The sequence below is a fragment of the Paraburkholderia sp. EB58 genome, assembly GCF_050436665.1.
GTDB lineage: Bacteria > Pseudomonadota > Gammaproteobacteria > Burkholderiales > Burkholderiaceae > Paraburkholderia.
This window is the reverse complement of record NZ_JBNDMQ010000003.1, coordinates 400,299-442,260: the sequence shown is the minus strand read 5'-3', so window position 1 is coordinate 442,260 and position 41,962 is coordinate 400,299. Positions and strand designations below refer to the sequence as shown.

Below are 41,962 nucleotides of genomic sequence, written 5' to 3'. Positions count from 1 at the left end.
GAAGCGCAGTAATGCGTTAAGCTAACTGATACTAATTGCCCGTAAGGCTTGATCCTATAACAGGTGTGTTTTGCGATGCTCGTTAGTGCTTCAGCGCTTACGAGAATCCCACCCCCGAAGGGGGTAGCACACGGTTGAGATCAGTGTTGTGCCTCGAACAACACAACCCGCATCAAACGAGAGGCATCCTCTCAGCTACTTCTTCCCGATTGGTTGTATTGCTCCACGAGCAGTACGGCAACAAGTCATGCCTGATGACCATAGCGTGTCGGTACCACCCCTTCCCATCCCGAACAGGACCGTGAAACGACTCCACGCCGATGATAGTGCGGATTACCCGTGTGAAAGTAGGTAATCGTCAGGCTCCCCAGCAGCAAACAGAAACCCCACCCCGCAAAAGGTGGGGTTTCTGCGTTTACGCGTCCGGAAACAGAACGCGTGCAAGCCCGCTCAGTCAACTCACACGACCCGCTATCATCGCAAGCCACAGACGCCCCCATCAGGCAGCTGCGCTACACAACTGCCTCCACCAACGAACTGTCAGAGCACCCCAGCCTTCCCCGACCGCATTTCTACAAACTACGCCTGCGCGAGGAATTTCTGCGCGAGCTTCACCCAATAAGTCGATCCGACGGGCAAAAGCTCATCGTTGAAGTCGTAACTCGCGTTATGCAGCATGCAAGGGCCGGCCCCATGGCCAGCATCGCGATGGCCGCCCATGCCGTTCCCGAGAAAGGCATAACATCCCGGCTTGGCTAGCAACATGAACGAAAAATCTTCGGCGCCCATCGTCGGCTCGACAGCGTCGTCCACATTTTCCGCGCCCACAACCTCCTTCATAACCGAAGCGGCAAAGCGGGTCTCCTCGCTGCTATTTATCGTTGGCGGATAGTTGCGATGGAAGACAATATTTACTGAGCAGTCGTATGCCGCCGCGGTGTTTTCGGCAATCTTGCGCATGCGCGTTTCGATCAGATCCAGCGTCTCAGTCGTAAATGTGCGCACCGTGCCTGCAATCCATGCCTTATCGGGGACTACGTTTACCGCGTCGCCCGCATGAATCTGCGTGATCGACAGTACGCCGGTGTCGAGAGGCTTCTTGTTGCGCGTGATGATGCCCTGCAGGCCATTGGCGATCTGCACGGCCGTGAAGACTGGGTCGCGCCCATTGTGCGGCATTGCTGCGTGCGCACCGACGCCCGTGATTTCGATTCGGAATTCATTGCTCGATGCCATGATCGGGCCCTCGGTCACACCGAAATGCCCCGCTGCCATGCCCGGCCAGTTGTGAATCCCGAACACCGCATCAACGGGAAACTTCGTGAAAAGACCGTCATCGATCATCGCCTGTGCGCCCGCACCGCCTTCTTCAGCCGGCTGAAAGATGAACACGATCGTGCCGTCAAACTCGCCGTGTTTGGCCAGGTGTCGAGCCGCGCCCAATAGCATGGCTGTATGCCCATCGTGTCCACAAGCGTGCATCTTTCCTTGGTGGCGGGAGCGATGTTCGAAGCTGTTGAGTTCTTGAATAGGAAGAGCGTCCATATCAGCGCGCAGCCCAATCGACCGCTTGCTGTTGCCGCGCTTCAGGACGCCGACCACCCCCGTCTTGCCCAGTCCGCGGTGCACTTCGATACCCCAGTCGCTGAGGCTTTTTGCAACCAGGTCGGACGTCTGGGTCTCTTCGTACCGCAGTTCGGGATGTGCGTGAATGGTTCGTCGGAGGGTCTGGATTTCGCCGTGAGCGGCCTGGATTTCGGGGATCAGTTTCATGGTGCGTTGTGCTTCGCTGTGCATTGAGTTGCTCGAGACGCCTTCGCCCGGGCTCGATGATGGTTAATTCTACGCCCACCGGCATTTTTGGCGATGTCGTGCGGTGCAGGTGTTTAAGGAAGTAATAAAATTACGCTTCGCGCTATGTTGCGCCTTTCACGGATTCTCCAATGAATGCCCCGATTGAGTTTGCCCGTGCAGTTTGTCCGCATGACTGTCCGGATACCTGCGCGATGCGCGTCACGGTAGAGAACGGGCGGGCAATCAAGGTGGTCGGCGATCCCGACCATCCGCCAACTCAAGGAGCGTTGTGCACCAAGGTCAGCCGCTATGCGGAACGGGTGCATCATCCGCGTCGGCTTGCAACGCCGATGCGTCGGATCGGCGCCAAAGGTGAAGGCCGCTTCGAGCCCATCGGCTGGGATGAAGCGCTAAAACTGGCAGCCGAGCGTCTGTCGGGGATCGCTGCGCGCGCTCCCGAGGCAATCGTCCCCTACAGCTACGCCGGTACGATGGGTTTAGTACAAGGCGACAGCATCGCGCAGCGGTTTTTCCACAAGCTCGGCGCATCCCAACTGGAGCGGACAATTTGCGCGGCAGCCGGTGCGGCCGGACTGAAGTACATGTACGGCGCGAGCCTCGGCATGCTCACGGAGTTTTTTGCTGAGAGCGATCTGATCCTGATCTGGGGTTCGAATCCGATCGCGTCCAATCTGCATTTCTGGACTCGTGCGCAGGAAGCCAAGCGTCGCGGCGCACGCCTGATCGCGATCGACCCGTATCGCTCGCTGACGGCGGAAAAATGCCATCAGCACATCGCGCTCAAACCAGGCACCGACGGTGCGCTTGCACTCGGCATGATGAACGTGCTGATCACCGAAGATCTGCTGGATCACGCTTATATTGCTGACCATACGCTCGGTTTTGAGCAGTTAAAGGCTCGCGCGCTCACCTATCCGCCCGCCCGCGTCGCGCAGATTTGCGGGATTGACGAACAAACAATCGTCGACCTCGCGCGTTTGTACGGTGGCACCAGAAAGGCAGCGATCCGCATGAATTACGGACTGCAGCGCGTGCGCGGCGGCGGCAACGCAGTGCGCGCAATCGCGTGCTTGCCCTCGTTGACCGGCGCCTGGCGCGAGCGCTCAGGCGGGGCATTGCTTTCTTCGTCGGGCTGGGCGCCGGTTAACTCACACGCGTTGCAGCGCCCTGACCTGATACCCGGTTGGCCGTCGCGGCAGCCGCGCGTGATCAATATGAATGCAATTGGCGACGCATTGCTGCATCCGGGCGACGCCAGCTTCGGGCCGAAAGTTGAGGCCGTCATTGTCTATAACTCGAATCCAGTCGCAGTTGCGCCAGATTCGGCGCGGGTCGCAGCCGGCTTTGCACGGGAGGATCTGTTTACTATTGTCCTCGAGCATTTCCAGACCGATACCGCGGACTATGCCGATTTATTGCTACCCGCGACCACGCAGCTAGAACATCTCGACCTCCATAAGTCTTACGGCCACACGCACGTGATGGTGAACCTGCCTGCGATTCAGCCGGTGGGGGAAGCACGGCCCAATACCGAGATTTTCCGCGGCATCGCCCGCCACATGAATCTGCAGGAATCGGCGCTGTTCGAGTCGGACGAGTCTGTCGCGGCGAATGCACTGCGCTGGGACGACCCGGTGTTCGAAGGCGTCGACTGGGAGTCGCTGAAGCGCACTGGATGGGCCAAGCTCAACCTGCCCGACGCCCCGTTTGCCGACGGTGGCTTTCGTACGCCGTCGGGCAAGTGCGAGTTCTTTAGTGAGCGCCTGGCACAGCAAGGCCTCGATCCCCTTCCGGACTACCTGCCGCCCTATGAATCCGCAGACGGCGACCCCGAACTCGCGGCGCGTTACCCGCTGGCCATGATCTCTCCGCCCGCCCGTAACTTTTTGAATAGCACGTTCGTCAACGTGGAAAGTTTGCGTTCCACTGAGGGCGAACCTCATATTGACATCCATCCTTCCGATGCAGGCGAGCGCCAGGTGCTTGATGGAGATCTGGTACGTATCTTCAACGACCGTGGTTCGATGCAGGCGCGTGCCCGCGTGACGGATAAGGCACGCGAGGGCCTGATGGTCGGACTGTCCATCTGGTGGAAAAAACTGGCCCCCGACGGCCGCAACGCCAATCAGGTCACGAGCCAGGCGCTCACTGACCTCGGTGGCTCGGCCACTTTCTACGACTGTCTCGTCGAAGTCGAGCGCGTTTGAAATCCCAGGCTCAAACGCTTTCGTCTCACTCGCCGCTTCTTACAGATTGTGTTCGAGGGTGCCGTCTAACCCGGGGGCATTACACGAATTGTGGGGTGGGACGCGTGCTACGATGCGTTTTTAGCACGACCATTCGAAAAAAAGGAGGAGACGCCGCATGGAAAAAATCTGGCTGAAATCATATCCGCCCGGCGTTCCAGCAGAGATCGATCCGAGTCAGTACTCATCTGTTGCCGATCTGTTCGACGAAAGCTTCCGTGAACATCGCACCAAACCGGCGTTCGTCTGCATGGGCAAGCAGATCACCTACGGCGAGCTCGACGCGTTGTCGAGCAAGCTCGCCGCATGGTTCCAGTCCAAGGGCCTCGCGCGCGGCGCCCGCATTGCGATCATGATGCCGAACGTGCTGCAGTACCCGGTGGCGATCGCCGCCATTCTGCGCGCCGGGTATGTGGTCGTGAACGTGAATCCCCTGTACACGCCGCGTGAACTCGAGCATCAACTCAAGGACAGCGGCGCCGAAGCCATCATCATCCTCGAGAATTTCGCGGTGACGCTGCAGGCGGTGGTGCGCAATTCGGCGGTCAAGCACGTGATCGTTGCGGCGATGGGCGATCTGATGGGCACGAAGGGGTTGATCGTGAACTTCGTCGTGCGTCGCGTCAAAAAGATGGTTCCCGCCTGGAGCCTGCCCGGTCACATCAGGTTCAACACCGCCATTGCCGAAGGGGCACGCCACGAGTACAAGTCGGTCAAGCAAGGGCCGGACGATGTCGCGTTCCTCCAGTACACGGGCGGCACGACCGGCGTCGCTAAAGGCGCGACCCTGCTGCACCGGAACCTGATCGCCAACGTTTTGCAGTCGCAGGTCTGGCTCGACCCCGCTCGCGCGGGACGGGACGACATCGACCAGTTCATTACGGTTGTCGCGCTGCCGCTGTATCACATTTTTGCGCTGACGGTCTGCGGACTGCTGACCGTTCGTACGGGTGGCCTTGGCGTGCTGATTCCGAATCCGCGCGACATTGGCGGGATGATCAAGGAACTGCAGGGTTACGCGGTGACGACCATTCCCGCAGTGAACACGCTCTACAACGCGATGCTCAACCATCCCGACTTCGACAAGCTCGACTTCTCAAAGCTGCTGGTCGCCAATGGTGGCGGGATGGCCGTGCAGGAAGCCGTCGCGAAGCGCTGGTATGAAAGGACGCATAGTCCGATCGTCGAAGGTTACGGGATGTCGGAGACGTCGCCGTGCGTGACATGTAACCCGGTGACGGTCACCTCATACAGCGGCACGATCGGCCTGCCGCTACCGTCGACTGAAATCTCGATTCGCGACGATGAAAACAACGAGGTGCCGCTCGGCCAGCCGGGCGAGATCTGCATCCGCGGTCCGCAGGTGATGGCAGGCTACTGGAACCGGCCGGACGAAACCGCCAAGGTGATGACGCCGGACGGCTTCTTCAAATCCGGCGACGTCGGCATTGTGAGCGAAGCGGGATACGTGAAGATCGTCGATCGGAAAAAGGACATGATTCTGGTGTCCGGCTTCAACGTCTATCCGAACGAGGTCGAAGATGTCGTCGCCAAACTGCCCGGCGTGTTCGAAGTCGCGGCGGTTGGCGTGCCGGACCAGCATTCGGGCGAGGCGGTAAAACTCTTCGTCGTGAAGAAAGATCAGGCGCTGACCGACGCGGACATTTTCTCGTTCTGCAAGGAGCAACTGACGGGTTACAAGCGGCCCAAAATCATCGAGTTCCGCACCGAGTTGCCCAAGAGCAATGTCGGCAAGATCTTGCGGCGCGAGTTACGCGACGGGCGCGTGTAAGAGGTCACGAGCCGCCACCAGCTTGACCAAAAGAACGGCCAACGAGTCTACGCTCGTTGGGCCGTATCCATTTCCGCCAGCCAGAACTCCGCGCGAGCGCCCTTCCAAACCGAGGTCGAAAAGCGTCGCGGCAAAAAAAAGGCGCCCGAAGGCGCCTTTGAGGCATACAGCTTTATTACGACTTATTAGAACTTGGTGCGGATACCGACGCGCGCCGTCAACTGGTTCTGGTTCGCCGAAGCCGTCAGGTTGCTGATCGAGGCAACGGCCGGCACGACCTTCGTGCCGGTTGTCGACAGCGTGTCGCCCAAAGCATGTTGATACACGCCGACGATGTAGATGTCGGTGCGCTTCGACAGGAAGTAGTCGATGCCCAGCGAGCCCTGGTGATACTCGGGAGCCGAATTGCCCTCGATCTTGCTGCCGCGCGTGTAGTCGTACGCTGCGCCGACCAGCAACGCCGGGGTCAACTGATACTTGAAGTTGACTTCGCCGTTGTTGAACGTAGCCGTTTGACCTGAGAACGGCGAAGCGGCCGAGGAACCCAGATTCATGAACTTGGTGTTCGAATACGTGCCGCCAATCGTCGCCGCGCCGAACGTGTACGCACCGCCTGCAGCGATGACCTGGTACGTGTTGGCCGAAGTGTAGCCAGCGATAACCGGCGATGTCACGGCCGATGGCGTGGACGTCGACGTGTTGTTGCCGAAGAAGCTCACAGCCGGGTTGCGAGCGTTGAGGTACGCGGCGCCGAGGACCAACGGACCATTCGCGTAGCCAGCGCCCAGCGAGAAGATCTGGTTGCGGCCAGTTTCGCCAGCTACGCCGCCCAGGCTGTACAAGCCGCCGAACGTGAGGCCGTTGTAGTTGTTGCTCGTGAACTTGATCGAGTTGTTGACGCGGTAGTCGTTGTTCAGATTGTCCAGGTCACCCGGGTGAGCGGTGATGTAGCCACCCCATTGATCGCCAACTTCCAGCGGGCCAACATAGTCAACTGCGGAGTCGTATTGACGACCCAAGGTGATCGAACCGTAGTTGCTCGACAGACCAACAAAAGCCTGACGACCGAACAGGAGACCGCCTTGACCCAGCTTACCCGTATTCGTGTCGAAGCCGTTTTCGAGCACGAAGATGGCCTTCAGCCCACCGCCCAGATCTTCCGTACCGCGCAGGCCCCAACGGCTGCCCTGCAGAACGCCGCTGGACAGGTTGTACAGATGCTTGCCACCAGCGTTGGTGTTGATGTTGAAACCTTCGTCAACGATACCGTAAAGGGTCACGCTGCTCTGCGCATGGGCGACACCAGCGAACGCGCCCAATGCCGCGAGAGCGAGAAGCGACTTTTTCATCGATTAATCTCCAAGGAACTGCGAATTTTTTGTACAAGGCTAATATTTTTGGTACGTCCGGGCCTTGCTATCTAACTTCGCGAGAAGTTGCACGTAATGTAACAAAAGGCATACTTCGCACAAAGAAAAAGCAGGTCGTGCAGAAGGGCGCTGTTTCGTTTACGCAACATGGTCTAGAATTGAAAATTGGCCATAAAATCAGTCGTTAACCGAGGGTCTCTGCATGCAAATTTGCTGCGCAAAAGCACGCCACGCGGACCTTCGGTAGATCGGGCTGAGGCGTTGAACCAGGAGAGTTGGATGGTGCTGGATGAACTGATTACCGAGCTGGATCGGGGTTTACGCTCAATGACGGGCGTGTCGCGGATGAGCCGGCCGGTGCCTGTGCCGCCCGTGTCGACGGAAGCGCCGGAGCTGTCGCCTGCCGAGCGCGAGCATGCGGCCGGTCTGATGCGCGTCAACCATGTCGGCGAAGTGTGTGCGCAGGCGCTCTATCAGGCGCAAAAGCTCGCCACTCGCTCGCCCACCTTGAAAGAGACGTTCGAGCACGCGGCACGCGAAGAGGAAGATCATCTGGCGTGGACCGCTCGGCGCCTGGAGGCGCTCGATTCACGGCCCAGCCTGCTGAATCCGCTGTGGTATGCAGGCGCCCTCGCGCTAGGTCTGGTGGCAGGCCGCTTAGGCGACCGGGTGAGCCTTGGCTTCATGGCGGAGACCGAACGCCAGGTCGAGCAGCACCTCGATAGTCATCTGGACGAACTGCCCGAAGCGGACCTCGAGTCGCGTGCAATCGTCGAACAGATGCGCGCGGACGAAATGGCGCATGGCAAAACCGCGATAGATGCCGGCGGTGTCGAGCTGCCTTTTCCGGCTCGCGCCCTGATGCGCGCCGCGTCGAAAATCATGACTCGCACTGCTTACTACGTTTAATCGCTGTGAAGTGGGACGGCGCATCGCGCGCCTCCCGCTGAATCGCTTCAAACCCTCCGCTGATTCGTCTGATCCCCCGCCGCAGATCGCTTAGATTCCACGCCCTTCGCCCGGACTTTTCACGTATCACCTTCACAAGTTGCAGTAGTGCATTCATTTATAACGGTTTTCCGTTTTAGGTCCGACGTGAAGGAGTCGCGCTAAGTCCTTGTTCTAACAAACAAATTTCGTTAAAAATCCGCGCTTCTCCCTTGACCCCTGTTTGGGCTTCCTCTAAAGTGGGAGACAGTGTGAGAAAGTGTATTTTTGTGTGATTCCCGAGGGGGTTTCGGGTAGATTTTCAAAAACAGGCAAGCGACGCGCGGCGTCGCGATCGCAACCAGGTTGCATGGAACCAGAGTAAAGCGCTGAAGCGCTAACTGTGGTCGACAGGGGAGAGCGGAAGTGTTCCAAGGGGCGTCGGCGCTGACACTCGATGCGAAGGGGCGGATGTCCGTCCCGTCTCGCTATCGTGACGCGCTGCAAGGACAGGCAGAAGGCCGGGTGACGATCACCAAGCACCCGGACGGCTGCCTGTTGCTATTTCCGCGCCCGGAATGGGAGGTCTTCCGCGACAGGGTCGAAAAGCTGCCTATGAGCGCGACCTGGTGGAAGCGCATTTTTCTCGGTAACGCAATGGACGTTGATATGGACGGCGCAGGGCGCGTGCTCGTGTCGCCGGAATTGCGTACGGCCGGTGGGCTGGACAAAGAAGTGACGTTGCTCGGTATGGGTCGTCATTTCGAGTTGTGGAATACGCAGACGTACGCCGCGAAGGAACAGGCGGCCATGGCTGAGGGCATGCCCGACGCGTTGAAAGATTTCACGTTCTGATCGCGGCATACATATATGGCACCTGCGATGGGAAACGAATTGCAGCATCGCACGGTGCTGCTGGAAGAAGCGGTCGAAGCGCTGGTTAAGCGCCCGGACGGCGTCTATGTGGACGGCACGTTCGGACGTGGCGGTCATAGCCGTGCGGTGTTGAGCAAGCTGGGTGAGTCGGGGCGGTTGATTGCGTTCGACAAAGACCCGCTCGCCATCGCCACGGCTCAGAAAATCGCCGATCCGCGTTTCGAGATCGTGCACGAGAGTTTTGCTTCACTGCGCGACGCGATTGCGGAGCGCGGGGTAGGGCGGGTGTCGGGCGTTTTGTTGGATCTGGGCGTGTCGTCGCCGCAAGTCGACGATCCGGAGCGGGGTTTTAGTTTCCGCGCCGACGGCCCGCTCGATATGCGGATGGACCCGACGCGCGGCGAGTCTGCTGCTGACTGGCTGGCGCGGGCCACGGTGCAGGAACTGACGGAGGTAATACGAGATTATGGGGAAGAACGGTTTGCTTTTCAGATTGCAAAGGCGCTTGTTGCTCGCCGGGCAGAGTCCGACCGTCTTGGGCCTCTCGTCAGCACGGGCGAGCTTGCCCAAATCGTGGCTAACGTCGTCAAGACCCGTGAGAAGGGCAAGGATCCGGCAACCCGCACCTTTCAAGCTATACGGATTCACATCAATCAAGAGCTTGCGGAGCTGCAAGTCGTTTTAGAAGCAGCACTCGCGCTGCTGGAGCAAGGGGGGCGGCTGGTGGTCATCAGCTTTCATTCGCTCGAGGATCGGATCGTCAAGCGGTTCATGCAGGCGCACGCCAGTACGCCTACGGTTGACCGTCGCCTGCCGATCCGTGCAGTCGATCTGCCCAGCCCGCCGCTCAAAATCATTGGCCGCGTGTTCGCAAGCGACGCTGAAGTCGCCGCGAACCCGCGCGCCCGTTCTGCTGTGATGCGCGTGGCGGAGCGTATCGCGCCATGAGCCGCCTCAATATCTTCCTGCTGATTGTCGTGATGGGCTGTGCATTATCTGTGGTCAACGCAACGAATCAGCAACGCCAGATCTTTATCCAGTTGCAGCGCGCGCAGTCGCAGGAGCGCCAGCTGCAGCAGGACTATTCGCAGCTTCAATATCAGCAGAGCGCGCTGTCGAAGACTTCGCGCATCGAGCAGCTTGCAACCGACTCGCTGAAAATGCAGGGCGTCACGACGGGCCGCACTCAATACCTGACGCTCGACCCGGGCGCCGCCACGGCTGAAGACGCGCCTGTGCCGACTTCGGCGCCGGTGGCCGCTTCGACCCCGCTCACCGCCCGTCATGGGGGCGTGCGATGAAAAAATCGTCCAACCGCAAGAGCGTCCCGTTCGCGTCGAACCCGATCCTGTCCGTGCGCCTGCCGATGTGGCGCTCGAAGCTCGTCGTGTTCATGTTGTTCATGGCGTTTGTCGCGCTCGCCGGCCGGGCTTTCTGGATTCAGGGTCCGGGCAACGCGTTCTATCAGAAGCAGGGTGAGAGCCGCTATCAGCGCACGCTGGAGATGCCGGCTACGCGCGGCAAGATTCTCGACCGTAACGGCCTCGTGCTCGCCACGAGCTTGCCGGTGCGCGCCATTTGGGCCATCCCCGAAGCCGTGCCCGACGACCTCGGCGCCGACAAGCTGGCCGCGCTCGGCAAGCTGCTGGGCATGACGAATACCGAACTGCGGGCCAAGCTGTCCGAGGACAAGAATTTCGTCTACGTGAAGCGCCAGGTGCCGGTCGATGTCGCCGCGCAGGTGACGGCGCTCGATATTCCCGGCATTTACCAGCGCGACGAGTACAAGCGTTTCTATCCGGAAGGCGAAATTGCGGCCCACCTGATCGGCTTTACCAACGTCGAGGACGAAGGCCAGGAAGGTGTCGAACTCGGCGATCAGAAGCAGCTCGTGGGCATGCCCGGCATCCGGCGCGTGATCAAGGACCGGATGGGACACATCATCGAAGACGTCGATGAGCAGGTCGTGCCGCACAACGGTCAGGACGTGGATCTGTCCATCGACAGCAAGATCCAGTACATCGCCTATACGAACCTGAAGGCCGCGGTGGAGAAATTCAAGGCCAAGGCCGGCGCCGCGATGGTGATCGACGTGCGCACCGGCGAAGTGCTGGCGCTCGTCAATTATCCGACCTTCAATCCGAACGACCGCACCCATCTGACTGGCGATCAGTTGCGCAACCGCGTGCTGACCGACGAGTTCGAACCGGGCTCGATCATGAAGCCGTTCACGATCTCGCTCGCGCTCGATCTGCATCGCGTGGCGCCGACTACACTGGTAGACACGGGGCCGGGCCACTTTTATCTCGACGGCGCGACAATCACCGACGACAGCGCTTTCGGCGTGCTGACAGTCGGCGGTGTGATTCAGAAATCGAGCAACATTGGCGCGACGAAGATCGCGATGACGCTCAAGCCCGAAGAGATGTGGAATATGTATACCAGCATCGGTCTTGGCCAGGCGCCGAAAATCGGCTTCCCGGGCGCGACGGCGGGCCATCTGCGTCCGTGGAAGAGCTGGCGCCGCATCGAGCAGGCGACGATGTCGTACGGCTACGGCTTGTCTGCGTCGCTGTTCCAGTTGGCGCGCGCGTACACCGCGATTGCTCATGACGGCGAAATTCTGCCCGTGACGATCTTCCGCACGCCAGGCGATCAGCCCGTGAACGGTCCGCAGATTTTCTCGCCGGTTACCGCTCGCGAAGTGCGCGCGATGCTCGAAACCGTGGTCGCGCCTGGCGGCACCTCGCCGGATGCTGCTGTGCCGGGTTACCGCGTAGGCGGCAAGAGCGGCACCGCGTACAAGCACGGCGCGCACGGCTACGACAAGTCGAAGTATCGCGCGTCGTTCGTCGGCATGGCGCCGATGCCGAATCCGCGCATCGTGGTCGCGGTGTCGGTGGACGAACCGACGGCCGGCAGCCACTTCGGTGGCCAGGTGTCGGGCCCGGTGTTCTCGACAATCGCCGGCGACACGCTGCGCTCGCTCAATATTCCGCCGGACATGCCGGTCAAGCAGATGGTGGTGTCGGATGATTCGGCGCCGGTCGCGCCCGCGGCGCCGACCCTGCCGCCCGCGTCAGCGAAGAAACTGGCCACCAGCGGCGGCGCCAAGAAAATGACCATCGCCTCTAATGCGAAAAACCATCCCGGAGTAGTGCGATGAGCGCGCTACGTTCGAAGCATCCGGCTCACCGGCAGATCGCCGACGCGCTGACCTGGCTGCACGCTCGCGCGCAACCAGGCGCTCATCTGCACGCCGATACGCGTTCGCTCGCGGCGGGCGACGTGTTTCTGGCGTATGCGGTCGACGGCGCCGACAACCGGCCGTTCATCGACAGCGCCATCGAGCGCGGTGCGGCTGCGGTGCTGTATCAGCCCGAAAACTTCACGGGTGCGGTGGATCCGTCGCTGGCGCTCGCGGTGCCTGCGCTGAATGAACTGGCGGGCTCGATTGCCAGCGGCTGGTACGGCGACCCGAGCGATACGATGCGGGTGATCGGCGTCACGGGTACCAACGGCAAAACTTCGTGCAGCCAGTGGATCGCCGCCGCGCTGAGTGGGCTCGGTACGCGCTGCGCAATTATCGGCACACTGGGCACCGGCATGCCGGGTCACCTCGTGCATACCGGTTTCACGACGCCGGACGCGCCGCAATTGCAACGCAGTCTCGCGCAGTTGCGCGATGCGGGCGCGCAGGCGGTCGCCATGGAAGTGTCGTCGCATGCACTGCACCAGGGGCGGGTGAACGGCACGGCGTTTGAGATCGCCGTTTTCACGAATCTCACCCAGGACCACCTCGATTACCACGGCACCTTCGCCGCCTACGAGGCCGCCAAGGCGCGTCTGTTTGCATGGCCCGAGCTGCGTTGCGCCGTGATCAACTACGACGACGAAGCTGGGCGCAAGCTGCTGGCAAGCACCCAGGGCCACGCGCGTACCATTGCCTACGCTCTTGGCGTATGCACCGAGGCGCCGGACACCGCCGTGCCGCAAGCCGATGCCTGGCTGCACGCGGCCAATGTGCGCGCTACCGCGACCGGCACGGCATTTCATCTGAGTACGTCCGATTGGGGCGACGCCGAAGTCGAGGTCCAGACGCTGGGCGCGTTCAACGTCAGCAACCTGCTGGGTGTGCTGGGCGCGCTGCTAGCAGCTGACGTCCCGTTCGACGCGGCACTCGCCGAGCTGGCGAAACTGGAGCCGGTCAACGGCCGCATGCAGCGCCTCGGCGGCCGTTTGCAAAACGACGAGCCGCTCGTCGTGATCGACTACGCACACACGCCAGACGCACTGGAAAAGACCCTCGAAGCGCTGCGCCCGATGGCGGCCGCCCGCGGTGGGGAGCTGATCTGCATGTTCGGCTGCGGCGGCGATCGTGACGCGACCAAGCGTCCCTTGATGGGCGCGATTGCGGAGAAGCTGGCGGATGGCGTCGTCGTAACGAGCGACAACCCGCGCAGTGAAGATCCGCAGAAGATTCTCGACCAGATTGCTTCCGGCATGAAGGACGCGTCGAAGGCCCGTCGTATCGAGGATCGCGCCAGCGCCATCCTGCAGGCCATCCGCGGCGCGGCGCGCGAAGACGTGATCCTGCTGGCCGGCAAGGGGCACGAAGCAACACAGGAAATCATGGGTAAGAAACGCGCTTTCTCCGATCAGGATCACGCACGTCTCGCGCTCGCCGCGCGTGCCACGCAGGCTCGCGGAGGTGGCGAATGACCCAGCGAAGTGTCGCGATGTTTTCTCTGCGCGACGCCGCCGCGCTGATTCCGGGCGCGACCGTTCTCGGTGACGACAGCGTGACGTTCGAGCATGTCTCGACCGACAGTCGCACCGCCGGTCCCGGCGATCTGTTCGTCGCGCTCAAAGGCGATCGCTTCGACGCGCACGATTTTTTGCCGGACGTAGCCGCGCGCCAGATCGCAGCGGCGCTGGTGACGCGTACCCCAGCCGACTGGAGTCTGCCGGCCTTGAAAGTTGCCGACACGCGCGCCGCGCTCGGCGCGCTTGCGCGCGGCTGGCGGCGCCGTTTCACAATGCCGCTCGTCGCGGTGACAGGCAGCAACGGCAAGACGACGGTCAAGGAAATGATCGCGTCGATCTTCGCCGCGGCCGTCGGCGTGGACGCGCGGCTCGCCACCGCGGGCAACTTCAACAACGACATTGGGCTGCCGCTGACGCTGTTTCGCCTGAGCGCTGCGCATCGGTTGGCGGTTGTCGAACTCGGGATGAATCACCCGGGCGAAACGGCGTTGCTCGGGAAAATTGCCGAGCCGACCGTAGCGGTCGTGAACAACGCGCAGCGCGAGCACCAGGAATTCATGGCCACGGTCGAGGCGGTCGCGCTCGAACACGCGAGCGTGATTCACTCGCTGTCCCCGGAAGGCGTTGCAGTGTTTCCTGCGGATGACGCCTACGCGAGCATTTGGCGCGTTGCGGCCACCGGCAACCGCATCATCGATTTCGCGCTGAATAACGACGGCCGCTCGACCGAAGCCGCAGTGAAAGGAGTTTTCGCCGGCAACCTGCTTAACATCGACACGCCCGAAGGCCACCTCGACGTGACGCTGCAAGTGCTCGGCGATCACAACGCGCACAACGCGCTGGCGGCCACCGCCGCGGCGCTGGCCGCCGGGGTTTCGCTCGATGCCATCAAGCGCGGGCTCGAATCGTTCGGCGCGGTGAAAGGGCGTCTGCAGGTCAAGCGCGCGGCGCTCGACACGCTTGCCGGCGCCACCGTGATCGACGACACCTACAACGCGAATCCCGATTCGATGCGCGCCGCGATCGACGTGCTCGCTTCCCGTCCTTCGCCGCGCGTGCTGGTGATGGGCGACATGGGCGAAGTTGGCGATAACGGCCCGGAGTTTCACCGCGAAATCGGTGCTTACGCGAAAGAGCGCGGCATCGATGCGCTGTATGCGCTAGGCGATGCGTCGCGCGATGCATGCACCGCGTATGGCGCGGATGCGCATCACGTCGACGATGTCGCCACGCTCGTCGCTCAACTGTTGCAGGCCCCGGAGTTATCCGGAAACGCCGCTGCAGCAACGCTTCTCGTGAAAGGCTCGCGTTTCATGAAAATGGAACGCGTGGTGGACGCCGTAACGAGTCCACAACCCATCGCACCGGGCGCAGCGCCCGGCGCACATTGAAATAGAAGGACCGAAGCATGCTACTGGCGCTGGCGCAATGGCTGCAGAATGACGCAAGCTTCTTGCGCGTGTTCAGTTATCTGACTTTCCGTGCGGTGGCGGCGACCATCACCGCGCTGTTGATCGGGCTCGTCTGCGGGCCGGCGGTGATCCGCAAGCTGACCGCAATGAAGGTAGGCCAGGCCGTCCGTAAAGACGGTCCGCAAACCCACCTCGTCAAATCCGGCACGCCGACCATGGGCGGCGTGTTGATTCTGCTCGGCATCGCGGTATCGACGCTGCTGTGGGCCGATCTGACCAACCGCTTTATCTGGATCGTGATTCTCGTGACGTTCGGTTTCGGCGTGATTGGCTGGGTTGATGATTACCGCAAGGTGGTCTACAAAGATCCGCGCGGCATGTCGTCGCGCGAGAAGTATTTCTGGCAGTCGGTGATCGGTTTGTTCGCCGCCGTGTATCTCGCCTTCAGCGTGTCCGAAGCGAGCAACGTGCGCGTGTATGACCTGTTTATGGCGTGGGTGCGTAGTGGCCTTTCCATGGGCCTGCCCCCGCACGCCGACCTGATGCTGCCGTTCTTCAAGTCGATCAGCTATCCGCTCGGTGTGTGGGGCTTCATCGTGCTGACGTATCTGGTGATCGTCGGGGCCAGCAACGCGGTGAATCTCACCGACGGTCTGGATGGTCTCGTGATCATGCCGGTCGTGCTGGTCGGCGCGTCACTTGGTGTGTTCGCCTATGTGATGGGCAGCTCGGTCTACTCGAAATACCTGCTGTTCCCGCACATTGCCGGCGCCGGTGAGTTGCTGATTTTCTGCTCCGCTATGGGCGGGGCCGGCCTTGCGTTCCTCTGGTACAACACGCACCCCGCGCAGATGTTCATGGGCGACGTGGGCGCGCTGGCGCTGGGCGGCGCGCTCGGCACGATCGCGGTGATCGTGCGTCAGGAAATCGTGCTCTTCATCATGGGTGGCATCTTCGTCGCGGAGACGCTCTCCGTGATGTTGCAGGTGACCTGGTTCAAATTCACCAAGCGCCGTTTTGGCGAAGGCCGGCGTCTCTTCAAGATGGCGCCGCTGCATCACCATTTCGAATTGTCGGGCTGGAAGGAAACGCAGGTTGTGGTGCGTTTCTGGATCATCACGTTGATGCTGTGTCTGTTCGGTTTGTCCACGCTCAAGTTGCGTTAAGCCGTTGTTGAAGTAAAAGGGAAAGCGATGTTTGGCGAGAAGTTTCGGGATCGGCAAAAGCCGATGGTGCTCGTGCTGGGACTCGGTGAATCGGGTCTCGCGATGGCGCGCTGGTGCGCGCGGCACGGGTGTCGGCTGCGCGTGGCGGATACGCGCGAGGTGCCGCCGAATCTGTCCGGGCTCGAAGCGCATAGCATCGATGCGGACTTCGTTGGCGGGCCGTTTTCGCCGGTGTTGCTCGAGGGCGTCGAACTGGTGGCGATCAGTCCCGGTCTTTCGCCGCTCGCCGCCGATCTGCTGCCGTTGATTACCGAGGCGCGTGAAAAAGAGATCCCTGTATGGGGCGAGCTCGAATTTTTCGCGCAGGCGCTGAAGACGCTTGGCGAGAGCGGCTATGCGCCGAAGGTGATCGCGATCACCGGCACCAACGGCAAGACCACGACGACGAGCCTGACCGGCCTGCTGTGCGAACGCGCCGGGAAGAAGGTTGCGGTGGCGGGCAACATCAGCCCGGCCGCGCTCGATAAGCTTACTGAAGCCATCGACAACACCGCGCTGCCCGATGTGTGGGTGCTCGAACTGTCGAGCTTCCAGCTTGAAACGGCTCACACGTTCACGCCGGATGCGGCTGTTATCCTCAACATCACCCAGGACCACCTCGACTGGCACGGTGGCCTCGACGCTTACGCAGCCGCCAAAGGCCGGATCTTTGGGCCGCAGACCGTGCGCGTGCTCAACCGCGACGACGCTCGCGTCATGGCGATCGCCGCGAACCCGGCGAAGGACAGTGCAGCGGGCGACAGCCCGGCAGCGGTGATCACCTTCGGCGTCACCGAGCCGACGCGCCCCGGCGACTACGGTTTGCTGCGCGATAACGGCATCATCTGGCTGGTCGAAGCGCACGATCGCGACGCCTCGGACGAACCCGCACCGACCCGCCGCCGCAAGGGCGAAACCGCCGCGGCGCCGAACCTCGGCCTCAAGCGTCTGATGCCGGCGGACGCATTGCGCATCCGCGGCCTGCACAACGCTGCCAACGCGCTCGCCGCGTATGCGCTCGCGCGTGCGATTGACTTGCCGGGTGCGCCGCTGCTGCATGGCTTGCGCGAATACCGTGGCGAGTCGCATCGCGTCGAGCTGATTGCGTCGATCGAAGGCATCGACTACGTGGACGATAGCAAGGGTACCAACGTCGGCGCGACGGTCGCGGCCCTCGACGGCCTCGCGCAACGCGCGGTGCTGATCGCCGGGGGCGACGGCAAGGGCCAGGAATTCGACCCGCTCGCCGCGCCCGTCATGCGCTGGTGTCGCGCGGTGATGCTGATCGGCCGCGATGCGCCGCTGATCCGCGCCGCGCTGGCCGACACGGGCATCGCGCTCACCGATCACGCCACGCTCGAAGATGCCACGCGCGCCGCAGCGGCGCTCGCGCAACCGGGCGACGCCGTGCTGCTGTCGCCGGCCTGTGCGAGCTTCGACATGTTCAAGGGTTACGCACATCGTGCCGCGGTGTTCCGCAGCACGGTGGAAGACATCGCTGCCGAACGGGGGACGATGATATGAGCTGGTCGGAACGCTTCGGTTCGCGCCTCGCCAAGCAGCGCGGCTCAGTCGGCGATGCAACCGCGGGCCGCGCGGGGAGCGGACTCGCGAGTGCCGTCAACGGTGTGCGTCCGCTGCGCTCGCGCATGCTCGATTACGACCACTCGCTGTTGTGGGTGGTGATCGCGCTGCTCGGCCTTGGCATCGTGATGGTGTACTCGGCTTCGATCGCGATGCCGGACTCGCCGAAGTACTCGTCGTATCGCGACTGGGCCTTCCTCGTGCGCCAGATCATCTTCGTGGTGCTCGGCTCGGTGATCGGCGTGATTTCGTTCCGCATTCCGGTTTCGACGTGGGACAAGTACGCGCCGAAGATATTCCTGCTGGCGCTGGTCAGTCTCGTCATCGTGCTGGTGCCGCACGTCGGCAAGGGCGTGAACGGCGCGCGCCGCTGGATTCCGCTCGGCATCACGAACATGCAGCCGTCGGAAATCATGAAGCTCGCCGTGACGATCTACGCGGCGAATTACACGGTGCGCAAGCAGGAGTACATGCACAGCTTCGCCAAGGGCTTTCTGCCGATGGCCTTCGCGGTCGGCGTGGTCGGCGCGCTGCTGCTGCTCGAACCGGACATGGGCGCGTTCATGGTGATCGCGGCGATCGCGATGGGCGTGCTGTTCCTCGGTGGCGTGAATGGCAAGCTGTTTGGCGGCCTGGTGGCCACGGCAGTCGGCACGTTCAGTTTGCTGGTGTGGGCGTCGCCGTGGCGTCGCGAGCGGATCTTCGCGTACCTCGATCCGTGGGACGACCGTTACGCGCAGGGCAAGGCGTATCAATTGACGCACTCGCTGATCGCGTTCGGGCGCGGCGAGTGGTTCGGCGTGGGCCTTGGCGGCAGCGTCGAAAAGCTCAACTACCTGCCGGAAGCGCATACCGACTTCATCCTCGCGGTGATCGGCGAGGAACTTGGGTTTGTCGGTGTGCTGGTGGTGATCCTGATGTTTTACTGGATCGTGCGCCGCTCGTTCGAAATTGGACGTCAGGCGCTGGCGCTGGATCGCACATTTGCGGGGCTGGTCGCGAAGGGCATCGGCCTGTGGTTCGGCGCGCAGACCTTCATCAATATGGGCGTGAACCTCGGCTTGCTGCCGACCAAGGGTCTCACGTTGCCGCTCGTCAGCTACGGCGGCTCGGGCATTTTGCTGAACTGTGTGGCGGTGGCGTTGTTGATGCGCGTCGACTATGAGAACCGGGTGTTGATGCGTGGAGGGAAGGTATGACCCCCATGCAACAGCGCACGCTGATGGTGATGGCCGGTGGCACCGGGGGGCACGTGTTCCCGGGGTTGGCGGTCGCTCATCTGATGCAGGCGTGGGGCTGGAAAGTCGTCTGGCTCGGCAATCCCGCGGGCATGGAAGCGACGCTCGTCGCCAAGCACGGCATCCCGATGGAATTCGTGCGTTTCGGCGGCGTGCGCGGCAAGGGCGTGAAGACCAAGCTCATGCTGCCCGTCAATCTGCTGCGCGCATGCACGCAAAGCTTGAGCGTGCTGCGGCGCGTGAAGCCCGACGTGGTGCTCGGCATGGGCGGTTACATCACATTCCCGGCCGGTTTGATGACGGCGTTAAGCGGTCGTCCGCTGGTGCTGCATGAACAGAATTCGATCGCCGGCCTCGCGAACAAGGTGCTCGCGAAGCTCGCCAAACGTGTGCTCGTGGCGTTCCCGAACGCGTTGCCGCACGCTGAATGGACCGGCAATCCCATTCGTGAGGAACTTGCGCGCACATTGCCACCCAAAGCACGCTACGCACAACGCAGCGGTCCGCTGAATGTGCTGGTGGTGGGCGGCAGCCTTGGGGCAGCGGCTTTGAATGAAGTGGTGCCGCGCGCGCTGGCCAAGCTGGATCCGCAGCAACGTCCGCGCGTCGTGCATCAGGCAGGCGCGAAGCATATCGAGGCGTTGCAGGCGAACTACGCGGAAGCTGGCTTGCAAACCGGCGCCGATGTACAACTCGTCCCGTTCATCGACGACATGACGAGCGCTTATGCGAACGCAGATCTCGTGATCTGCCGTTCGGGCGCGATGACGGTCGCCGAGATCGCGGCGGTGGGCGTGGCGGCGTTTTTCGTGCCGTTCCCGTTCGCGGTCGACGATCACCAGACCACGAACGCAGCGTTCCTCGCCGACCACGGCGCGGCGCTGGTAATGCAGCAGCGCGACCTCACGGCGGATGGCCTCGCTGCGTGGTTGCGCGGCCAGAGCCGCGAGAGTCTCGCGGAGATGGCAGAGCGTTCGCGCTCGCTCGCGAAACCCGATGCCACTGAACAGGTCGCGCAGATTTGCGCGGACGTGGCAGGTGTAGTCCCGAGCCCGAGCACAGAAGGAAGGCAACAATGAAACACATCGTCAAACATATTCATTTCGTCGGCATCGGTGGAGCAGGGATGAGCGGCATCGCCGAGGTGCTAGTGAATCTCGGCTATCAGGTGAGCGGCTCGGATCTCACGAAGAACGCTGTGACCGACCGGCTCGCCGTGCTCGGCGCGCGCATCGCGATTGGCCATGCCGCTGAGAACATCGAAGGTGCGAACGCCGTGGTCGTGTCGACGGCTGTGCGCAGCGACAACCCGGAAGTGCTCGCCGCGCGTCACCGGCGCATTCCGATCGTGCCGCGTGCGGTGATGCTCGCCGAGTTGATGCGCCTGAAGCAGGGCATTGCGATTGCCGGCACCCACGGCAAGACCACGACCACCTCGCTGGTGGCGAGCGTGCTTGCCGCGGGCGGGCTCGATCCGACTTTCGTGATCGGCGGCCGGCTGATCAGCGCAGGCGCCAATGCGCGTTTGGGCACCGGTGACTTCATCGTTGCCGAAGCGGACGAGTCGGACGCGTCGTTCCTGAACCTGTTCCCGGTGATCGAAGTCATCACGAACATCGACGCCGATCATATGGACACCTACGGCCACGATTTCGCGCGGCTCAAGCAGGCGTTCATTGAGTTCACGCATCGGCTTCCGTTTTACGGCATCGCGGTGCTGTGCGTCGACGATCCGAACGTGAAGGAGATTTTGCCGTTCGTCTCAAAGCCGATCATCCGCTACGGTCTCGCGGCCGATGCGCAGGTGCGCGCGGTGAACGTCGAGGCTCACGACGGCAAGATGCATTTCACGGCGTTGCGCGAAGACGCGGCGCCGATCGACATCGTTTTGAACCTGCCTGGCACCCACAATGTTCAGAACGCTTTGGCCGCAATTGCAATTGCGACTGAACTTGAGGTGAAAGATGCCGATATCCAACGAGCGCTCGCAGATTTTAACGGCGTAGGCCGGCGCTTCCAGCGCTACGGCGAAGTGCCGGTTATCTCGGATGACAAAGCCAGCGGGACGTACACGCTGGTCGACGACTACGGTCATCATCCGGTCGAAATGGCCGCGACGATCGCGGCGGCGCGCGGCGCGTTCCCCGACCGGCGTCTGGTGCTGGCGTTCCAGCCGCACCGCTTCACGCGTACGCGTGATTGTTTCGAGGATTTTGTGAAGGTGCTGTCCACAGTCGACGCGCTGGTGCTGACGGAAGTCTATTCAGCGGGCGAGGCGCCGATCGTGGCAGCCGACGGTCGGGCGCTCGCTCGCGCGATCCGCGTGGCGGGCAAGACCGAGCCGGTGTTTGTCGAAACGGTGGATGAAGTGCCGGATGCGCTGGCAGCAGTGGTGCGCGAAGGCGATGTGGTGATCACGATGGGTGCGGGTTCGATCGGCGGTGTGCCGGGCCGTCTCGCGCAAAACGAAGGTGTGAAATGAGCAGTATCGATCCTCAAAAATTTGGCAAAGTGGCTGTCCTGCTCGGTGGTGAATCCGCCGAGCGCGAAGTGTCGCTCAATTCGGGCCGCCTCGTGCTGCAAGGACTGCGCGAGGCCGGCATCGACGCGCATCCGTTCGACCCCGCTGAGCGTCCGCTCGCGGCGTTGAAAGAAGAGGGTTTTGTGCGCGCGTTCAACGCGCTGCACGGCGGCTACGGCGAGAACGGCCAGATACAGGGCGCGCTCGACTTTTACGGCATTCGCTATACCGGCAGCGGCGTGCTCGGTTCGGCGCTCGGTCTGGACAAGTTCCGCACCAAACTCGTGTGGCAGCAATTGGGCGTGCCGACGCCACCGTTCGAAGCGGTGCTGCGCGGTGACGACTACGCGGCACGTGCAGCGGACATCGTCGCGAAGCTCGGCTTGCCGCTCTTCGTGAAGCCGGCGAGCGAAGGCTCGAGCGTCGCGGTGATCAAGGTGAAGAGCGCCGACGCATTGCCGGCCGCGCTCGAGGAAGCCGCGAAGTTCGACAAGATCGTGGTGGTGGAAAAGAGCATCGAAGGCGGCGGCGAGTACACCGCGTGCATCGCGGGCGATCTGGATCTGCCGGTGATCCGCATCGTGCCTGCGGGCGAGTTCTACGACTATCACGCGAAGTACGTCGCCAACGACACGCAGTACCTGATCCCGTGCGGCGTGGCGCCGGCCGAAGAAGCGCGCCTGAAGAAGCTGGCGCGCCGCGCGTTCGACGTGCTCGGCTGCACCGATTGGGGCCGTGCCGATTTCATGCTGGACGGCGAAGGCAATCCGTACTTCCTGGAAGTGAACACGGCACCGGGCATGACCGACCACTCGCTGCCGCCGAAAGCGGCGCGCGCGGTCGGCATCAGCTACAAGGAACTGGTCGTGAGCGTGTTGGCGCTCACGCTGAAGGACTGACGTCACTGTTATGTGGAACAACGTTCGCCAGCTCAATTTCGCCGCCAACGCGTTGCATGCGTTGCTGGTGCTCGTGCTGCTGGCGGCCGGCGGAATGTGGCTGGTGCAGCGGCCGAGCTTCGCGCTGCGCGAAATCCAGATTGACGGCGACACGGAACACATCAATTCGCCGACGGTACGCGCAGGTGTAGTGGGCCGGTTGAAGGGCAATTTCTTCACCGTGGATCTGGATGCGGCGCGCCAGGCCTTCGAGCAGATGCCGTGGGTGCGTCATGCGAGTGTGCGGCGCGTCTGGCCGAATGCGCTGGCTGTCACGCTGGAAGAGTACAAACCGCTTGGCACGTGGGGCAGTGATCAACTGGTCAGCGTGGACGGCGAACTGTTCACGGCGAACCAGGGCGAGCTCGAAGAGGATTTGCCGGCCTTCGACGGTCCTGACGGTACGGCGCAAGAGGTGGTCGCACGTTATCGCGACTTCAAGAAGTGGTTTGCGCCGCTGGGCGCGACGCCGGAAGAAGTGACGTTGTCGCCGCGTTACGCCTGGACGGTGAAGTTGTCGAACGGCATGCAGGTGGAGCTGGGGCGCGAGCGCAATCCGCAGACGCTGTTCGATCGCAGCAAGCGCCTGACAGCGGCGTGGGCAGCAGTGACGCAACGTTGGGGGAAGGATATCGAGTATGCGGACTTGCGCTATCCGAACGGTTTCGCGATTCGCGCAGCAGGGATGCGCTTTATCACCGAACCCGACAAGGGCAAGAAGTAACAGGACATCACACGCAATGAGCACGCTATGAGTAAAGACTATAAAGATCTGCTGGTCGCCCTCGACATTGGGACGTCGAAGGTAGTGGCCATCGTCGCCGAGCTGAAAGGCGAAGGTCACTACGAGGTGATCGGCCTCGGCCAGAGCGAATCGAAGGGGCTCAAAAAAGGCGTGGTGGTGAACATCGAGGCCACCGTGCAGTCTATTCAGCGCGCGCTCGAAGAAGCCGAGCTGATGGCTGACTGCAAGATCACCAACGTATTCACCGGGATCGCTGGCAGCCATATCCGCAGCTTCAATTCAAGCGGGATGGTGGCGATCAAGGAAAAAGAAGTGACGCAGGCCGATGTGGCCCGCGTGATCGAGACGGCCAAGGCGATCAACATCCCGACCGATCAGCAGGTGCTGCACATCCTGACCCAGGAATTCATCATCGACGGCCAGGAAGATGTGCGCGAGCCGATCGGCATGAGCGGCATTCGCCTCGAAGTGAAGGTGCATATCGTGACGGGCGCGGTGAGCGCGGCACAGAACATCGTCAAGTGCGTGCGCCGCTGTGGGCTCGAAGTGAACGACCTGATTTTGCAGCCGCTCGCGTCGTCGCTGGCGGTGTTGACGGAAGACGAGAAGGAACTCGGCGTGGTGCTGGTGGATATCGGCGGCGGCACGACGGACATTGCGATTTTCAGCGAAGGCGCGATCCGTCACACCGCGGTGATTCCGATTGCCGGGGACCAGATCACCAGCGACATCGCGATGGCGCTGCGCACGCCGACGCCGGATGCGGAAGACATCAAGGTCGACTACGGCATTGCCAAGCAGGCACTTGCCGATCCGGACGAGATGATCGAAGTGCCAGGTCTGGGCGAGCGCGGTCCGCGCACGCTGTCGCGCCAGGCGCTGGCGGCGGTGATCGAGCCGCGTGTCGAAGAACTGTTTTCGCTCGTGCAGCAGGTGGTGCGCGAGTCGGGTTACGAGGAACTGCTGAGCTCCGGCGTGGTGCTGACCGGCGGCGCGTCGATGATGATCGGCATGGTCGAACTGGGCGAGGACATCTTCCTGAAGCCGGTGCGCATTGGCGTGCCTGAGTACGCCGGCGGTCTGGCTGACGTAGTGCGCAACCCGCGCTACTCGACGGCAATGGGCCTGCTGGTGGAAGGACGCTCGCAACGGATGCGCGGCCGCAAGGTGGCGGTGCAATCCGGATCGATGGGGCAGGTCTTCACGCGGATGAAGGACTGGTTCCTGGGCAATTTCTAAAGCATTCGTAGTACGAACAGGTTTTCGACGGGTTTTCAAAATACGCGCTGGTGCCGGCGGCCGGCGCGCGACAGGAGGTTGCCCGATCTCCTGCCGAATAACGGCCGAGTGGCTGCAATTTTTTATCTTGACGGAGGCAACAATGGAATTCCAGATGCTGGAAACCGAAACCAACGGCACCATCATCAAGGTGGTGGGAGTCGGTGGCGCTGGCGGCAATGCCGTTCAGCACATGATCAACAAAGGCGTGCAAGGCGTCGACTTCATCGTGATGAACACGGACGCCCAGGCACTGTCGCGTTCGCGTGCCACCGCGGTGATCCAGCTCGGCAACACCGGTCTCGGCGCTGGCGCCAAGCCGGAAATGGGTCGCGCTGCTGCAGAAGAAGCACGTGAACGCATCGCAGACGCACTGCGCGGCGCACACATGGTGTTCATCACCGCAGGCATGGGTGGCGGCACGGGCACGGGGGCAGCTCCGGTCGTGGCGCAGATCGCCAAGGAAATGGGTATCTTGACTGTTGGCGTGGTCAGCAAGCCGTTCGAATTCGAAGGCGGCAAGCGGATGCGCGTCGCAGAAGATGGTTCGCAAAAACTGGAGGATCACGTCGACTCGCTGATCGTCGTTCTGAACGACAAGCTGTTCGAGGTGATGGGCGATGACGCCGAGATGGACAAGTGCTTCCAGTGCGCCGATGACGTTCTGAACAACGCAGTCGCAGGCATCGCGGAAATCATCAACGTCGACGGTCTGGTGAACGTCGACTTCGAAGACGTGAAGACGGTGATGGGCGAGCAGGGCAAGGCAATGATGGGCACGGCGACGGTTGCCGGCGTCGATCGCGCGCGTCTCGCCGCAGAGCAGGCTGTGGCTAGCCCGCTGCTGGAAGGCGTGGACCTGTCGGGCGCACGCGGCGTGCTGGTGAACATCACGTCGAGCCGTTCACTGCGCCTGTCGGAAACGCGTGAAGTGATGAACACCATCAAGAGCTACGCGGCAGAAGACGCAACCGTGATTTTCGGCGCGGTATACGATGATGCAATGGGCGACGCGCTGCGCGTGACGGTCGTGGCCACGGGTCTGGGCCGTGTGGCGAAGAAGCAGCAATCGGCACCGATGACGCTGCTGCGCACCGGTACGGATAACCAGCCGGTTGGTGCGGTGCAACACGCGTACGCTGGGCAACATCACGGAAGCACGGCAGACTACGGCGCGCTGGATACGCCGGCAGTGTGGCGCACTTCGCGTGACACGGCGGCTTCGCACGTGCAGGCGCTGCAGGAAAAGGGCGTCGATACGTACGATATTCCGGCATTCCTGCGTAAGCAGGCGGACTGACGCGCGCGAGCAGGCTTTCGCTGCGGCACGTTGATTGCGTGCCACCAGCAGGGAAATGCACGAGCGTGGCGGGTGGAACGGCAAAGCAGGCTGCATTGCGTCAGAAATGCGGCACGGACAGGTGCCCTCTTCGGATTCGCGAAGCGGAAGGGGTGGCTGTCGCCGGCAGATAGCGCAAAAGTAGGGCAGGTGCGCGACTCTTCGATCCACTGCGACACGACAACGTGCGGGCACGCTCCGCATCGATGTGAAGGACTGAGCATGATTAAGGTGGGTGAAAAGCTACCCGACGCAACTGTCTTCGAACTGATCGAAGACGAGCGTGCGGGCTGCACGATCGGGCCGAACAGCTTCGACGTGCGTGGACAGACCGCGGGCAAGCGCGTGGTGATCTTCGGATTGCCAGGCGCGTTCACCCCGACCTGTTCGGCCAAACATGTACCGGGTTATGTCGAGCACGCCGAGCAGTTGCGCGCTGCCGGCATCGACGAGATCTGGTGCGTGTCCGTCAATGACGCGTTCGTGATGGGCGCGTGGGGACGCGATCAGCACACCTCGGGCAAGGTGCGCATGATGGCGGACGGTAGTGCGGCTTTCACGCGGGCGCTCGGTCTGGAGCAGGACCTGTCGGCGCGCGGCATGGGAATTCGTTCCCAGCGCTACGCGATGGTGGTCGACGACGGCGTGGTCAAGACGCTGCAGGTCGAGGCACCCGGCAAGTTCGAAGTCAGCGATGCAGGGAGTATCCTCGCGACGTTGAGCTAGTTCTGGAGTGCTGAACGGCCTTTTCCGGCGCGACGTTGTGCCGGGGCAACGGGCCGCAAGGCATTCATGTGACAAGCCGTAACTCGGGCTGATGTTCCGGAAACGCCTCCGTTCCGGGCATCGGCCCGTCACGCTTTGCCTGATCTGAGGATTAGGTAACGTAGCGAAACAGATTGATACGCCCGCGGCAACGACGTTCCCTAGGGTAATGGAGTATACTTCGCGCTATGGAATAAAAAGTCCCGATTGGGATTTTCAATCGAATAGAAGATCACCATGTTGAAGCAGCGCACTATTAAATCGATCGTCAAGACAGTCGGCATTGGCCTGCACTCGGGCCGCAAGGTTGAATTGACGCTCCGCCCGGCCGCCCCGAACACGGGAATCGTGTTCTCGCGCGTGGATTTGCCCACGCCCGTGGACATTCCTGCGTCCGCGATGGCGATCGGCGACACACGCCTTGCTTCGGTCCTGCAGAAAGACGGTGCGCGCGTTTCGACGGTTGAGCACTTGATGTCCGCCTGCGCGGGCCTTGGCATCGACAACCTGTATGTCGACGTCACAGCGGAAGAAATCCCGATCATGGACGGCAGCGCAGCGTCGTTCGTGTTCCTGATCCAGTCGGCAGGAATCGAAGAGCAGGGCTCGGCGAAGAAGTTCATCAAGGTCACGAAGCCGGTCGAGGTTCGCGACGGCGACAAGTTCGCGCGTCTTGATCCGTTTTTTGGTTTCAAGCTGAAGTTCACGATCGATTTCCGCCACCCGGCAGTCGACAAGACCGGCCAGGCGCTGGAAGTGGATTTCGCGCATACGTCGTATGTGCGCGATATCGCTCGCGCTCGTACGTTTGGTTATGCGCATGAAGTGGAAATGCTCCGCGAAATGGGCCTTGCCCGTGGCGCGAGCATGGACAACGCGATCGCATTGGACGAGTACCGTATCCTCAACAACGACGGCTTGCGCTACGACGACGAGTTCGTGAAGCACAAGATGCTCGACGCAATCGGCGATCTGTACGTGGTCGGTCACCCGTTGCTGGCGTCCTACACGGCTTACAAGTCTGGCCACGGCGTGAACAACGCGCTGCTGCGCGAGTTGTTGGCCCACGAAGACGCTTACGAAATCGTCACCTTCAGCGACACGCAGAAGGCCCCGCGCGGTTTTGCGTACGATACGCAGACGGCGTTTGCCTGATCGTTCATTCAGGCACGCGCATGGCGCGTAGTCGACGCGGATAGAAAATAAGCGGCCCCTCGGGGCCGCTTATTTTTTGGTTTCGCGGTTTCTCAGATGCCGGGCCGCCATCCTCGCGAGCGCCTCCTGCAATGGCGACGGCGCGAGCGATTCGCTCAGCGCGTGCAGCGCGTCGGCGCCGGCGGGCGTCATGCGGGCCTGCTTGATGGGCGGCGGTTCCTTCACCGCCTGCGGACGCACGCGGATTCGCAGCGAGTTCACTGCCCAACCGCGCTGCTGCAGATCGGACAGCAGCCGCGGCTCGAGATGCCGCAAGCGGGCCGCCAGCGCATTGTGCGCAGCAAATAGTGCCAGTACGCCTTCCTTGATAAAGCCAGGTTCGACGCTCGACGCCAGATAGTCCGGCAGCAGTTGGCGCAGATCCCGTTCGAGCGCGGCGATCTGCTCCACGCCGGCGCGCAGGGCGGCAAACGCATCGGTGCGCTTGAGCACCTCGGCGACCGGTTGCGGGCGGCGGGCGTTGAACTGCTTCGGCGGCGGCCTTGAAAACGACGGGGAGCGGCTCATGTAGGATAGTAGCGGCGTGAGCGCGCACGATGCGCACCCACGCCCGGATTGTACCGCGCGGGATGCGCTCCCGGCCCGCTCCGATGGGGTTCGGCAGGCGCCCTGCACGGCGTCCCGACGTCGCGCCTGTGACACAGGCGCGCGCTGGGGCGCGTGCTAAAATGCCCGATTCGAATTCACTCTTGGACTAAGCCGCCGAGGCATTTCCGACCCCGGACCGGTATGTGGACAAACCGCATGCCGTGAACCAGCCGAAGCCGCGACGCAGACACCGATCCGATGACCACCGGTTTTCTACAAAAGATTTTTGGCAGCCGCAACCAGCGGCTAGTCAAGCAATATCAAAAGACCGTCACGGCGATCAATGCGCTCGAGCCGCAGATCGAGCAATTGACGGACGATCAACTGCGCGCCAAAACGGGTGAATTCCGCCAGCGCATTGCCAGCGGCGAGTCGCTCGACAAGCTGCTGCCGGAGGCCTTCGCGGTCTGCCGGGAAGCGAGCAAGCGCGTTCTGAAAATGCGCCACTTCGACGTCCAGCTGATCGGCGGGATGGTGCTGCATTACGGCAAGATCGGCGAAATGCGCACGGGTGAAGGCAAAACGCTGGTTGCGACACTGCCGGTCTACCTGAATGCGCTGACCGGGCGCGGTGTGCACGTCGTGACGGTGAACGATTACCTTGCACAGCGCGACGCCGAATGGATGGCGCGTCTGTATAACTTCCTCGGTCTGTCGGTCGGCATCAACCTGTCGCAGATGGACCATGGCATGAAGCAGCAGGCTTACGCTTCGGACATCACCTACGGCACGAACAACGAATTCGGCTTCGACTACTTGCGCGACAACATGGTCTACGAGACCAATGCACGCGTACAGCGGTCGCTGAATTTTGCGGTCGTCGACGAAGTGGACTCGATCCTGATCGACGAAGCCCGTACGCCGCTGATCATCTCCGGCCAGGCTGAAGACCACACTGATCTTTATGTGCGGATGAACGCGCTTCCGCCGCTGCTCGAGCGCCAGATTGGCGAAGAAAAGGCAGATGGCACGGGCGTCGAAAAGCCGGGCGACTACACGCTCGACGAAAAGGGCCGTCAGGTGTTCCTGACCGAATCGGGCCACGAAAAGGCTGAACGCCTGCTCTCCGAATGGGGCCTGATTGGCGAAGGCGAGAGCCTGTACGCGCCGCAAAACATCACGCTGATGCACCACGTGTACGCCGCTTTGCGCGCGCACACGCTGTTCTACAAAGATCAGCATTACGTGGTGCAGAACGGCGAAGTCGTGATCGTCGACGAGTTCACCGGCCGTCTGATGTCGGGTCGCCGTTGGTCCGATGGTCTGCACCAGGCCGTCGAGGCAAAGGAACACGTCAAGATCCAGAGCGAGAACCAGACGCTCGCTTCGATCACGTTCCAGAACTACTTCCGCATGTATGCGAAGCTGTCCGGCATGACCGGTACGGCGGATACGGAAGCGTACGAATTCAACGAGATCTACGGGCTGGAAACGGTCGTGATCCCGACCAATCGTCCGCCCAAGCGGATCGACAAGCAGGACCAGATCTACAAGACGGCGAAGGAACGCTACGACGCCGTCATTCGCGATATCCGCGACTGTCACGAGCGTGGCCAGCCGGTGCTGGTGGGCACGACCTCGATCGAAAACTCCGAACTGCTGTCGCATCTGCTGAAGCAGGCCGGCTTGCCGCACGAAGTGCTGAACGCAAAGCAGCATGCGCGCGAAGCGGAGATCGTGGCGGAGGCGGGGCGTCCGCAACGCGTGACGATCGCGACCAACATGGCCGGTCGCGGTACCGACATCGTGCTGGGCGGCAATGCTGAAAAGCAGGCGACCTTCATCGAGCTCGATGAGTCCATCCCTGCTGAAGAGAAGCAGCGCCGCATCCAGAAGCTGCACGACGAATGGCAAGAGCTGCACGACAAGGTGAAGGCCGCGGGTGGTCTGCACATCATCGGCACCGAACGTCACGAATCGCGCCGGATCGACAACCAGTTGCGCGGCCGTGCCGGCCGTCAGGGTGACCCGGGTTCGTCGCGCTTCTACCTGTCGCTGGAAGATCCGCTGCTGCGCATTTTTGCCGGCGACCGCGTGCGTTCCATCATGGACCGCCTGAAGATGCCGGAAGGTGAGGCGATCGAAGCGGGCATCGTCACGCGCTCGATCGAATCGGCGCAGCGCAAGGTCGAGGCGCGCAACTTCGATATTCGTAAGCAATTGCTCGAATACGACGATGTGTCGAACGATCAGCGCAAGGTGATCTACCAGCAGCGCAATGAATTGCTCGAGGCGAATGACATCACCGAAACCATCGGCGCCATGCGTCATGGCGTGATTACCGACATCGTCCACCAGTTCGTGCCGGCCGGTAGCATTGAAGAGCAGTGGTCCGTGCCGGAGCTGGAAGAAGTGCTGCGCAACGAATGGCAGCTTGATCTCGCCATTCAGGAAATGATCAACGAATCGTCGTCGATCAGCGTGGATGAAATCCTGGAAGCGGTGATTGCCGCTGCGGATGAAGCGTACGAGGCAAAGGTCGAGCTGGTGGGCCGCGAGAACTTCAGCGGCTTCGAACGTTCGATCATGCTGCAGACGCTGGATCGCGCGTGGCGTGAACATCTGGCCGCACTCGATCACTTGCGCCAGGGCATCCATCTGCGCGGCTATGCGCAGAAGAATCCGAAGCAGGAGTACAAGCGCGAAGCATTCGAACTGTTCGCGGCTATGCTCGACGCGGTGAAGCTCGATGTGACGCGCGTGGTGATGAACGTGCAAGTGGAGTCGACCGAGCAGCTGGAACAGGTTGCTGAAGATCTCGAAGAGCAGGGCACTAGCCAGTTGGAGCACGTCGAGTTCCGTCACGCCGAGTTCGCTGAATCTGCCGCGCCGGTTGCCGCTGAGGCAGCGACGGCCGCGATGATCGGCGACGCCATGAGCCACGGCTCGCATGCGCCCGCCGAGCCGCTCGGTGATAGCGTGCCGAAGGTGGGCCGTAATGACCCCTGCCCGTGCGGCAGCGGCAAGAAGTACAAGCAGTGCCACGGCAAGATTGCGTGAGACTGAAAAGGCGGCGCGCGTAAAGCGCGCCGCGTCGTTTTACCCAGCGCTTTGCTGGTAATTCCACGGTGGTGAGGTCCGCTCCGCACCACCCTTTTGTGATTTTCCGATGCCGGCTTCATGCCGGCATTTTCAACTTGGACAACAGGTCGCGACCATGGCTGTCAATTTTCCCTCCATCGATGCCGCCCAACTTCACCCCGTCGCCGGCGTTACGCTAGGCTGGGCCGAGGCGAACATCCGTAAGCCGAACCGCAAGGACGTGCTCGTCATTTCCGTCGAAGAAGGTGCGACGGTCGGCGGCGTGTTCACGTCGAACCGTTTTTGTGCGGCGCCGGTCACCGTCTGCCGCGAGCATCTCGAACAAGTGCGTGCGGGCGGTAAAGGGATTCGCGCGCTGGTGGTGAATACGGGGAATGCGAATGCGGGCACCGGCGAGCCGGGCCTCGTGGCCGCTCGCGAAACCTGTGTCGAACTGGCACGTCTGGCCGATATCGCACCGGAGCAGGTGCTGCCGTTTTCGACCGGTGTGATTCTAGAGCCGTTGCCGGTCGACCGCCTGAAGGCCGGCTTGCCGGCTGCGCTGGCGAACCGCCAGGCCGCGCACTGGTATGAGGCCGCCCAGTCCATTATGACCACGGACACGCTGCCCAAAGCGGCGTCGCGTCAGGTGAGCATCCACGGTCATACAGTGACGCTGACCGGCATCAGCAAGGGCGCCGGCATGATCAAGCCGAACATGGCGACCATGCTCGGCTTCCTCGCGTTCGACGCAGCGGTTTCGCAGCCGGTGCTCGACGCGCTGGTCAAGCACGTTGCAGATCGCTCGTTCAACTGCATCACCATCGACGGTGATACGTCCACCAACGATTCCTTCATCCTGATCGCGTCGGGCAAATCCAGCCTGCCGGCGGTCACGTCCACCGATTCGCCCGCGTACGCGGCGTTGCGCGATGCCGTGACCGAGGTCGCGCAGGCGCTCGCCCAGCTGATCATCCGTGACGGCGAGGGCGCCACCAAGTTCATGACGGTGCAGGTGGAAGGCGGTTCGAACGTCGCGGAATGCCGCCAGATCGCCTACGCGATCGGCCATTCGCCGCTGGTCAAGACGGCGTTCTACGCTTCGGACCCGAACCTTGGCCGGATTCTCGCGGCGATCGGCTATGCGGGCGTGACCGACCTCGACGTCGGCAAGATCGATCTGTATCTGGATGACGTGCTGGTGGCGAAGGCGGGCGGCCGCAATCCGGAGTACCGTGAGGAAGACGGTCAGCGCGTGATGAAAAAGGCGGAGATTCTGATTCGCGTCGTGCTGGGCCGTGGCGACGCGCAAGCCACGATCTGGACCTGCGATCTGTCGCACGACTACGTGAGCATCAACGCCGACTATCGTTCCTGAGCCAATACCTCATCAGATTTCAATCTTCGTCATGGATAAACTCGAACAGTTTCTGACTCGTGCTGAGGCTTTGCTCGGCCGCCTGGAAGCCGTGCTTCCGCCCTCAACGCCCGAGGTCGACTGGTCGGCGGCGGTCGCATTTCGCTGGCGCACGCGCCAGGGTCGCGGCTACCTGCAACCGGTTCCGGCCATCTCGGACATCACGCTCGACGACCTGCAGAACATCGACCGCCAGAAAGGTCTGATCGAGCAGAACACGCGCCAGTTCGTGAACAGGCAGCCGGCCAACAACGTGCTGCTGACGGGCGCGCGCGGTACCGGCAAGTCGTCGCTCATCAAGGCCTGCCTGAATGCGTACGCCAAAGACGGGCTGCGGCTCATTGAAGTGGATAAGGACGACCTGCACGATCTGGGCGATATCGTCGATCTGATCTCGCAGCGTCCGGAGCGCTTTGTCGTGTTCTGCGACGACCTGTCGTTCGAAGACGGCGAGTCGGGCTACAAGGCGCTGAAGGTGGCGCTCGACGGCTCGGTGGCCGCGCAATCCGACAACGTGGTGATCTACGCGACGTCGAACCGGCGCCATCTGCTGCCGGAGTACATGAGCGACAACGAGACGTACAAGCACACGTCCGATGGCGAGATTCATCCCGGCGAAGTAGTCGAAGAGAAGATCTCGCTGTCCGAGCGCTTCGGCCTGTGGGTCAGCTTCTATCCGTTCAAGCAGGACGATTATCTGACGATCGTCGGGCACTGGCTGCAGCATTTCGGCTGCGATGCCGCGGAGATCGAGGCGGCACGCGGGGACGCGCTTGTGTGGGCGCTCGAGCGCGGTTCGCGCTCGGGACGCGTGGCGTGGCAGTTTGCCCGCGACCGCTCCGGCCGGAAGTCGCAGGCATGACGGACTCCGCGACCCCTGTCAGCCGCGCGGCGAATCCGGACGGGCGTCCGGTCACTGAGGTGGCCGTGGGCGTGCTAGTGCAGCCGGATGGCCGCTATCTGCTCGCCCAACGGCCCGTCGGCAAGCCTTACGAAGGGTATTGGGAATTTCCGGGCGGCAAGCTGGAGCCCGGCGAGTCGGTCGAGGCGGCGCTGGCGCGTGAACTGCACGAGGAGTTGGGAATCGAGGTCAAGGCGAGCCACCGTTGGCATACGCTGGAGCACGATTACCCGCATGCTTATGTGCGGCTCTACTTCTGCAAGGTAACGCAGTGGAGCGGTGATCCGCACGGGCGCGAAGGTCAGGCGTTTGTCTGGCAATCGCTGCCAACCGAGGTTTCGCCATTATTGCCGGCGACCATTCCGGTGCTCGAGTGGCTCGCTGCTGAATAGCAGGGTCGAGCCGCGCCTAATGCGGGTTGTAATCGCCGCTCGGCTCGTCGTCGGACGGCGCTTCTTCGTCTGTGCCGCCAATCTTGTACTTCTCAGCGGCCCAAGCGCCGAGGTCAATCTGCTTGCAGCGCTCGGAACAGAAGGGGCGGAAGCGGTTCTCGGGTGTCCAGCGGACATCCTTCGCGCACGTTGGGCATTTAACGACAGTGATCATTCGGTCAGGCAGTCAATCGTAAACGGGACAAGTCTCTAATATAGGGGCATTTTCGCTGCTTGAAAGGCGCAGCCCCGCCATGGCGTAACCTGCATTACAGACTGCACAGCGTGAGCTGGAACGGAACGTCCACATCGACCGCACGCGGTCGCAGGTCGCCGTCCTGCACAGTGAAACGCACCCACAACATGTATTTGTTGGCGCTTGCCTCGGGAATCACCCGCAATTCCGGCGGGACACGCACCTGCATCAACTGATACGACCGACCCGACAGCATCTGCTGGTAGCTGCCCTGCATCGCCATTACCTTCGAGGCCTGACCCGATTCGCGCGCAAGACGCAAGACGATCGTGGCGGCATCGCGCAACGGCAAGAGCGGCGTTACCCACTTGGCGATATCCTGACGGCGCTGGTCCGGATGCGTCTGTTGCCAGGCATAGTATGACGGCAGGTCGAACTTGCAGGTGCCACCCGGGATAATCGCGCGGCTGCGGATGCTGGCCAGCCACTCGTTGTCCGCCAGATGCTGGCCCGTCTTGCCTTGCATCTGCGAGAGTCCCGAGAGGGTTTGCTCGATCTCGCCTAGCACGGCCTCTAATGCGTTCTGCTCGATGCCCGGGTTGCCGCGAAACGGCGCGAGCGTTTGCCGTTGCCGCTCCAGTTCCTTCATCAGATCCGACTTCAGATCCGCGCGACCGGCGACTTCCGAGATTTCGAACAGCGTCGTCAGCGCGACGTGGTGTTCCCTGGCATCTTCCTGAGTCAGAAAGAACGTGAAGCGCTCGAACAGGTCTTCAAGGCGCAACAGCGTCCGGATTCGCTCGTTGAAGGGATACTCGTAAAGGATCAAGCGGGCTCGCCTCGGGCGTGGTCGGTGACGGGAATGCAGAACATTCTAATGCCGTGAGACTACCCTAGCAATCACACACTTTTCTGGTGCGCTTTCGCAAGTTTTTTCGCTTGTTTCGCATCTGTTTGAGTGCGATGCCCGCGCTTCATTGAGATAGTAGGGCAAGCTGCCTTCGTGTTCTCGCGGACGGTGCCGAGGTCTCACGCACCGGCCAGCGACAAATACAGGCTATGTTGCGCCTCGACCTGCGCGTCGAGTCCCTCTACCGAGGCATTCTCGTTGACGATCACATCGTCCGCCGCGGCAAGACGCGCTTCACGGGTCGCCTGACGGGCGATGATCGCCAGAACCTGCTCGCGGCTGAAGGCGTTGCGGTGCATGACCCGTGCGATCTGCGTCTCGACGCTGCAGTCCACCGTCAGGACCCGGTCCACGCGCGTTTTCCAGGTGCCCGACTCGACCAGCAACGGAACTACCAGCATCACATACGGGCCGCTGGCCTCATGTCTTGCACGCTCGGTTTCGGTTCGGATCAGCGGGTGCGTGATGGCTTCGAGACGCTTGCGCGCGCCTTCGTCGCTGAAGATCAAGGTGCGCATGCGGGCGCGGTCGAGCGAACCGTCCGGCGCGACGAACGAGGCACCGAACTCAGTGGCGATCTTCGGCATCGCGACGCCATGCGGTGCAGTGATCCGATGGGCGATCAGGTCGGTGTCGACGATTGCCGCACCGCGCGCAGCGAACAGGTCGGCGACGGTTGACTTGCCGCTACCGATGCCGCCTGTCAGGCCTACAGAAAACATGCGTCAGCCTCCGAGTGTGAGATAGAGGGGCGTCCCCAGAAATAGCGTAATAGCGCCGCCTGCTGCGAGGAAAGGACCGAATGGCAGCGGCTCCTCGAAGCGCATGCGGCCGCGCCAGGTTGCCGCGAGGCCGACGACCGCCCCGGCGACCGCAGCGATCAGCACGATCTGCGGCAACGCGGCCCAGCCGAGCCATGCGCCGAGCGCGGCGAGCAGCTTGAAGTCCCCATAACCCATTCCTTCGACGCCACGTACGAGCTTGAACAGCCAGTGCACTACCCAGAGTACAAGATAGCCCGCAATCGCGCCCGCCACTGCGGCGTGCAAGCTTGCGAACATGCCGTTGAAATTGACGATCAGGCCGGCCCATAACAGCGGCAGCGTTAGCGAGTCGGGAAGCAGATGCGTGTCGATGTCGATGGCGCTCATCGCCAGCAAGGCCGCGCACAGGCCGAATGCGGCCAGCGCCATGGCGCTTGGGCCGAACACGGCAAGCGCACCCGCGGCGCACGCGGCGCTGGCGATCTCAAGCAACGGATAGCGTGCCGAGACAGGTGTCTTGCATGCGGAGCATCGTCCACGCAGCAAGAGGTAACTCAGCACAGGGATGTTTTCCCAGGCGCGCAGGACGTGGCCACAGTGCGGGCACGCACTGCGCGGCAGCCACAGGTTATAGCGCGCCGGCAGGCCGTCGTCTTCGAGCGGCTGCTCGATTGCTTCGCTGACCTCTTGGCGCCACGCGCGTTCGAGCATGATGGGCAGCCGATGAGCGACCACGCTCAGAAAGCTGCCGATCACCAGACCGAACACGATTGCAAACGCAATCTGCACGCTGGCCGGCAAGCCGCCGAAGGTGGCGCCAAGGCCGGCTGTGACGTGACCATGAAGTGCGCTGAAGGAAGTTTCTGACACGAGTGCGTGGGTAGTCGGCATGGCGAAAAAGTTAGATTCGGCTGCGATGCTACACCACGTTGCCGAGTTGAATAATGGGAAGATACATCGCGATGACGAGGCCGCCGACGAGCGTCCCGAGCACGATGATGACCAGTGGCTCGCAGAGGCTTGCCAGTGTGCCGATCGTTTCGTCAACCTGACGATCGCTGAGCGATGCCACGTCGATCAGCATGGTATCCAATGCACCGGACTCCTCTGCGACGGCAACGGGCTGAACGACCTCGGCCGGAAAGCAACGCGCTGCACGCATTGCGGCGGCGAGCCGTTCGCCGCGCCGCAGGCGGGCGGCGATGTCGACGGTGGCACGATCGAAGTAGGCGTTGCCGGTGGCTTGGGTGAGCGAGTCGAATGCATCGGCGAGCGGCGTACCGGCTGACAGCAGCGTGCCGAGCGCGCGGCTCCAGCGCGCAGCGCACAACGTCGCGAGGAGCGTGCCCGCGACCGGCAAGCACAGCGACAGGCGGGCAACCGCTACGCGCGCCGCGTCCGAGCGGCGCAGCAGGTAAGCCACGGCAAAGCCGGCACACACCGTCAATGCGAGCGCCGGCACGCTCCAGCGCGCAGCGGCGCCCGATAGCGCTATCACGATTTGTGTCGGCGCTGGCAAGCGGGCGCCGAAGCCGTCGAAGATCTGTTTGAACGTTGGCACAACCCAGATCAGCAGTGCAGCAGTGATGGCGAGTGCCAGCAGCAGGATCGCGACGGGATAGGTGAGGGCGGCCTTGACCTTGGCGCGCTGCGCGGCGCCGCGCTCGCGGTCGTCGGAGATGCGAGCCAGCACCGCTGGGAGCGCGCCTGCCGCTTCGCCGACCGCAACCAACTGGCAATAGAGCGCATTGAACTGCGCCGGATGCCGCGCCAGCGCCGCCGAGAAACTCAGCCCGCTAGTGATGTCGCGCGCCAGTGCGCCGACGATGCGCGACATGCCGCGCTGGCGTGGCGCAGGTGCTTGCGCCAGTAGCTCAAGCGAGGGCGCGAGTGGCAAGCCGGCGCGCAGAAGACTGGCTAGTTGGCGCGTGAAGCGCGTGACCTCCGAGGCGCGTGCGTGGGGACGTGGCGCAGGTCCACGTGCCGTGAGTTCGATGATGAACAGATTGTCGCGTTTGAGCATGGCTCGCACGGCAGCCGCATCCGCCGCAATCAACGTGCCGTTGCGCTGCGTACCCGTTGCATCGACGCCGCGCCATGCAAAACGCATGTCGCTCGCTTCCGTTTCCGTGGCCCTGATGGTCATGCGACCTCTGTGGCGCTGAGTGCCTCGGCGAGACTGGTCGTGCCGTCACGCACACGCGCCAACGCAGCGTCGCGCAGCGTGCTCACGCGCTCGGCCTGGGCCGTCCGCGCGAGCGCGTGAGTGCCTGCGTTCGCGACAATCAGTTCGCGCATCGCGTCCGATACCGGCATGATCTGGTGGATGCCGACGCGCCCGCAGTAGCCGATGCCGTGACACGCGTCGCAACCCGACGCTGTGTAGGGATGCCAACCGTCGAATTGATCGTCGGCAAAGCCCGCCGCGCGTAGCGCCGCTGCCGATTGCGGCGCTGGTGCCCGGCAGTTGATGCATAGCCGCCGCACGAGCCGTTGCGCGGTGACCATGCGCAGCGCCGCAGCAAGGTTATAGGGCTCGACGCCGATATCGATCAGGCGCGCGATGGCGGCGGGCGCGTCGTTGGTGTGAAGTGTGGAGAGCACCAGGTGGCCGGTTTGCGCTGCCTTGACCGCGACGTCAGCGGTTTCTTCATCACGGATCTCGCCGACCATGATGACGTCCGGATCCTGGCGCAGAAACGCGCGCAACGCGACGGCGAAGGTGAGGCCAGCCTTCTCGCGCACGCTTACCTGATTGATGCCGGCAAGCTGGATTTCAGCCGGATCTTCGACCGAACAGAGGTTGCGCGATTCGGCGTTGAGCATTTGCAGGAAGCAGTACAGCGAGAGCGTCTTGCCGCTGCCCGTTGGACCGGTAACAAGCACCAGTCCGTGCGGCGCACTGATGGCCGCCTCGAGCGTGTCGCGCTGAGCGGGGGCGAGGCCAAGCGAATCGAGCGAAAGGGTGGCAGGCAGTGCATCCAGGCGCCGGAGCACAAGCTTTTCCCCGAACAACGTGGGCAGCGAATTCACACGATAGTCCTCGAACTTGCCCGGGGTGGTTGCGATGCGCAGGCGCCCGTCCTGCGGCACGCGCCGCTCGGCGATGTCCATGCGTGCGAGCACTTTCACGCGCGTGATGAAGGCATCGCGCAGATGGGCAGGCGGTTGTGCGATGGCATGCAGCACGCCGTCAATGCGCAGACGCATGCGCCAACCATGTTCGGCTGGCTCGATATGAAGGTCCGACGCGTTGCGCCGTGTGGCTTCCCGCAGCGTGTCGCTCAGCAGGCGGACTGCGGGGGTGTTGTCGGCCTCGGCGAGGCTCGCTACTGTGTCGCGGCGCGGCGTGTCTTCGCGGCTTGTGCTGGCGAACGGGCGGGCCGCATGCGGGGCAGATGGAGCGGGTGTGGCAGATGCAGCGGCAGACTCCGCATCGAGTGGCAGGGCACGATAGGGCGAATCCGTTGTAATCGGGTCGGCCAGACGGTAAGGAGAGCTAGCCGGTGTGGAACGGGGTGAGGTTGACATCTGAAACCGGCTAGAGCCGCCTGTAGAACATGACGACTCCATCATCCGGCAGGCTAGGCATTGCCGCCATTCGGCCGGATGGCCAGGTGTGCCACAGACAACCGAACTAGCCGAACTAGCCGAACTAGCCGAACTAGCCGAACTAGCCGGGGCACGCGCTGGTTGCCCTAAATGCGCCCCAAGCCCACCACCTCAAATCCGCTGCTTCTTGCCGCCCTTCGAACCCGAGCGCGCGCCCGGCTTGAAAATCTTGACGGTGCGGACCGCCTGGTCGTCGCTGCGCATCACTTCGAGTTTGATCCCCACGATCTGCACGCACACGTCGCCATCGGGAATTTCTTCGAGAATTTCCAGAATCAGACCGTTCAGCGTCTTCGGCCCGTCAGTAGGAAGAGTGAGCTGCAGCCAACGGTTCAACTCGCGCAGCGGCATGCTGCCGGCGACGATACACTCGCCGTTCTCGTTCCAGCCGCCACGCGAATTCGCGCTACGCGGGATCGAAGTGGTGAACTCGCCGATCAGTTCCTCGATGATGTCTTCCGGCGTGACCAGCCCCTGCAGTTCACCGTATTCGTTCACGACCAGCGCAGTTCGGTGACGACTCTCCTGGAAGTATTGCAACTGCTGAAACACGGGCGTGCCGCTCGGCACGAAATACGGTTCGGCGAGCAATTCACGCAGCGTCTCCCGTTCGAGTTCCTGGTTGTGCAGCGCCGAGAGCGTCTTGCGCACATGCAACACGCCGAGCACGCGGTCGATGTCGCCCTGATAGACGATCAGCTTGTTGTGATAGCAGGTTTCGAGCTGATGCAGGATTTGCTCGAACGGCGCGTCGAAGTCGAGCGCCTCGATCCGGCGGCGCGGAATCATCACGTCGTCGACAGAGATGTTTTCCAGATCGAACAGGTTCAGCAGGATGCTGCGGTGCTTGGTCGGCATGAAGCTGCCGGACTCGAGGACGATGGTGCGCAGTTCCTCGGTCGAAAGACGCTGGTCGTGCGCGCCCTTCGTATTGATATGCAAGATGCGCAGGATCCCGTTGGCAAACAGGTTGACGAACCAGACGATCGGCCTCGTCGCGCGCATCAGCGGGGCGATCAAAAGACTTGCCGGCAATGCGATCTTTTCCGGAAACGTCGCGCCGACAATTTTCGGCGTGATCTCCGCGAACACGATGATCAGGAACGCGACAATGCCGGTCGCAATCGACAGCACCAGATTGTTGCGGCCGAACGTATGCAGCGCAACCGAGGTGGTGAGCACCGGGATGATCGTGTTGAACAGATTGTTGCCGATCAGGATCACGCTCAGCAGCTCGTCCGTGCGTGCGAGCAGACCTTGCGTCGTCTTTGCGCCGAGCGCGCCCTGATTGGAGAGATGCTTCAGGCGGTGGCGGTTGAGCGCCATCATCGCCGTTTCGGAGATCGAAAAGAAACTGGAGCAGATAAGCAGCAGAAAAACGGCGCCTATCTGCGCCCATAAGGGTAGTTGTTCCACGTGTCGCGAACTGGTAGGGGCAGGATGGAAAGAATATAGCAGAGGGGACCGCCCCCGCCCGCCTGGGCGAAAGGCATAGGGCGGCTTGCGCCGGTCGCTCTTCTGCGGGCTTGCCAACGACGCGCGCCGCGGCGGCGAGAACAGGAAACAGGAAAGGCAGGCGAAAAAAAACCGCACAATGCTGTGCGGTTTTTTCAAAATCTGGTCGGGGTGAGAGGATTCGAACCTCCGGCCTCTACGTCCCGAACGTAGCGCTCTACCAGGCTAAGCTACACCCCGATTTATACTGCTCTGTACCCGACTTGGACTAATCTGGCATTTCAGTCTCGTTTAAGACTGTCTCGCCGTCGAGTAAGAACATAATTCTAGCAGGCTATCTTTGAAAATGGAATCCGGAAACGAAGAAATTGCTGCGGCGGCTGCCTGAGCTTCCTGTTTGGCGCATTCCAGCGTGTGATCCAGCGCGCCTGAGCGCGTGATCGCTTCGAAAATAGTCTCAAAACGATCCGTGCCACCCTGTTCGATTGCCTCGCGCGCCAGTGCCGACTGTTCCGGCGTGCCGCGCTCGATCAGATAGATAAGCGGCAGCGTGGGCTTGCCCTCGCGCAGGTCGTCGCCGGCGTTCTTGCCCATGGATTCGGCCGTACCCGTGTAGTCGAGCCAGTCGTCCATG

At 62.2% G+C, this 41,962-nt stretch carries 35 protein-coding genes, 1 tRNA gene and 1 rRNA gene (1 of these 37 running past the window's edge); 25 read left to right on the top strand and 12 right to left on the bottom strand.

Annotation, left to right across the window (positions count from 1 at the left end; genetic code table 11):
- The first annotated feature begins 250 nt into the window (after positions 1 to 250).
- Positions 251 to 364, top strand: a 5S ribosomal RNA gene (rrf, locus tag P3T40_RS07175).
- 215 nt (positions 365 to 579) lie between these two features.
- On the opposite strand, the gene P3T40_RS07170 is transcribed toward rrf, so the two are convergent.
- Positions 580 to 1,773: a M20 aminoacylase family protein gene (locus P3T40_RS07170; protein WP_429266978.1), complete on the bottom strand. Its 1,194-nt coding sequence runs from the start codon at positions 1,771 to 1,773 to the stop codon at positions 580 to 582.
- Positions 1,774 to 1,943: 170 nt separating this feature from the next.
- Here P3T40_RS07170 and P3T40_RS07165 point away from each other — a divergent pair, with 170 nt between their 5' ends.
- Positions 1,944 to 4,022 (top strand): molybdopterin-containing oxidoreductase family protein, encoded by a 2,079-nt coding sequence (locus P3T40_RS07165; RefSeq protein ID WP_429266977.1) that lies wholly within the window; start codon positions 1,944 to 1,946, stop codon positions 4,020 to 4,022.
- A 157-nt stretch (positions 4,023 to 4,179) separates the two neighbouring features.
- Positions 4,180 to 5,853, top strand: a complete 1,674-nt coding sequence (locus P3T40_RS07160) for a long-chain fatty acid--CoA ligase (protein WP_429266976.1) — start codon at positions 4,180 to 4,182, stop codon at positions 5,851 to 5,853.
- A gap of 185 nt (positions 5,854 to 6,038) precedes the next feature.
- Here the strand turns inward: P3T40_RS07160 and P3T40_RS07155 are convergent, their stop codons facing one another.
- Positions 6,039 to 7,202, bottom strand: a complete 1,164-nt coding sequence (locus tag P3T40_RS07155; RefSeq protein ID WP_429266975.1) for a porin — start codon at positions 7,200 to 7,202, stop codon at positions 6,039 to 6,041.
- 300 nt (positions 7,203 to 7,502) lie between these two features.
- Here P3T40_RS07155 and coq7 point away from each other — a divergent pair, with 300 nt between their 5' ends.
- The 18 genes from coq7 (at position 7,503) to lpxC (ending at position 27,973) form a co-directional block, all read left to right on the top strand.
- The gene (coq7, locus tag P3T40_RS07150; RefSeq protein ID WP_429266974.1) at positions 7,503 to 8,132 is read left to right on the top strand and encodes a 2-polyprenyl-3-methyl-6-methoxy-1,4-benzoquinone monooxygenase; all 630 of its coding nucleotides are present in this window, start codon (positions 7,503 to 7,505) and stop codon (positions 8,130 to 8,132) included.
- Between the two features lie 444 nt (positions 8,133 to 8,576).
- A complete protein-coding gene (gene mraZ / locus P3T40_RS07145) occupies positions 8,577 to 9,005 on the top strand; it encodes a division/cell wall cluster transcriptional repressor MraZ (RefSeq protein ID WP_429266973.1) in 429 nt (142 codons plus the stop codon).
- Positions 9,006 to 9,020: 15 nt separating this feature from the next.
- Positions 9,021 to 9,974 carry a 16S rRNA (cytosine(1402)-N(4))-methyltransferase RsmH gene (rsmH, locus tag P3T40_RS07140; RefSeq protein WP_429266972.1) on the top strand — a complete coding sequence of 318 codons (954 nt, stop codon included), beginning with the start codon at positions 9,021 to 9,023 and terminating at the stop codon, positions 9,972 to 9,974.
- A complete protein-coding gene (gene ftsL / locus P3T40_RS07135; protein ID WP_429266971.1) occupies positions 9,971 to 10,327 on the top strand; it encodes a cell division protein FtsL in 357 nt (118 codons plus the stop codon). Before rsmH ends, ftsL begins: the two co-directional genes overlap by 4 nt.
- Positions 10,324 to 12,192 (top strand): peptidoglycan D,D-transpeptidase FtsI family protein, encoded by a 1,869-nt coding sequence (locus tag P3T40_RS07130; RefSeq protein ID WP_429266970.1) that lies wholly within the window; start codon positions 10,324 to 10,326, stop codon positions 12,190 to 12,192. Before ftsL ends, P3T40_RS07130 begins: the two co-directional genes overlap by 4 nt.
- Positions 12,189 to 13,748, top strand: coding sequence for a UDP-N-acetylmuramoyl-L-alanyl-D-glutamate--2,6-diaminopimelate ligase (locus P3T40_RS07125; protein WP_429266969.1), 1,560 nt, complete (start codon positions 12,189 to 12,191; stop codon positions 13,746 to 13,748). Before P3T40_RS07130 ends, P3T40_RS07125 begins: the two co-directional genes overlap by 4 nt.
- Positions 13,745 to 15,184, top strand: a complete 1,440-nt coding sequence (locus tag P3T40_RS07120) for a UDP-N-acetylmuramoyl-tripeptide--D-alanyl-D-alanine ligase (RefSeq protein ID WP_429266968.1) — start codon at positions 13,745 to 13,747, stop codon at positions 15,182 to 15,184. Before P3T40_RS07125 ends, P3T40_RS07120 begins: the two co-directional genes overlap by 4 nt.
- Before the next feature lie 17 nt (positions 15,185 to 15,201).
- On the top strand, positions 15,202 to 16,371 hold the full coding sequence (mraY, locus tag P3T40_RS07115) for a phospho-N-acetylmuramoyl-pentapeptide-transferase (protein ID WP_429266967.1): 1,170 nt from the start codon (positions 15,202 to 15,204) through the stop codon (positions 16,369 to 16,371).
- A gap of 27 nt (positions 16,372 to 16,398) precedes the next feature.
- Positions 16,399 to 17,934 (top strand): UDP-N-acetylmuramoyl-L-alanine--D-glutamate ligase, encoded by a 1,536-nt coding sequence (gene murD, locus P3T40_RS07110; protein ID WP_429266966.1) that lies wholly within the window; start codon positions 16,399 to 16,401, stop codon positions 17,932 to 17,934.
- Positions 17,931 to 19,193 carry a putative lipid II flippase FtsW gene (gene ftsW / locus P3T40_RS07105; RefSeq protein ID WP_429266965.1) on the top strand — a complete coding sequence of 421 codons (1,263 nt, stop codon included), beginning with the start codon at positions 17,931 to 17,933 and terminating at the stop codon, positions 19,191 to 19,193. The genes murD and ftsW overlap by 4 nt, the downstream gene beginning before the upstream one ends.
- A complete protein-coding gene (gene murG / locus P3T40_RS07100; RefSeq protein ID WP_429266964.1) occupies positions 19,190 to 20,311 on the top strand; it encodes an undecaprenyldiphospho-muramoylpentapeptide beta-N-acetylglucosaminyltransferase in 1,122 nt (373 codons plus the stop codon). The genes ftsW and murG overlap by 4 nt, the downstream gene beginning before the upstream one ends.
- Entirely contained in the window at positions 20,308 to 21,714 is a 1,407-nt protein-coding gene (gene murC / locus P3T40_RS07095) for a UDP-N-acetylmuramate--L-alanine ligase (RefSeq protein ID WP_429266963.1), read from the top strand. The genes murG and murC overlap by 4 nt, the downstream gene beginning before the upstream one ends.
- Complete coding sequence (locus tag P3T40_RS07090) at positions 21,711 to 22,652, top strand: D-alanine--D-alanine ligase (protein WP_429266962.1); 942 nt, start codon at positions 21,711 to 21,713, stop codon at positions 22,650 to 22,652. The genes murC and P3T40_RS07090 overlap by 4 nt, the downstream gene beginning before the upstream one ends.
- Before the next feature lie 10 nt (positions 22,653 to 22,662).
- Complete coding sequence (locus P3T40_RS07085) at positions 22,663 to 23,415, top strand: cell division protein FtsQ/DivIB (RefSeq protein ID WP_429266961.1); 753 nt, start codon at positions 22,663 to 22,665, stop codon at positions 23,413 to 23,415.
- Positions 23,416 to 23,442: 27 nt separating this feature from the next.
- A complete protein-coding gene (gene ftsA / locus P3T40_RS07080; RefSeq protein ID WP_074262553.1) occupies positions 23,443 to 24,675 on the top strand; it encodes a cell division protein FtsA in 1,233 nt (410 codons plus the stop codon).
- Positions 24,676 to 24,817: 142 nt separating this feature from the next.
- Positions 24,818 to 26,014 carry a cell division protein FtsZ gene (ftsZ, locus tag P3T40_RS07075; protein ID WP_429266960.1) on the top strand — a complete coding sequence of 399 codons (1,197 nt, stop codon included), beginning with the start codon at positions 24,818 to 24,820 and terminating at the stop codon, positions 26,012 to 26,014.
- A gap of 261 nt (positions 26,015 to 26,275) precedes the next feature.
- Positions 26,276 to 26,779, top strand: a complete 504-nt coding sequence (locus P3T40_RS07070) for a peroxiredoxin (RefSeq protein ID WP_429266959.1) — start codon at positions 26,276 to 26,278, stop codon at positions 26,777 to 26,779.
- 276 nt (positions 26,780 to 27,055) lie between these two features.
- Complete coding sequence (gene lpxC / locus P3T40_RS07065) at positions 27,056 to 27,973, top strand: UDP-3-O-acyl-N-acetylglucosamine deacetylase (RefSeq protein WP_429266958.1); 918 nt, start codon at positions 27,056 to 27,058, stop codon at positions 27,971 to 27,973.
- Between the two features lie 69 nt (positions 27,974 to 28,042).
- On the opposite strand, the gene P3T40_RS07060 is transcribed toward lpxC, so the two are convergent.
- Positions 28,043 to 28,540, bottom strand: coding sequence for a DciA family protein (locus P3T40_RS07060; RefSeq protein WP_429266957.1), 498 nt, complete (start codon positions 28,538 to 28,540; stop codon positions 28,043 to 28,045).
- 279 nt (positions 28,541 to 28,819) lie between these two features.
- On the opposite strand from P3T40_RS07060, the gene secA reads away from it, so the two are divergent.
- The 4 genes from secA (at position 28,820) to P3T40_RS07040 (ending at position 34,352) form a co-directional block, all read left to right on the top strand.
- Entirely contained in the window at positions 28,820 to 31,621 is a 2,802-nt protein-coding gene (secA, locus tag P3T40_RS07055; protein ID WP_429266956.1) for a preprotein translocase subunit SecA, read from the top strand.
- Between the two features lie 157 nt (positions 31,622 to 31,778).
- A complete protein-coding gene (gene argJ / locus P3T40_RS07050; protein ID WP_429266955.1) occupies positions 31,779 to 33,020 on the top strand; it encodes a bifunctional glutamate N-acetyltransferase/amino-acid acetyltransferase ArgJ in 1,242 nt (413 codons plus the stop codon).
- A gap of 31 nt (positions 33,021 to 33,051) precedes the next feature.
- The gene (locus P3T40_RS07045; RefSeq protein WP_429266954.1) at positions 33,052 to 33,921 is read left to right on the top strand and encodes an ATP-binding protein; all 870 of its coding nucleotides are present in this window, start codon (positions 33,052 to 33,054) and stop codon (positions 33,919 to 33,921) included.
- A complete protein-coding gene (locus P3T40_RS07040; RefSeq protein WP_429266953.1) occupies positions 33,918 to 34,352 on the top strand; it encodes an NUDIX domain-containing protein in 435 nt (144 codons plus the stop codon). Before P3T40_RS07045 ends, P3T40_RS07040 begins: the two co-directional genes overlap by 4 nt.
- 16 nt (positions 34,353 to 34,368) lie before the next feature.
- Here P3T40_RS07040 and yacG read toward each other — a convergent pair whose 3' ends face one another.
- From yacG to P3T40_RS06995, 9 genes are all read right to left on the bottom strand, one after another.
- A complete protein-coding gene (yacG, locus tag P3T40_RS07035) occupies positions 34,369 to 34,566 on the bottom strand; it encodes a DNA gyrase inhibitor YacG (RefSeq protein ID WP_144162731.1) in 198 nt (65 codons plus the stop codon).
- A gap of 94 nt (positions 34,567 to 34,660) precedes the next feature.
- Positions 34,661 to 35,416, bottom strand: coding sequence for a cell division protein ZapD (gene zapD, locus P3T40_RS07030; protein ID WP_429266952.1), 756 nt, complete (start codon positions 35,414 to 35,416; stop codon positions 34,661 to 34,663).
- A 200-nt stretch (positions 35,417 to 35,616) separates the two neighbouring features.
- Entirely contained in the window at positions 35,617 to 36,219 is a 603-nt protein-coding gene (coaE, locus tag P3T40_RS07025) for a dephospho-CoA kinase (protein WP_429266951.1), read from the bottom strand.
- Positions 36,220 to 36,222: 3 nt separating this feature from the next.
- Positions 36,223 to 37,152: a prepilin peptidase gene (locus tag P3T40_RS07020; protein ID WP_429266950.1), complete on the bottom strand. Its 930-nt coding sequence runs from the start codon at positions 37,150 to 37,152 to the stop codon at positions 36,223 to 36,225.
- Between the two features lie 28 nt (positions 37,153 to 37,180).
- Positions 37,181 to 38,407 (bottom strand): type II secretion system F family protein, encoded by a 1,227-nt coding sequence (locus P3T40_RS07015; RefSeq protein ID WP_429266949.1) that lies wholly within the window; start codon positions 38,405 to 38,407, stop codon positions 37,181 to 37,183.
- Positions 38,404 to 39,792: a GspE/PulE family protein gene (locus P3T40_RS07010; RefSeq protein WP_429266948.1), complete on the bottom strand. Its 1,389-nt coding sequence runs from the start codon at positions 39,790 to 39,792 to the stop codon at positions 38,404 to 38,406. Before P3T40_RS07010 ends, P3T40_RS07015 begins: the two co-directional genes overlap by 4 nt.
- A gap of 192 nt (positions 39,793 to 39,984) precedes the next feature.
- Positions 39,985 to 41,289 (bottom strand): HlyC/CorC family transporter, encoded by a 1,305-nt coding sequence (locus P3T40_RS07005; protein WP_429266947.1) that lies wholly within the window; start codon positions 41,287 to 41,289, stop codon positions 39,985 to 39,987.
- A gap of 202 nt (positions 41,290 to 41,491) precedes the next feature.
- Positions 41,492 to 41,568, bottom strand: a tRNA-Pro gene (locus tag P3T40_RS07000).
- Between the two features lie 51 nt (positions 41,569 to 41,619).
- Positions 41,620 to 41,962, bottom strand: partial view of a polyprenyl synthetase family protein gene (locus tag P3T40_RS06995; RefSeq protein ID WP_429266946.1) — the 3' portion only. The gene runs 650 nt beyond the window's last position; 343 of the gene's 993 nt are visible here — the last part of the coding sequence; the start codon falls outside the window, past its right edge; its stop codon occupies positions 41,620 to 41,622.

Bases quoted from the DNA above. Each gene is read 5' to 3' on its own strand.
- ftsZ (WP_429266960.1), top strand. From the start codon at position 24,818: ATGGAATTCCAGATGCTGGAAACCGAAACCAACGGCACCATCATCAAG.
- P3T40_RS07010 (WP_429266948.1), bottom strand. From the start codon at position 39,792: ATGTCAACCTCACCCCGTTCCACACCGGCTAGCTCTCCTTACCGTCTG.
- yacG (WP_144162731.1), bottom strand. From the start codon at position 34,566: ATGATCACTGTCGTTAAATGCCCAACGTGCGCGAAGGATGTCCGCTGG.
- P3T40_RS07070 (WP_429266959.1), top strand. From the start codon at position 26,276: ATGATTAAGGTGGGTGAAAAGCTACCCGACGCAACTGTCTTCGAACTG.
- murD (WP_429266966.1), top strand. From the start codon at position 16,399: ATGTTTGGCGAGAAGTTTCGGGATCGGCAAAAGCCGATGGTGCTCGTG.
- P3T40_RS07085 (WP_429266961.1), top strand. From the start codon at position 22,663: ATGTGGAACAACGTTCGCCAGCTCAATTTCGCCGCCAACGCGTTGCAT.
- P3T40_RS07015 (WP_429266949.1), bottom strand. From the start codon at position 38,407: ATGACCATCAGGGCCACGGAAACGGAAGCGAGCGACATGCGTTTTGCA.
- P3T40_RS07120 (WP_429266968.1), top strand. From the start codon at position 13,745: ATGACCCAGCGAAGTGTCGCGATGTTTTCTCTGCGCGACGCCGCCGCG.
- P3T40_RS07130 (WP_429266970.1), top strand. From the start codon at position 10,324: ATGAAAAAATCGTCCAACCGCAAGAGCGTCCCGTTCGCGTCGAACCCG.
- P3T40_RS07125 (WP_429266969.1), top strand. From the start codon at position 12,189: ATGAGCGCGCTACGTTCGAAGCATCCGGCTCACCGGCAGATCGCCGAC.
- murC (WP_429266963.1), top strand. From the start codon at position 20,308: ATGAAACACATCGTCAAACATATTCATTTCGTCGGCATCGGTGGAGCA.
- murG (WP_429266964.1), top strand. From the start codon at position 19,190: ATGACCCCCATGCAACAGCGCACGCTGATGGTGATGGCCGGTGGCACC.
- P3T40_RS07170 (WP_429266978.1), bottom strand. From the start codon at position 1,773: ATGAAACTGATCCCCGAAATCCAGGCCGCTCACGGCGAAATCCAGACC.
- lpxC (WP_429266958.1), top strand. From the start codon at position 27,056: ATGTTGAAGCAGCGCACTATTAAATCGATCGTCAAGACAGTCGGCATT.
- coq7 (WP_429266974.1), top strand. From the start codon at position 7,503: ATGGTGCTGGATGAACTGATTACCGAGCTGGATCGGGGTTTACGCTCA.
- rsmH (WP_429266972.1), top strand. From the start codon at position 9,021: ATGGCACCTGCGATGGGAAACGAATTGCAGCATCGCACGGTGCTGCTG.
- ftsL (WP_429266971.1), top strand. From the start codon at position 9,971: ATGAGCCGCCTCAATATCTTCCTGCTGATTGTCGTGATGGGCTGTGCA.
- ftsW (WP_429266965.1), top strand. From the start codon at position 17,931: ATGAGCTGGTCGGAACGCTTCGGTTCGCGCCTCGCCAAGCAGCGCGGC.
- P3T40_RS07155 (WP_429266975.1), bottom strand. From the start codon at position 7,202: ATGAAAAAGTCGCTTCTCGCTCTCGCGGCATTGGGCGCGTTCGCTGGT.
- ftsA (WP_074262553.1), top strand. From the start codon at position 23,443: ATGAGTAAAGACTATAAAGATCTGCTGGTCGCCCTCGACATTGGGACG.
- coaE (WP_429266951.1), bottom strand. From the start codon at position 36,219: ATGTTTTCTGTAGGCCTGACAGGCGGCATCGGTAGCGGCAAGTCAACC.
- secA (WP_429266956.1), top strand. From the start codon at position 28,820: ATGACCACCGGTTTTCTACAAAAGATTTTTGGCAGCCGCAACCAGCGG.
- mraY (WP_429266967.1), top strand. From the start codon at position 15,202: ATGCTACTGGCGCTGGCGCAATGGCTGCAGAATGACGCAAGCTTCTTG.
- P3T40_RS07040 (WP_429266953.1), top strand. From the start codon at position 33,918: ATGACGGACTCCGCGACCCCTGTCAGCCGCGCGGCGAATCCGGACGGG.
- P3T40_RS07090 (WP_429266962.1), top strand. From the start codon at position 21,711: ATGAGCAGTATCGATCCTCAAAAATTTGGCAAAGTGGCTGTCCTGCTC.
- P3T40_RS07160 (WP_429266976.1), top strand. From the start codon at position 4,180: ATGGAAAAAATCTGGCTGAAATCATATCCGCCCGGCGTTCCAGCAGAG.
- P3T40_RS07045 (WP_429266954.1), top strand. From the start codon at position 33,052: ATGGATAAACTCGAACAGTTTCTGACTCGTGCTGAGGCTTTGCTCGGC.
- P3T40_RS07020 (WP_429266950.1), bottom strand. From the start codon at position 37,152: ATGCCGACTACCCACGCACTCGTGTCAGAAACTTCCTTCAGCGCACTT.
- argJ (WP_429266955.1), top strand. From the start codon at position 31,779: ATGGCTGTCAATTTTCCCTCCATCGATGCCGCCCAACTTCACCCCGTC.
- P3T40_RS07165 (WP_429266977.1), top strand. From the start codon at position 1,944: ATGAATGCCCCGATTGAGTTTGCCCGTGCAGTTTGTCCGCATGACTGT.
- P3T40_RS07060 (WP_429266957.1), bottom strand. From the start codon at position 28,540: ATGAGCCGCTCCCCGTCGTTTTCAAGGCCGCCGCCGAAGCAGTTCAAC.